Below are 57,671 nucleotides of genomic sequence, written 5' to 3'. Positions count from 1 at the left end.
TTCTTCACCGAGCTGCCGCGCTACCTGCGGCCGGGATTCCATCCCTCACAGCTGGGGTCGATGGACAATGCCCTGCGCTACCTGGCGCATTCCCCGGCGGCCCGGACATGACCCGGGGCGATGCCGTCGCCACGCCGAGCCTGCGCCTGCTCGGCGTGGCCGTGGACGTCTACAAGCGGATCTTCACCACCCCCGCCATCTCACCGCCGAACCCGGTGCGGCACAGCGGGTTCGACCTCGATGTCGTGGTCGAGTCGGTGTGCATCGAGGCGGTGGACGTGGAGAGCTTCACCCTGGTGGCCGCCACGGGCGATCCGCTGCCCGCCTGGCGACCCGGATCGCATCTGGACGTCTTCCTCCCCTCGGGGCGACAGCGACAGTACTCGCTGTGCGGCGACCCGAGCGATCGCGACCGCTACCGCATCGCCGTGCGTCGCATCGCGGGGGGCGACGGTGGGTCGCGGGAGATGCACACCTTGCGGCCGGGCGACGCCCTGCGCATCAGGGGCCCGCGCAACGCGTTCACCTTCGTCGAGACCGCGCCGTCGTATCTGTTCCTCGCCGCCGGAATCGGGATCACGCCGATCCTGCCCATGGTGCGGGCGGCCGGTCGGCGCGGACATCTGGTGTACACCGGGCGCACGCGGGCCACCATGCCGTTTCTGGACGAACTGCCGCTCCACGCCGATATCCGGCCCGACGACGAATACGGGCCGCCCGATGTGCCCGCCATCCTCGCCACCGCCGCACCCGGCGCGGCCGTGTACGTCTGCGGCCCGCCGCCCGTGCTCGCCGCCGCGCAGCGCAGCTTCTTCTCGCTCGACCCGACGGGATCGCTGCACACCGAACGTTTCTCGGCGCTGCCGGTCACCGACGGCCGCGCCTTCCCGCTGCGCCTGGCGCGCACCGGAACCCAGGTCACGGTCGGCAGCCGAGAGACCGTGCTGGACGCCGTCCGGCGAGTGAAATCCGATGCCGTCTACTCGTGCCGCCAGGGCTTCTGCGGTACCTGCCGCACCCGGGTGCTGGCCGGGGAGGTCGAGCACCGGGACCGGCTGCTGACTCCGGGCGAGCGCGCCGAGCACATGCTGACCTGCGTCTCCCGGTCCACCGGCGGGCCGCTCGTTCTCGACCTCTGACCGCGAAAGGCATACGGTCTCATGACCACACACACCGAACACCGGCAGATCGCCGTACTGGGGGCGGGTTTCGGCGGTATCGGACTCGCGATCAAGCTGCGCGAAGCCGGTTTCGACGACCTCGTACTGCTCGAGCGCGCCGATGAGCTGGGCGGGACCTGGCAGGCGAACACCTATCCCGGTTGCGCCTGCGATGTGCCGTCCCAACTGTACAGCTACTCGTTCGCGCCCAATCCGAACTGGTCGCGCACCTACGGGCGACAGCGCGAGATCCTGGACTATCTGCGCTCCGTCGCCGAGCGACACGATGTGGTGCGCCATCTCCGGCTGAACACCGAACTGCTCGACGCCCGCTGGGACGACACGGCATCGCGCTGGCGCATCGAGACCTCGCGGGGGCCGCTGACGGCCGACTACTTCATCTCGGCGGCGGGCATTTTCGCCGAGGCCAAATATCCCGCGATCCCGGGACTGGAGAGTTTCGAGGGCACCACCTTCCATTCGCTGCACTGGAGGCACGACCACGATCTGACCGGGGAACGGGTCGCGGTGATCGGCACCGGTGCGTCGGCGGTGCAGTTCATCCCCGAGATCCAGCCGAAGGTGCGGTCGCTGACCGTATTCCAGCGCTCCGCGCCGTGGATCGTGCCCCGCCTGGATCGACCCACCCTCGGCCTGGAACGGCTGCTGCTGCGGCAGTTCCCGCTGGCACGCAGGGCTGTCCGCGGCACCTGGTACACGCTGATCGAAAGCTTCGGTCTGGTCGGCTTCGTGGACAATCGCTTCCGATATCCGTACGAACTGCTGGGGCGATGGCAGCTGCGCCGCCAGATCAGCGATCCCGAGCTGCGCGAGCGAGTGACACCCGACTATGTGATCGGGTGCAAGCGGGCCATCTTCTCCGACGCCTATCTCCCCGCGCTCGATCGGGACAATGTGGAGGTCGTGACCGACGGGATCGCCGAGATCCGGCCGCGATCGATCCTGACCCGGGCGGGGGCGGAGATCGAGGTGGACACCATCATCCACGGCACCGGATTCGAACCCATCCCAACCGCGTTCGACCGCATCACCGGGCGCGACGGCATCTCCATCGCGCAGCTGTACCACCAGCAGCCGGGCACCTATCTCGGCACGGCCGTGGCGGGATTCCCGAACTTCTTCTGCACCCTGGGGCCGTTCGGGGCCGCGGGCAATCAATCCGCCATCTACATGATCGAATCGCAGCTCGCCTACATTGTCGACGCGCTGGTCACCCTGCGCGCGCGGGGCGCGCGGCGGGTGGAGGTGCGGGCCGCCGCGCAGGACGCCTTCGTCGACGAAATGCGCAGGCGCAGCGACGATACCGTCTGGTTGACCGGAGGATGCCAGAGCTACTACACCACCCCCGAGGGCGGCAACGCGGGGCTGTACCCCAGTTGGAGTTTCGAATACCGCAGGCGCACGCGGCGATTCGACATCGACGCCTACGAGGTGGCGTGATGCTCGAGCTGTTCGGACGAGTCGGCGCACCGCGGTTCGACGTGGCGGGCAAGGTCGTGCTCATCACCGGTGCGGGGCAGGGCATCGGGCGGGAACTGGCCGACATCCTGCATGCCCGGGGCGCGATCGTGGTCCTGGTGGACATCGACGAGGCCGCCGCCCACGAGGCGGCCTGCGCGCTGTCCGCGCGCGCCCTCGCGATCGGGGCCGACGTCGCCGACCGCGCGCGGATGAACCAGGTGGTGGCCACGGTGGTCGAGCGGCTGGGCCGCCTCGACGTGGTCGTCGCCAACGCGGGCGTCACCCCGGTGCCCGCTACCGTCCGCACCATGGACCCGCACGATTTCGACCGGGTGCTGAGCATCAATCTCACCGGGGTCTTCAATACCGTGCATCCCGCGCTGGACCACATCGTGCGGGCGAAAGGCCATGTCGTGGTGGTGTCCTCGTGCGCCGCCTTCGCGCCCGGCATGGGCGGATCGCCGTACATGGTGAGCAAGGCCGGAGTCGAACAGTTCGGTCGGGCGCTGCGGGTCGAACTCGCGGCATCCGGTGCCAGCGCCGGAGTCGCCTACTTCGGGATCGTGGAAACCGCCATGACCCACGACATGCTCGACGCCGACGACCTCGGCCGTGAACTCGACGAACTGCTGCCGTGGCCGCTCGGCGTGCGGATCACCGCGGCGCGGGCCGCACGCGCCATCGCCGACGCCATCGCCCGCCGCGCCGCCCGCACCATCGCACCCGCCGGGTGGGAGCCGTACGCGCTGCTGCGCGGTGCGGTCAATGTCGTACTCGACAGCAGACTCGCCGCGAGTTCGGCCGTGCACGAACTCGTTCGCGCCATCGAGCGCCGCTGACACCCGCGCGCGCACCGCCGTCGCGCACCTCTCCGAAAGGCCCCCAGTGAGCATCCCCCGTTTCGACACGCTGCCCGCGGCGTTCCAGCACACCGCCTCGATCGACCCGGACGCGGTCGCACTCCGCACCCCCGGCGACACCCACACCATGACCTGGGGCGAGTACGCGCGCCGGGTGCGTGCGGTGGCCGCGGGACTGGCGGGCCTCGGCATCGGCCGCGGCGACACCGTCGCCCTGATGTTGACCAACCGCATCGAGTTCTATCCGCTCGAAGTCGGCGCACAGCATCTCGGCGCGACCTCGTTCTCGGTCTACAACACCCTGGCCCCCGAACAACTCGCCTACGTGCTCGGCAATGCCGGAGCGCGCGTGGTGATCTGCGAACCGCAATTCCTGCCGCGCCTGTGGGACAGCGGCATCGAACTCGACCATGTGATCTGCGTCGACGACGCACCGGTGGGCACCCTGTCGGTGGAACAGCTGATCACCTACGGCACACCGGAATTCGACTTCGAGGCGGCCTGGCGGGCGGTCCGGCCGGAGGATGTCGCCACGCTCATCTACACCTCGGGGACCACCGGCAACCCGAAGGGGGTGGAGACGACCCACGCCAACCTCCTCTTCCAGGTCTACGGCATCGACGATGTGCTGGGCTTCCGCTTCGGCGACACCATCACCTCCTTCCTGCCCACCGCCCATATCGCCGATCGGCTCACCGCCCTCTACGTGCAGGAGGTGCTCGGCACCCAGGTGACCTGTGTCGCGGACCCCGCACGGATCGCGCCCGCGCTGGCCGAGCTGCGCCCCACGGTATGGGGTGCCGTCCCGCGTGTCTGGGAGAAACTGAAGGCGGCCATCGAATCGAAGGTCGCCAACGAGCCGGACGACCGCCGCCGCGGCGCCATGGAGTGGGCGCTGGGTGTGGCCGCCGCGCGCAGCGCCCACCAGCTGGCCGGAACGCCGATCCCCGCCGAACTCGCGGCCGAATGGGAGCGCGCCGACGAGCTGGTGCTGGGCGGCCTGCGGACCGCGCTCGGCTTCGACCGGCTGCGCTGGGCGCTCTCGGGCGCCGCCCCCATACCGCCCCAGACCCTCGGCTTCTTCGCCGGACTCGGCATTCCCATCGCCGAGATCTGGGGCATGTCCGAGCTGTCCTGTATCTGCAGCGTCAGCCACCCGCGTGACGCCAGGCTCGGCACGGTCGGAAAACTGCTGTCGGGCATGGAATCTCGCCACGCACCGGACGGTGAACTACTCGTCCGCGGACCGCTGGTCATGCGCGGCTACCGCGGCCTGCCGGAGCAGACCCGGGCGGCCGTGGACGCCGACGGCTGGCTGCATACCGGCGATATCGTGACCGTGGACGCCGACGGCTACCTCACGGTGGTGGACCGCAAGAAGGAGTTGATCATCAACGCCGCCGGGAAGAACATGTCGCCCGCCACCATCGAGAACGCCGTGAAGGCCGCCACCCCGCTCATCGGCGCCATGGCCGTCATCGGCGACGCCCGCCCCTACAACACCGCACTGATCGTGCTCGACGCCGAATCGGCCGAACCGTACGCCCGCCGCCACGGCCTGCCCGACGCGTCGGCGGCCACCCTGGCCGCGAATCCCGGTGTGGTACAGGCGATCATGACCGGTATCGCGGCCGGGAACCAGCGGTTGTCGCGGGTGGAACAGATCAAGCGCTTCCGCATCCTCCCGCTGTTCTGGGAAGCGGGCGGCGACGAGATCACCCTCACCCTCAAACTCCGGCGGCGGGCCGTCACCGCCAAGTACGCGAGGGAGATCGACGAACTGTACGCACCCGAGCTCGCTGCGCATGTGCACGAACCGACCCGCTGATCCCCGTTTCCCGCCGCCTGCCGTGGGTAGGACGACCGTAGGACGTGTCAGCGACAGAGGAGTATCGGATATGAGCAAGACCGAAGAGACGGGCACCATCACCGGCACCAAGGACAAGGACTACAACCTGATCTGGTTCGTGGAGGCGTCCCTGGACAATGCGCTGCGGTTGGAGACCTACATCAGCGATGCCGAACGCGACGGTGACACCGAGCTCGTCGAGTTCTTCCGCAAGGCGCAGAACGAGAGCCGCAAGGGCGCGCGGATGGGCAAGGAACTGCTCGCCTCGCGCCTGTCGGACTCATCCATCGGATAGTTCGCCGGCGGTCGCGCCGCGGGGTCACGCACCAACGCACCGCCCCACGGGGTGGGGCGGTGCGTCGACGCCGGTCACACCCGTTGGATGGTGGCGGACGGCAGTGCGGTGGCCGGTCGTTGCGCGGTGAGGGCGGTGAGGAGTTCGCCGGTGTATTCCGGCGGCATGGCGTGCACGCTCAGGCGGTCCCAGATCACGTGGTAGGCGTCCAGATCGGTGCGGTCGTCGAGGAACTGGGTGCCGGTCGCATGGTGCAGGTGTACGACATCGCCCACATCCGGGCGCTCGAACCGGAAGATGGTGAACGGGACCGTGCTGATGGCCGGGCCGCCCACGTGATCCGGGACGATCTGCACGGTCACGTTGTCGCGGTTCGCCATTCGGGTCAGATGGTCCAGCTGGTCTCGCCACACCTCCGTGCCGCCGAAGGGGCGTCGCAGCACCGCCTCCTCGATCGCCACCCACAATTTGAGGGGGGCGGGCCGATCGAGTAGATGCTGACGCCGCATGAGCAGTTCCACCTGCTGCTGGATCTGCGCCGTCGACGCGGGGCGGGCGATGGCGGCGACGGCATGGGCGTAACCGGCGGTCTGCAAGAGCTCCGGCACCACCCCCGGCGCGTAGGAGCGCACCACCGTTGCCGCCTGCTCGAGGGCGAGGTGGGTATCCGTGCGTCCGAGCCCGGGACGGCCGACCTTCACCCCCAATCGGCGCACCGGTGCGGGCTTCTCCTGCGGCCCGTTCCCCCCGACGGTGTGACCCCCCACGGCCTCGGCTTTGATGACGACTCCCTCCTGACATTTGGTGGATCGCGTAGGCGATTGTGCCACAAGGACTTTCAAGATTGCTGAGTCGAAGAATTCTGCAATTGCACGTGCAAGCCCGAGGGTAAGCACATTCCCGCCCGAGCTGCCGGCGATAGGCTGTGCGGGTGAAAAAGGCAGGTGAGCACGCTCGACTGTGGACCGCCGCGGCCAGTCCCCGGGTGGAATTGCTCGCCGCGCGCTTCGAGACCTTCGCCTTCGATCGGCACAGTCACGAACAGCTTTCCGTCGGCGTCATCGAACAGGGCGCGGAAGGGCTGCACATGGCGGGCGGGAAAGTGGTGATACCCGCCGGACAATTGGTGATCATCAATCCCGGACAGGTGCATACCGGATTCGCCGCCGCGGAATCCGGCTGGCGCTACCGGATGTTCTATTTCGACACCGAGTTGGTCGAGGAGTTGGCCGGTGAACTGCTCGGCCGGTCCGACGTCTGGTTTCCCGAGACGGCCGTGCGCGATGACGAGTTGTTCGCCCGGCTGCGCGGCGTCCACCGCGAACAGGAGTTGGCCGGTGATCCGCTGACCGCCGAATCCCTGCTGCTGGCGGGATTGGGCGCGGTGCTGCGTCGGCACGCCCGCCCCGGCCGGGCGGGAGCGGGCGGCACACCGCCGCGCCGGGGTCTGGACGTGGCCAGGCAGGTCCTGCACGACCGGTGGGCCGAGTCGGTCACCATCGCCGAACTCGGTGCCGCCGCGGGGATTCCGCGAGCCACCCTCATCACCGCCTTCCGGGCGGCGTACGGGCTGCCGCCGCACGCCTACCTGCTGCGATTGCGCGCCAATCGCGCGCGTCGACTGCTGCTGGCCGGGCGGCCACCGGCCGAGGTGGCGGCGGTGACCGGATTCGCCGACCAAGCGCACCTGACCCGGATCTGCAAGCGCTACTTCGGGGTGACACCGGGCGCGATCCGGCCCTGATGCCCTGCAACCCTTGCGGGCCGAGATTTTCGTTCAAGACCGCCGACCGCCGCCGCCGTCAGGCTGGGTGCGCATTCGGTACGCGAGGAGAGGGCATAGACGGCAATGGTGTTGGTTGCGGCGGTGATCCCGCTGGTGGTGGTGTTGGGAATGATCACCGGGCTGCGCCGTCCGGCGCACTGGGCCGCGGTCGCGGGAGTGGGGGCCGCGGTGCTGCTCATCGGATGGCGGCCGGAGTTCGCGCTGCCTCGGACCGCACTCGGCACCGGGGCGGCGGGCGCGGGCCTGCTGGTCCTGAACGCGGCGGCGGTCATGCTGCCCGGCGTCTACCTCAGTCAGGTGCTCACCCGGCGAGGCGTGCACGAGTCGCTTCAGGAATGGGTGCGCGCGCTGCCGCTGTCGGGGCCCGCCAAGGTCGCGCTGGTGGTCGCGGGCATCGCGCCCATGGTGGAGGCGCTCACCGGTTTCGGGGTGTCGCTGCTGGTCACCGTGCCCGTCCTGCTGGCGCTGGCCCCGCCCGCCACGGCACTGCGCCAGGCCATGCTGGGCATGAACATCATGCCGTGGGGCACGCTCGGCCTGGCCACCGTGATCGGCGCGGCGCTCACCGACCTGCCGCTGCCGACCCTGGGCACCGCCACGGCGGTCACCAGCGCCCTGGTCTTTCCCCTGGTGACGGTCTGGGCGGCGCTGCTGGCCCGGCCGTACCACCGGCTGCGCACCACGGTGCAAGCCGCGGGGGCGGGCGGACTGCTCGCACTCACCCTGCTGGTCTGCAACCACCTGGGCGTGGTCTCGCCCGCGGGTGTGCTGGCCGGGCTGTGCACCACGGCCGTCGGCCTGCTGCTCTGCGCCGCCCGGCGGCCGTCAGGGGCCGCGCAGACGGCCGAAGCGACCAGCGAGGCCACCGTAGCGGGAACTGCGGGCCGGAATCGGGCCCACCCGCGGCGGACGACAGGTTCGCGAGATATGGAGGCCCGCCGGATATTTCGCGCCGCACACCCCACCGCCCGAGATGGTGTGCGGAATGCGGATGTGTCGCGGTTCGCGCGGGGCGGGACCGGACGTGGTGCGAGGAATCGGAGTGCCGCGAGCTTCCCGGGTGGTGCGACCGGCGGCGGCGGTGAGGGTGGGTGCGCGTCGCGCTGCTCGCGTGCCGTGGCGGTGGGCGGTGCGGATCGGGGATGGCTGCGACGATTCTCGCGAGGCGCGGGCATAGTTGGCGGGGTGATTCCTCGGCGGGGTGGAATGGCTCGGGGTGGGGGCGTGGGCGCTGGTGAACGCCGACCCGCGTTCGGGCTCGGCGACGGGTCCGTGCGTCCCGGGCGGTTGGTTCCGCCGGGGACGGTGCTGTACGCCTACGGGCTGGTGCTGGGTGGTATCGCGACGTTGCGCGCGGCCACCGCGGTGGGTGTGCCGTCCGTGGCGCTGCACGCGGGCGGTGCGAGTTTCGCGCTGCTGGCGTCGCCGGGGCTGCCGCTGCTGGTGGCGGCGCTGGTGTTGGACCGGGGGCGGGTGCGGTGGGCGGAAGTGCGGGCCGCGCTGATGCGCGTGGGTCGGCCGCTGCTGGCGCTGACCGGGTTCGTCGTGCTCGGGCGGCTCATGGTCGACGGCGGCATGATCGAGCGGGTGGGCGGGGCGGTGGCGGCGGCCCCGCCGCTGGTGATCGCGCTGGCGGCACCGGCGCTCGGCATGCTCGGGGGTTTCGTCACCGGATCGAATGTGGGCGGCAATGTGTTGACGATGCCGTTGCAGCAGCAGCTCGCACCGTCCGGGCTGGAGGTCTGGTTCGCGGCGGTGCAGAACAGCGGTGCGGGCCATGCCGTCTTCACCTCGCTGCCGATGATCATGCTGATCCTGGCGGTCGCGGGTGACCGGGCCAGCGGTGCGGGGGTGTCGGAGAATGCGCTGCTGCGCTTCGGATTACGGGTGGCGCTGGCGATCTACGCGGCGCTGGCGGTGGTGATCGTGGCTCTATCGCTGGTGTGACGGCGGCCTTCGTACCGACGATCACCTTCGTACCGACGATCAGGAGATGCGCCGCGCGCCGGGGGAGGGGAGCGCCACGAACCACTTCGGGGCGGCGAATCCGCAGTCGCGGAAACGCTTCTCGACCTCCTCGGCGATCGGTTCGGTGGCGCCGCGTTCGGTGAGCGCCACCATGCTGCCGCCGAAACCGCCGCCGACCATGCGCGCGCCGAGCGCGCCCGCCGCCAAGGCGGTGGTGACGGCGGTGTCGAGCTGCGGCGTGGACACCTCGAAGTCGTCGCGCAGGGAGGCGTGCGCCACCGTGAGAACCGGTCCTATGGTGCGCGGATCCGCCCCGGTGTGCAGCGCGTCGGCCACCGCCAGCACCCGGGCGTTCTCGGTGACCACGTGGCGGGCCCGACGGCGCAGCAGGGGATCGACGAGGGTGTCGACCGCGCGCGGATCGGCGACCTCGCGCAGGGTGGCGACGCCGAGCGCGGTGGCCGCGGCCTCACACTGCTGGCGGCGGCGCGCGTATTCGCCGTCCACCATCCGGTGCGGGGTATCGGTGTCGATGACCAGCAGCTCCAGTCCCGCCCCGGCCAGATCGAAGGCGACCTGCTCGTGGTCGCCCTTGCCGAAGTCCAGGAAGAGGGCGTGCCCGGCGGTGCAGAGCATGGCGGCGGATTGGTCGAGACTGCCGGTGGGCGCGCCCACGTAATCGTTCTCGGCGGTGCGGGCGATATCGATCAGCTCGGGTACCCGCACCGGAAGGTCGAACAGATCCCGCAGCGCGAGCGCCACCGCACACTCGACGGCGGCCGACGACGACAGACCCGCGCCGATCGGCACGGCACCGTCGAGCTCGAGGGTGACACCGGGGATGCCGTGCCCGCGGCGCTGGAACTCGTACACCACGCCGAGTGGGTAGCGCGCCCACCCGGCGACCGATGCCCGCCCGAGCTCCGCGACCGCGACGTCGATCCGCTCACCCGGGTGCTGCCGGGAGGTAACCCGCACGCGCCCATCGGTTTCCGTCGCCGCCGCGCACCGCACCACCTGCGGTAGCGCGATCGGCAGGGCGTAGCCGCCGTTGTAGTCGGTGTGCTCACCGATGATGTTCACCCGACCCGGCGCGGCCCACACACCCCGCGTCATCGCACCTCCCACTGATCGCGCCACCGCTGGCGGTTCCCGGTCCCGGTTCCTCGTCCGTCCGATGCAGCGATAGCCGCTGCGTCCTTTCCTACACCCCGGCACCGTCGATCGTGGCGATCTCGGATCGACGCCCGCTGTGGCGGTCGGATTCCAACGTGGAAACTGACTGGTCGGCCACCTGTGATGGGTCGCGACACACCGGTCGCTCGAGGCTCGCGTCGCGGGCGGTTCGGGCGTGCGTCAGCCGCCCGCCAGCAGGACCGGGCGGCCGTTGCGGGGCTGGGTGGGGCGGTTGCTGTGCGGGAACAGGGCGCGGTAGCGGTCGGCCTCCCGGGCCGTCACCCGGACGGGTTCGCGCAGCACCGTCCATGCCACGCCCTCGGTGCAGGGCGGGGTGGTGAGCGATCCGTCGTAGCGGAACTGGGCGTGATCGGTGGGGAGCAGGGTACGCAGGTCGAATGGGCCGGTGGTGTGGGAGCCGCCCGGGGGCGGCAACTCGGCGAACAGGGGTGTGAACGCCGAGGATGCTGGTCCGGTCTCCATGAGCACCGCGACCACCGCCAGGTTGCCCCGGGCATCGGTGTGTACGAGGTGCAACTCCATGACGGTGCCCACGCCGTCGACGGTGTGTTCGCTCGGCGTGTGGAAGTGGAACTGGGTCAGCGCGTACCGGCGGCCGTCCAGAACGATGTGGTGTCCGCCGGCGGCGGGCACGGCCGCCTGCAGGGTGTGCCCGTTGTCGGTCAGAGCGACCGCGGGCAGCGGGCCGTAGGCGAAGGTCAGATGGTCGGCGGGATCGAGCGGGGTGTGGCGGGGCAGATCGATGGGGGACTGCTGGTGGCCCACCCGGCAGGCCAGGAAGCGGTGGTCCAGATCGGCCCAGTGCTCGGGACCGTCGGCCGCGTAATCCCAATGCGGGCGGGCAGGCTCGCCGTCGGCGGCCGAGCGCGCCCCGAGGGCGGCGGGCAGTGCGAAGAGGGTCAGCGCGGCGAGGGCGCGACGGCGGGTGAGCGGAACGTGCGGACGGGAAGCAACCGGCACCGGCACAACTCCTTGCGACAATGCGCCTGACGGCGTGGTCGGGAACCGGCACGAGGTGCGACGGAATACGGCAATCCTGTGGTCGATTGTCCTATTTGCTACGAATGTTCTTTTGGAACAAGGGATTTCGCGTTCGTGCCGTCGTGAGCGTATGCCTCGGCGGCCCGGTAGCGCCAGCCCCGCGAGCGGCGACCTGTGTCACAGCGCATCCACCGCGCCCGCGCGGCGTGGTGCGGACCGGCCGATGCGATCCCGAACATTCGGTACGGTAGGCCGGTGAGCAGGAAGGATTCGCCCGCGCGTCCACCCGTACCGCCGACCTCCGGGCGTGGCCCGGTCGCGATCGACGCCATCGATCGAGTCCTACTGGATCACCTGGCACGCGACGGGCGAATGACCAACAACGCCCTGGCCGAGGCGGCCGGTATCGCGCCGTCGACCTGCCTGGGCCGGGTGCGGTCGCTGGTGGAGCGGGGCGTCATTCGCGGCTTCCACGCCGATATCGACCCCGCCGCGCTCGGGCGCGGCCTGCAGGCCATGATCGCGGTTCGGCTGCACGGCAATTCGCGCAAATACCTCGCCGAATTCGGGCGGCAGCTGGCGGCGCTGCCGGAGGTCCTCAACGTCTACTTCATCGCGGGGGCGGACGACTACCTCATCCATGTCGCGACCGCCGACACCGACGGGTTGCGCGGTTTCGTCCTCGAACATCTGAGCGCGCACCCGGCGGTATCCGCGACCGAGACCATTCTCATCTTCGAACATCTGCGCCCGGCGGGTACCGAGCGCGACCGAACCTAGACGCCGACCAGTTCGTGTGCGGCGTAGCCGTGCGCCGCCGCCACGGACTCCGACAGCAGTCGGCCGCGGTCGGTGCTGAGCCCGGCGGCCAGGCCCGGATCGGCCGCCACCGCATCCCGCCAGCCGCGGTCGGCCAGCGCCGTGACATAGGGGAGGGTGGCGTTGGTGAGCGCGATGGTGGATGTATTCGGCACCGCCCCGGGCATATTGGCCACGCAGTAGAAGATGGAGTCGTGCACCCGGTAGGTGGGTTCGGCGTGGGTGGTCGGCCGCGAATCGGCGAAGCAGCCGCCCTGGTCGATGGCGATGTCGACCAGCACCGAGCCCGGCTTCATCTGGGCGACAAGGTCATTGGAGACCAGGGTGGGCGCCTTGGCCCCGGGCACCAGCACCGCGCCGATCACCAGATCGGCCTCGCGCACGGCATCGGCGACCTCGTAGGCGTTGGAGGCGACGGTCCGCACCCGGCCGTCGTACTGCTCGTCGACGGCGCGCAGGCGCGCGATGTTCAGGTCCAGCACGGTGACCTCGGCGTGCAGGCCGACCGCCATGGCGATGGCATTGCCGCCCGCCACGCCCGCGCCGATCACGGTCACCTTGGCCGGGCGCACCCCCGGCACCCCGCCCAGCAGCGCACCGCGCCCGCCCTGACTGCGCATCAGGTGGTACGCGCCCGCCTGCGGGGCCAGCCGCCCGGCGACCTCGCTCATCGGGGCCAGCAGGGGCAGTGAGCCGTCCGGACCGGTGACCGTCTCGTAAGCGATGGCCGTGATACCGGAGTCCAGCAGTGCGTCCGTGCACTCCTGCGACGCCGCCAGATGCAGGTAGGTGAACAGCACCTGATCGGCGCGCATCCGGGAGAACTCCTCGGCCACCGGCTCTTTCACCTTGAGCACCAGGTCGGCCCGCTCCCAGACCTCGTCGGCGGTGTCGAGGACGCGCGCGCCCACCGCCGCGTAGGCGTCGTCGGTGAAGGCCGAGCCCACCCCGGCTCCGGCCTCGATGAACACCTCGTGCCCGCGCGTGACGAGTTCGTGCACACCGGCGGGTGTGCAGGCCACGCGGTATTCGTGGTTCTTGACCTCGCGGGGGATTCCGATCTGCACCGGCACTCCTGACTGTCGTATTGGTCTCGGTGAGCAGCTTCGGAGTGAAAGTATGAAAATAATGCGAGATCAGGTCCAGTGAACTGAAGATGATTCGTGAATCCGGGGCAATAGTGATTAACTTTGCGGAACCTAGCGCACGCTGAGCGCCGATCTCGAATCATCTTCGGCGGGTTCCGGGTCCGCCAGCGCCTCGTCTCGCAGCCGGGTCAGCGTGCGCGACAGAATGCGGGACACCTGCATCTGGGAGATGCCGAGTCGATCGGCGATCTGGCTCTGGGTCATGGCGCCGAAATAGCGCCAGATCAGGATCTGCCGCTCCCGCTGCGGCAGCCGCGCGATGAGCGGCCGCACCGCCATGGCGTCCTCCAGCAGCCGGTAGCAGGGCTCCTCGGTGCTCAGGCGCTCCACGGCCGGAGTCGAGCTGTCGCCGTCCTGGTCTCGAACGGTCATATCCAGCGAATCGGTGGTGTAGCAGTTGGCCGCGATCATGGCCCGGCTGATCTCGGTCACATCCACCTCGAGTTCCACGGCGAGTTCGCGCGCGGTGGGCATCCGCCCCAGCCGGTGGGCCAGAACCTCGGTGGCCGATCCGATCCGGCCGTGGATCTCTTTGGTGTGCCGGGACACCCGCACCGACCAGGTGTGGTCGCGGAAATGGCGGCGCACCTCGCCCATGATGGTCGGCACCGCGAAGGACAGGAAGGCCGCGCCGCGCGTGTGATCGAAGCGATCGACCGCCTGCACCAGGCCCACCCGGGCGGTCTGCAACAGATCGTCGAACGGTTCGCCGCGGTTCGCGAAGCGGCGGGCGATGTGCTCGGCCAGGGGCAGGCCGAGGCGCACGATCTCCGAACGCACCCGCTCGCGGCGCGGGTCGTCCGATTCGAAGGCGGCGAGCCGGGCGAACAACGGCTCGAGGTGTTCATAGCTGTCACCGCGGCTGCCACGTCGCCGGGCCGACGCGGAAGCGTCGGCGGCGGTGGTGCGCGCAGGGGTCGACTCAGCCATCGGGTTCTCCTCGTTCCCTCCGACTTCGTCGAACCGGCGGCTTTCTTCACCGAGTCGACGTACTTTCCGGGGGTGCCCACTTCCGGCATCCGTCAAACCTCCCCGCCCTCCGCGCGCAGTGCGATCCGGGGCACTGTCAGAGCACATGCCGCACAGCACTTTTGAGCGGATCCGGCGAGCCGCTCGTACGGGAGTTCGAGGGGTGGGATACTCCGTGGAGTGAAGGGGCCAGTGCAGATTCCGGAGAGCGATCCGGGCGCGTACGAGATCACCGGGACCGGGCAGCGGCAGGTCGTGGGCACATTCCGCTTCTGGTTCGTCGGGCAGCGCTGGGAATGGTCCGACGAGGTGGCGCGGATGCACGGATACGCACCCGGCACCGTCGAACCGACGACGGAGCTGCTGCTGTCGCACAAGCACCCCGACGACCGGGCGCACGTCCAGGACATCCTGGACTACGCCCTGCACTCCGGGGAGTCGTTCTCGAGCCGACACCGCTTCGTCGACACCGCCGGGCGCATCCACAATGTGATCGTGGTGGCCGACCGCATGTTCGACGACGCGGGCACGGTGGTCGGCACCTCGGGCTATTACATCGACCTCACCGACACCATCGCCGAGACGGCGCAGACCATGCTCGACGAGACGTTGCCCGGCCTCTTCGAGAATCGCGCCGTCATCGAGCAGGCCAAGGGTGTGCTCATGCGCATCTACCGGATCACCGCCGAGCAGGCGTTCCAGGTGCTGCGGTGGCGGTCCCAGGAGACGAATACGAAGCTGCGCGATCTGGCCGCGCAACTGATCGCGGAACTGGATTCCGTACCGCCCGCCCCGCCGAATGTGCAGAGCCGCTTCGACCATCTGCTGCTCACGGCGCACGAACGCATTCCTCCGCACTCCGGTCCACACGGTAGCGCCGCGCCGGAGGACCGACGCCCGTAATCTCGACGGCGGTATACGACGGTTGGAACTGGGACGGCGGATGAATCGGTTGCGGGTCGACCACGAGGTGGACCACGATGCGGTGACGGTGCGAGCCGAGGGCGATGTGGACATCAGCAGCGTCCACACCCTCACCGAGGGGCTGCGAGCCGCCCTGGAGTCGGCCCTCGAACATCCGGCCCGGCTGCTCGTCGTCGACCTCGACGGTGTGACGTACTTCGGCAGCGCCGGACTCAACGCCCTGCTCGACTGCCACGAACACGGAGTCGACGCCGGGGTATCGGTGCGGCTGGTGGCCTCCGACCTGCGGGTGCTCCGGCCGCTACAGGTGACGAACCTCGACAGCGTGCTGGCCGTCTATCCGACATCGGCGCAGGCCAGGAAGCACTGAGGAGCGTCAGGAGGCACCCATGACCGCACCCCCGCCGTCCGGCCCCGCGATCCCGCCCGACCTGCGCGCCGCGATCGCGCTGGGTGGTGAGATGGGGCGGCGGTTCGCCGAGTTCGATTGGGCCGCACACCCGCTCGGCGTGCCCGCGGACTGGCCCGCCGAGCTGCGCACCAGTGTGGCCGTGGCGCTGACGTCGCGGTTCCCCATTCTGCTGTGGCTGGACGCGCGGGAGCTGTTCCTGGTCTACAACGACGCCTACCTGCCGATCCTGGGTGATCGGCACCCGGCCGCCCTGGGGCGAGCCGGACGCGAGGTGTGGTGGGATATCTGGGAGTCGATCGGCCCCATGCTGACCAGCGTGGTCGACACCGGGGCCGCCACCTGGTCGGACGATCTGATGCTGCCGCTGCTGACCGAGGGGCGTCCGCAGGAACGGTATTTCACCTTCAGCTACAGCCCGCTCGTCGCCGCCACGGGCACGGTGTGCGGGGTATTCTGCGCCGTCACCGAGACGACCGAGCGCGTGCTCGGCGAACGACGACTGCATGCCCTCAATGCCGTCAACGCGGCGGTCATGGAATCGCGCACGGTGCGCGACGCGGTGCGCGCGGCGGTGACGGTGTGCGCTCAGCAGGCCGCCGATCTGCCCTTCATCGCGGTGTACGCGGAAGACGCCGACGGTCGCGATCTGACCCTGCACGGGGCGAGCGCGGCGGTGTCACCGCTGCTGCCGCCGTCGCTGTCGGACCTGGCCCCCGGGGCGCCCGCGCGGCCCACCCGGGCCGACAGCCGGGAGATCGCCGATCTGGCCGCCGTCGTTCCCGGCCTGGCGGAGGCGTTTCCGGACGGTGCTCCGGAACGGGCCCTGGTGCTGCCGCTGGGGGAGGGTGCGATCATCGGGGCGCTGGTCGTCGGCATCAGCCCGCGTCGGCCGCTCGACGAGCAGTATCGCGGGTTCTGCCGCCTGCTCGCCGACCAGCTGGCCTCCGCGCTGGCCGCGGCGGTGTCCTATGAGCAGCAGTGCCGCCGCGCCGACGCACTCGCCGAGATCGACCGGGCCAAAACGGCTTTCCTCACCAATGTCAGCCACGAGTTCCGCACCCCGCTTACCCTGCTGCTCGGCCCGCTCGACGATGCGCTGGCCGAGGCCGACGCCGCGGACGCGGTCCTGGGCGACCGGCTGCACACCGCCCGCCGCAATGCGGGTCGGCTCCTACGACTGGTGGATTCGCTGCTCGACTTCTCCCGCATCGAGGCCGGGCGCGCCACCGCCCGGCCGCGCTGCCTGGACGTGGGCGTGCTGACCGCCCATATCGCCGCCTCTTTCGCGGAGCTGTGCCAGCGCGCCGGGCTGACTCTCGAGCTGGACTGCGACACCGTGGCGGCCGATATCGACCCGGATATGTGGGAGACCGTCGTTCTGAACCTGCTGTCGAACGCGGTGAAGTTCACCTTCGACGGCTCCATCCGGGTCGAGGTCCGCGCCGAGGAACCGGACCTGTGTCGAATCACGGTGCGCGACACCGGTATCGGCATCGACCCGAACGACCTGGACCGGCTCTTCGATCGGTTCTATCGGGCCGACAACGCACGTGGGCGCAGCGTCGAGGGCAGCGGGATCGGGCTGTCGCTGGTGCGCGGCCTGGTGGAATTGCAGCACGGCACGGTGGCGGTGGAGAGCACACCGGGTCGCGGTACCGCGGTGATCATCCGGCTGCCGCGCTCGGACGCGACGCGGACCGTCGAATCCGGCATGCTGCCCAGCCTGGCGAACAACCCCTATGTCACCGAGGCCGGGCAGTGGCTCAGTCTCCCGGCCGAGCCGCGACCGCGTGGCGGCCGCCGGGAACTGGTGCTCATCGCCGACGACAACGCCGATATGCGAAACCACCTGGATCGCGTGCTGTCGGTCCGATGGGACACCATGGTCGTGGGCGACGGCGAATCGGCCCTGCGCGCGGTCCGCGAGCATCGCCCGGACGCGGTCGTCGCCGATGTCATGATGCCGGGGCTGGACGGCTTCGAACTGTTGGCCGCGGTTCGCGCCGAACCGGAGTTGGCGTCGACGCCGGTGCTGCTGCTCTCCGCCCGCGCGGGCCGGGAGGCCGCGCGGGAGGGTTTCGCCGGTGGCGCGGACGACTACGTGGCGAAACCGTTCACCTCGCAGGAGTTGGTCGACCGGGTCGCGGCGCGGCTGGCCGCCGCGGCGCGGGAGCGGGCCGGACGGCTGCGCGGTGACGCGCTGGCGCGCGCCATGGCGGCGGTGACCGAACTCGATACCGTGCTGCGCACCGCCGACACCGTCACGGCCGTCCTGGCCGCGCTGCTGGAATCACTGTCCGGTGCGGGCGCGCGGGGTGCGGCCATCGCCCTGCTCGACGCCGAAACGGATTGTGTGCGAACCGAATACATCAACAACGCGGATACTCCGGTGCGGGCGAGGCAGCAGGTGCTGGCACTGGACTCGCCGCTGCCCATCGTCGAGGTCATCCGCACCGGACGGCTGGTCGTGGTCGGTGACGCCCACTCGGGCGACGGCACCGACGTGATCGGGGGTGTGGCCGACCACCGGTCCAGTGTCGCCTACCCGCTGCGCGACGGCGCGGATCGCGTGGTCGGCGCGGTCGCGCTGCTGTGGGCCGAATCGCGCACCTTCACCGCCGAGGACCTGGATGTGCTGGCCCGCACCGCCACCGTCACCCAGACCGCGTTGAGCCGGGTGCGGATCATGCAGCGCGAGCATCGGATCGCCGTCGAATTCCAGGATCAGCTGTTGGATCTGGATCGGCGTTCGACCGCGGCCGCGGTGGCGGCGGTGTACCAGCCGGCGGGTGAGGCCATGCGCGTCGGCGGGGACTGGTACCTGGTGGTGCCGTTCCACGGCTCCGATCGGCTCGGCATCTCGGTGGGCGATGTGGTCGGGCACGGCCTGCCCGCCGCGGTGGTCATGAGCAAACTGCGTGCCGGGGTGGCGGCGGGCGCGATCACGGCGGCCGATCCGACCACGGTGCTGGAGTTGATGGACCGCTACGCGGCCGTGGTGCCCGGCAGCCGCTGCGCGACCGTCACCTACGCGGTCGTCGACAGCCGCGCGCGGACACTGGAGTACACCTGCGCCGGACATCCCTATCCGTTGGTACTCGGCCCGGACGGTGCGGCCGGATTCCTGACCGGTGGCCGCCGGACGCCGGTAGCGGTGCCGCCGCCGGAGCGTGGCGGCACCGGTCGCGCGGATATCGCACCCGGCAGTGTCATCCTGCTGTACACCGACGGCGTGATCGAGCGGCCCGGGGAGAACCTCGACCAGGGTTTCGCGCGTTTGCGCGCGGCCCTCGCCGAATGCGCCGACCTCCCGGTCGCCGAGATCTGCTCGGAACTGCTGCGGCGCCTGGCGCCACCGCACGGATACACCGACGACGTGGTGCTGCTGGCGGTGCGTCCGGTGCACGCCACGGCGCGCAGCTTCGCCGCCGTGCTGCCCGCCGCGCCGGCGCAGGTGCCCGGTATTCGAGATCGCTTGCGGCGTTGGCTGACCGCGCACGACGTGGCCCCGGATCGCGAGTACGACATCCTGCTGGCGGTCGGCGAGGCGCTGGCCAATGCCATCGAGCACGGCGGCGGGTTCGATCCCCGTGCCACCGTGACACTCGAGGCATTCCGGCACGGGAAGTCGTTGGTCGCCACGATCAGCGATGCGGGCCGGTGGATTCCGGCCCCCACCACGCAGATCGACAGTGAGCGCGGCCGCGGGTTCACCCTCATGAACGGGTTGGCCGATGAGATCGACACCGTGCGCACCCCGAACGGGACCCGGGTGACCCTGCGGTTCGAGAACTGCGGGGCGTGATCGCTACAGCGGGCGGAATCCGGCGCCCACCACCCCGAGTCGGTCGATCTCGGCCAGCACCGCGGTGATCTGGTTGGAGACGTCCGGATCGTGGAACGGGTTTCCGGGCCCGGTGCAGGGCATTTCGGAGGAGCCCGGCAGGCCGACACCGGCGTTGATCATGCCCACCAGCTGGTCGCCGCGCAGCACCGGTCCGCCCGAGTCGCCGTGGTTCGCACAGACCTGGCTGAGGAATTCGTCGGGGTAGGCATCCCACACCACCCCGCAGGTGAACCCGGTGGTGCGGCCGTTCTTGCACACCGTCTCCATCGCCTGGGCGGGAGCGCCGACCGTCGCGACCACGGAGGGGCCGACCTGGCGGACCGGCGTGACGCGGGCGGGGTCGAGTTCGATGACCGCCCAGTCGTGGTCGACATCCTTGACCGCGGCGAAGCCGATCGGCCCGGCATGCGGATCGGCCTCCGCCCAGACCGCCACCCCCGCGTCCTCGGCGCAATGTCCGGCGGTGATGCCGACGAGACGGTTCTCGCGGTCGTAGCCCACCGCCGTCATGGTGCACAGCGCGACCATGCGCGGATTGCCGGTCTGCAGGGCGATACCCGAGCCGCCGCCGACCACCGGCCCGCCGTCGGCGTGTGCCGCCCCGGCACCCGGCCCGGCCAGCGCCAGCATGGTCATGACCGTTCCGGTCGCGACTTTGACGGTTGTACCCACTGTGTGAACCACGCCCACTCCCTTCCGATCCGACGACTGCGAGGTAACCCGTGCGAGCCTATGCCCGGGCGCGCAGATCAAGATCGAAAACGTCTCGTCGTTACGCGGTCTTGACCGCACGTCGACCCGAAGTGAGATATTCCGGTTCGGCATACACCGCACCGACAGGGCAGTACGTCCTGGCGGACGCGGCGGTGCCGGGATCGGTGGGTGCTCAGCCGTCCTTGCGGGCGTGTCGGCCACCGCCGCCGGTGTGCACGGGGCGGATGGGCCATTCGGAGGGGTCGGCCCACGGGGAGGTGACGGGCTCCGTCACGCGGGGGAGTTCCTCGGTGGGCCCGTCGAGTTCGCGTTGCAGTTGGTCGAAGAAGGCTTGCATGCTGCCGTAGCGGGTCAGGATTTCCGCCAGCAGCCGTTGTGCGTCGGTGTTCGCCGTGATCACCTCCGTCATCGTCCTCCACGCTTGCGGGGGAGTCCTGTTGCCCGGCCTCGGCCGTACACGCGACCGCACCGGCGGGGGCAGGGAGTCACGGGAGCACTGCCGCCCGCCGGTGTCGGCGTATTCGTGTACCGCGTCGGCCTCACAACGGGACGGGGCCGGGGGCCGCTTTGGGCGAGCAACCCCCAAACACTCCGAGCACGAGGCTGCTGGAAGGTAGCGGCAGATCGGCCGGGAGTCCGCCTGCCGCGCCTCGTGATCGGAATGCCCGTCGATACGGTAATGGGGCCGCCGCCCCGGGCACGGCATTGCACGCCCGATGGCACGGAATGTCAGAGGTTTCCGGCACGCACGGTCATAGGTTTCCGAGAATTCGCTCATCCGGCACGCGACCGGTCGGATGCCCCGCGGTTTTCGGGGCATGTCCGAGATCATCTGCTTAGGTAACCTAACCACCCGTGGACAATGTGCGATCGCCGGAGGTGCCGCACTCCGGCCGAACGCTTCTCCTGCTCTCGGTGAGCGCGGTGGTTGCGGTATCGCTGCTGTTCACCACCGTCGACCCCTGGTTGGACAGGGTCGGGATCCTGGTCGGCGGTCTGGACGCGCACATCTATCGCGATGGCGCGCTGCGCATCCTGCGGGGGCAGCCGCTCTACACCGAGACCACGCTGTACGGGTTGCTGTACACCTACACGCCGTTCTCGACCCTGGTGTTCCTGCCGGTCGTGGCGGTGCCCTGGGCCTATGTGACCGATACCTGGCTGGTGCTCAATCTGATCACACTCCTCGGCTGTGTGCTGATGTGCTGGCGCATTCTCGGCTACCGGATCGGTCCCCGGCTGGTCGGCCTCAGTGCACTGGTGGCGACCATCTGTGTCTTCCTCGAACCCGTCCGCACCACGCTGTACTACGGGCAGATCAATCTGATTCTCATGCTGCTCGTGCTGTGGGGCGTGTCGCGGCCGGAGCACGCCCGACTCCGCGGTCTCGGTGTCGGGCTGGCCGCCGGTATCAAACTCGTGCCCGGCTTCTTCATTCTCTACTTTCTCGCGCTGCGCCAATGGCGTTCGGCCATGACCGCCGCGGCGGCCTTCGCCGCCACCGTCGTGCTGGCCTGGATCGTGCTGCCCGGCGACTCCCGGCAGTACTGGGGCTCGACCTTTCTGCGCTCGGATCGCATCGCGCCCGACGGACATCCGGCCAATCAGTCGATTCGGGGCACACTCGCCCATCTGGCCGACGGTGCCGTGCCCACGTGGCTGTGGTTGCTGCTCGCGACGGGCGTTGTCGCCGTGGCCCTCACCGTCGTGGCGGCGCTGGACCGCGGCGGTGAACGCCTGCTCGCGGTCACTCTCGCGGGAGCGACCGCGAGCGCGGTATCGCCGTTCTCGTGGAGTCACCACTGGGTCTGGTTCGTTCCACTGTTCGTCTACTGTGCCCACCGCGCCGAGCGGGATGCTCGCTGGTGGGTCGCGGCGGCGGTGCTGTGGCTGTGGACCGCGGCCTGGGCGTACCACTGGAACGACACCTGGGTAACGGTGGGGCTGTTCCTGTTTCCGCCGTCGTGGCCGGTCGCCCCGCTGCTCATGAACGGGTACGTGATCGCCTACGTCGTCCTGCTGATCGCGGCGGCGACGACGGTGTGGCGGGTTCGCTCGGTGCCGGGCGCGACCCAATAGGCAACCAACGGTTGCGCAATTCGCCGTCCACCTCTAGAGTGATGTGCAACTAATGGTTGCACATGGAGGTGGTTGTGGAATACGGCAGCATCGAACGTGAGATACACGTCGACGCCACACTCGAGGTGGTGTACGAGGTGGTCAGCGATCCGCGGCATATGGCCCAGTGGTGGAGCGACGAGGCGGAATTCGAGGCGACCCCGGGCGCGGTCGGCGAACTCGCCTGGGGGAATCGGGAACATGTCGAGGCCATGACGGTCGTTCGGGCCGACCCGCCGCGCCTGTTCGCCTTCCGCTGGTCCTATCCGGACGGCACCGCCGACGAGATCGCGGATTCGCTGCTGGTCACCTTCGAACTCGTGCCGTCGGGCTCCGGCACCCTGATCCGGCTCACCGAGACCGGATTCCGGGAAATGGGCTGGGCGGAAGCGAAATTGGCGCAGGAGTACGGCGAACACGTCACCGGTTGGGACTACTACCTCCCCCGACTCGGGGAGTACGTCACCGGCTTGGTGTCCGCGCCGTGACCGTCATCGACGACGAACTGTGGTCGGCCATCGGCGATCCCACCCGGCGGCGCATGCTCGATCTGCTGCTGGCCGCGGGCGAGGGCACGGCCACCGGACTCAGCGAGGAACTGCCGGTGACCCGGCAGGCCGTCGCCAAACATCTCGGCGTTCTCGACCGCGTCGGCTTGGTGCACGCCAGCGCCGCCGGGCGGGAGCGTCGATACCGGGTGGACGAGGAACGGCTGGCCCGCGCGGTGGCGCAGCTGTCCTCGGTCGGAGCGGCCTGGGATGCCCGGCTCCGGCGCATCAAACGTATCGCCGAAACAATCCAGCACGCCGAAGCAATCCAGCAGACGAAGGACGCGAAGAAATGGTAGACATCCTGCATCGGGTCGGCATCCGCGCACCGGAAGCCGAGGTGTACACCGCCCTCACCACCACCGAGGGCTTGGCCGGATGGTGGACCACCGACACCACCGGAGACGGTGACGAGATCGGCGGCCTGCTCCAATTCCGGTTCGGGGCCGGCGGTTTCGATATGCGGGTGCGCGATCTGGACCCGGACCGCCACGTGCTGTGGGAGGTCGTCGAGGGGCCGGAGGAATGGGTCGGCACCCATGTGCGCTGGAATCTGAAACCGGCCGGGGACTATACCATCGTGCTGTTCGCCCACGAGGGCTGGAAGGAGTCGGTGGAGTTCATGCACCACTGCAGCACCAAGTGGGCGGTCTTCCTGCTCAGTTTGAAGTCGCTGGTCGAAACCGGCAAGGGCGCACCGGATCCGCACGACGTCAAGATCGACGACTGGAACTGAGCGGTACCGTTCAACCTCCGTGCGGCGGCAGTTGGGGGAGCGGCTCGTCGTGGAGCCAGCTCTCCCAGAGCGGGCGCAGCGGCAGCGTGCTGTAATGCCCTGCCAGATCGGTGAATTCGTCGGTGGTGACCGAGGCGTGCCGGTAGCGGGAGGTCCACTCGCGCAACAGGTCGAAGAAGGCGCGCTCACCCAGTTCGAGGCGCAGGGCGTGCAGGGTGAGCGCACCGCGTTTGTAGACGCGATCGTCGAACATGCGGGTGGGACCGGGATCGCCGACGCGAATGTCTTGCGGTTCGCGGGCCAGATTGTGGCGGGCGGCGCGGGCGAGCTGATCGGCCGTGGGGCCGTCGGCGGCCTCGGACCAGATCCATTCGGCGTAACAGGCGAATCCCTCGTGCAGCCAGATATCGCGCCACCGGCGAATGGTGAGGCTGTTGCCGAACCATTGGTGGGCCAGTTCGTGGGCGACGAGGCGCTCGGAGCCACGCCGCCCATCGCAATGGTTGGCCCCGAATACCGAGATGCCCTGGGCCTCGATGGGAATCTCCAGTTCGTCATCGGTGACGACGACGGTGTAGCCCGCGAACGGGTACGGCCCGAACTTCTCGGTGAACACCTCCATCATGCGGGGCTGACGCGCGAAATCGTGGTCGAAATCCGCGCGCAGGCGCGATGGCAGCACCGCCTGCATGGGCACGGATCCGTGCGGGGCGTCGATGCGCTGTTTGCGGTAGTGCCCGATCTGAATGGTGGCCAGATAGCTGGACATGGGTTCGGGTTGTTCGTACACCCAGGTGGTCTGGCTGGCCTTGGTCAGCTTGCGCACCAGGGTGCCGTTGGCCAGGGCGTAGTACGGCGAATCCGTCGTGATCGAAATCTGGTAGCTGGCTTTGGAACTCGGGTGATCGTCACACGGAAACCAAGACGCCGCGCCATTGGGTTGGCTGGCGACCAGCGAACCCTCCGACAGTTCCTCCCAGCCGACCTCTCCCCACGGACCGCGCACCGGTTTCGGCACCCCCGCGTACTGGACCACCAGGTGCAGCGCACCGCCGGAGGGAATCTTCTGCTGTGGTGTGATCGTCAGCTTGCCGCGCTGGTGACTGTACTTCGCCGCCTTCGAGCCGTTGACGAACACCTTGGACACACTCAGCGCCTGGGACAGGTCCAGCGCGAACCGATCCCGCACCCCGGTGGTGACGGCGGTGATGGCCGCGCGCCCCGCCAGCCGGTTGCTGGCGACCTTGTAGACCAGTTCCAGTTCGTAGCGCGACACCCGGTAACCACGATTGCCGTTCTGCGGCAGGTAGTCGTCGATCGGATCCTCGTAGAACTTGTCGCGGATCATCGCGCCGCTTCCGCACCCGGCCACGGCGCGATCGGATTGCCCCACCACCGGGTGGACGGCGGCACGCTGTCGCCGCGCATGACCAGCGAGGCCGGGCCGATGGTCGCGCCCGCGCCGATGACGGCGGCGGGCAGGGCCACGCAGTGCGGGCCGAGAGTCGCTCCGGCGTGCAGGGTCACGGTGTCCATGGCCATGATGCGGTCGTGGAACAGGTGGGTCTGCACCACGCAGCCCCGTTCCACCGTCGCGCCGTCACCGAGTGTCACCAGATCCGCCTCCGGGAGCCAATAGGACTCGCACCATACCCCGCGCCCGATGGTCGCGCCGAGTCCGCGCAACCAGAGATTGAGTACGGGCGTACCGGTCGCCGCGCGGGCGAACCAGGGCGCGGCGACATGTTCGACGAAGGTGTCGGCGACCTCGTTGCGCCACACGAACGAACTCCACAGCGGATGCTCCTCGGCCCGAATCCGCCCCACCAGCAGCCATTTCGCCACCACGGAGGCGACTCCGGCGACCGCGCCCGCCGCCATCAGCACCAGTCCGCTCAGCAGCGCGGCGGGCAGATGGCCCAGGGTGCGGGCGAGCCACGCCAGGGTGAACAGCACGCCGAGACCGATGGCGAAGGTCACCAGCACCGGGATCAGGCGGCAGGACTCCACCACCGCGCGGGCCAGGCGCAGGCGCGGCGGGGGATCGAAAGTGCGTGCGGTATCGGCGTTCTCGGCGGCCCGGCGCAACCGCACCGGCGGACTGCCCAGCCACGACGACCCCGCCTTGGCCTTGGAGGGTGCGGCCGAGAGCACCGCGACCAGGCCGTTCTTGGGCACCCGCCGGCCGGGCGCGGTCATCCCGGAATTGCCGAGGAAGGCGCGCTTGCCGACCTTGGCCTCGCCGATGCGCAGCCAGCCGCCGCCGAGTTCGTAACTGGCGATCATGGTGTCGTCGGCCAGGAACGCGCCGTCGGCGACGGTGGTGAACTTGGGCAGCAGCAGCACCGTGGACGCCTCCACCCGTTTGCCGACCTTGGCGCCGAGCAGGCGCAGCCAGATCGGGGTCAGCAGGCTGGCGTAGAGCGGGAACAGGAAGGTGCGGGCGGAGTCCAGCAGGCGTTCGGTGGCCCACGCCTGCCAGCCGATCCGGCTGCGCACCGGGTGGTAGCCCTCCCGCAGCCCGATGCCGAACAGGCGGACCGCGAGGATGGTCACCGCCGCGTACACGCCCAGACTCAGCAGGGTGGCGACCGGCAGCACGGCGACAGCGCGGCCGAGCCCGGCGGTCAGGGTGGGGGTGTCGCGAATGCACCAGGCGATGAACGCGCCGCCCGTGGCCAGCCCGAGGATCGGCACCGCCGCCAGCACCATGGAGGTGATGCCGAAGATCGCCACCCAGTGCGCGGCGCGGGCGGGGGCGTGGTCGGGCCAGCGGTGCCGCGCCTTGCCGACCTTCACCGCGGGGGAGCCCGCCCACTCCTGTTCGGCCTTCACCTTGCCCGACACCGCCGAACCCGGCGCGATCTCGGCCCGCTTGCCGATCCTGCTTCCCGGCAACAGGATCGAGCGCGCGCCCACCACCGCACCCGGCCCGATGACGATCGGGCCGATATGCACCACATCGCCGTCGATCCAGTAGCCGGACAGATCCACCTCGGGTTCGACGCTGCATCCGTCGCCGAGTTCCAGCATGCCGGTCACCGGCGGCAGGGTGTGCAGGTCGACGCCCTTGCCGATCTTCGCACCGAGGGCGCGCGCGAACGGCACCATCCACGGTGCGCCGGACAGGTTCTCCGCACCGCTGGCCTCGGACAGCCGCACCGCGGTCCACAGCCGCAGATGGACGCCGCCACCGCGCGGATAACTGCCCGGCGCCACGCCGCGCAGCAGCAGCCGGGAACCGGCCACGCACAGCAGCATGCGGCCGGGCGGGGAGATGAACAGCAGGAAGGCGACCAGGGCCCACCACCACGACAGGTGCGGCAGCCACGGCAGCGAGCCGGACCAGGCGGCGATATTGCCGACGATGCCCAGCCAGGTGAGCCACTGCAGGCCGGTGAGCGTGGTGAGCGGAACGGTGGCCAGCACCTGGAACAGCTGGGCGGGCAGCGGCACCGGGTGCACGACCCGCTCCCGCACCGCGTCGGCGGGGGCGCTGTCGTCGAGGAAGGCGGCCAGCGCGCCCAGGCGGGGATGGTCGTAGAGGTCGGCGACGGTGACGCGCGGGTGGCGTTCGCGCAGGGCGGCCACCAGTTGTGCGGCGGCCAGTGAGCCGCCGCCCAGATCGAAGAAGTCGGAGGTGTGGTCGCTGACCTCGGCTCCGAGAATGGAGTCCCAGAGACCGGCCACCCATCGCTCGGTCGCGGACAGCCCCGAATCGGCCGGATCGGCGGTGGCCTTGGGCAGCGGCCAGGGCAGTGCGTCCCGGTCCACCTTGCCGGAGGTGCGGGTGGGCATATCGGCGACCACGGCCAGGCGGGGGACCAGCGGGGCCGGAAGCCGCTCGGTCAGTTGGGCTCTGGCGGCTGCCATATCGTAGTCGGCGGTCGGTCCGGTCAAGTAGCCGACCAGGATCTTGTTGCCCGCCTTGGTGGTACGGATGGCGGCGGCCGCGCCCGTCACCCCGGGCAGGTGCTGTAGGGCATTGTCGATCTCACCCAGTTCGATCCGGCGGCCGCCGAGTTTGATCTGATCGTCCGCGCGCCCCAGGAAGACCAGGCCCGCGCGGTCGTTGCGCACCAGATCGCCACTGCGGTAGGCGCGTTCCCAGCCGAGCGAGGGGAGCGGCGCGTACTTCTCCGCGTCCTTGGCCGGATCCAGATAGCGCGCCAGCCCGACGCCGCCGATGACGAGCTCCCCGGATTCGCCCTCGCCCACCGGATTTCCGGCCCCGTCCACGACGGTCAGATCCCAGCCGTCCAGCGGCAGGCCGATGCGCACCGGGAAGGAACCGTCGAGCAGGGCGCCGCAGGCCACCACGGTGGCCTCGGTGGGGCCGTAGGTGTTCCACACCTCGCGGGTCGTATCGCGCTCCCCGGACCCGTTCCCGGCCAGCCGTTCCGCCAGCTCCGGCGGCACCGCCTCGCCGCCGAAGATGAGCAGCCGCACCGAATCCAGCGCCTCCGCGGGCCAGGTGGCCGCCAGCGTCGGGACGGTGGACACGATGCTGATCTCGCGGCGCACCAGCCACGGCCCCAGATCCGCGCCGGTGCGCACCAGCGCGCGCGGTGCGGGCACCAGGCACGCACCGTGCCGCCACGCCAGCCACATCTCCTCGCACGAGGCGTCGAAGGCGACCGACAGTCCGGCCAGCACCCGATCACCCGGCCCGATCGGCGCGTCCCGCAGGAACATCCGCGCCTCGGCGTCCACGAACGCGGCCGCGTTGCGATGCGTCACCGCGACACCCTTCGGCGTTCCCGTGGACCCCGAGGTGAAGATGATCCAGGCGTCGTCCTCGGGCAGGGGTGCCGCGACCGAGCTCGCCGGGCGGACGTCGCCCACACCGGTTGCCTCCGCAGCTCGGGTCGAGGCGCTGCCCACCCCGGCCGAACTCGCCGAGTGGGTGGCCATCGTGCTTGTCGTGCTCGTGCTCGCCGACGCGGTCGCTGTCGCCCCTGCGGCCACGGCGGCCGGACCCGTGGTGGCCGAACCTTCGGGCCGTGCCGGTGCTGCCGGGTGAGTGGTGGCCGTGGGCGGTGCGGCCGCAGGCGAATCCGCTGCCGTGCCGGTGCTTTCGATTCCGGCGGCGGTGACGATCGCGCTGACCCGGGCCTCGCCGAAGACCAGGCGGGCCCGCTCGTCCGGATCGTCGGCGTCGACCGGGACGTAGGCGGCGCCGGCGTACAGGACGGCGAGGATGGTGACGTAGAGGTCGCGGGTGCCCGAGGGCATGCGTACGCCGACGCGATCACCGGCGCGCACGCCCGCCGCCGCCAGTCGCGCCACGGTGGCGTCGACCTCGCCCAGCAGTTCGGCGTAGCTGAGCACCGCCTCGCCGTCGTCGACGGCGGGGGCGTCGGGGTGGGCCAGGGCGGTGGCGGCCAGGATGTCGACCAGGGTGCGAGCCGGCGGTGCGAGCGTGGCCCGCAGCATCGGGTTCACACCCACCGCGGTATCCGTATCCGGCTGCGGCATCACGCCCTGACCACCTCTCACAGCACTCCCCAACGTTTCGGCATTCGTTGTTTCACACTTGGGTTACCAATGAGCGAACTCTGCGGTGACCAAATGTCCAGACTACCCGGCATGCCGGTCGCCGGGCGTTCACCGAAACCGGGGGCGGGGTGTGTGCCGCGGCACGATGCGCGTGGGTAATCGGGCGGAAGACCGCCGGTTATCGATCAGTCGCCGATGCGGGCGATGGTGTCGGCCACCCGTTCCAGGTGCTCGGTCATGGCGGCGCGGGCGGCGTCGGCGGAGCGGGCCTCGATGGCGCGGACGATGGCCTCGTGTTCGCGATCGGAGTCGGTGCGGCGGTCCTGGGTGAGGTTGAGGAATTCCGATTGCAGGTCCAGGGCGCTGCGGGTGTCGGCCACGAAGGTGGTGAGCATGGTGTTCCCGCTGGCGGCGGCGATGGCGGTATGCAGTTCACCGTCGTAGCGCACCCATTCGCGGTCGTCGGTGGCGTTCGCCAGATGGTCGAGGATGTCGAACAGGTGGCGCAGCTGTTCCTCGGTGCGGCGCTGCGCGGCGTACCCGGCGGTGGGGATCTCCACCAGCCGTCGCGCCTCGATCAGGTCCTCGGCGTCGACGCCCGCGAAGGTCAGGCGCGGATTCTCCTTCTTGGAGATGACGAATGTGCCGCGCCCCGTATGGGTTTCGGTCAGGCCCAGGGTCGCGCACGCGTGCAGTGCCTCGCGCACCACCGGGCGGCTCACCCCGAACTCCTTGGCGAGGGCGAGTTCTCCGGGCAGCCGGTCGCCGACGGCGTACTCGTCACCCTGGATGAGGCTCTTGAGCCGTCGAAAGACCGCTTCGGTAGCGCCGATGCGCTGCACCTGTCCTTCTTCGACCGTCACGCGATCAGTATGGGTACCGGGCCGGGGAGGGTCAAAACGTGAACGGCGAGTGTCGCCGACCTGGACAGCCGACATTGACAGCGCGATGTGACCGCCATTACTGTCAGCCTGTCTTACAGCCTGACAGCTTGGCATGTTCCGCTCGCCGGTCGCCGCACAGGCTGGGTCCGCCCGAGGAAGGTTTCCATGCACGACGAACCGTCGGCACGCACGGCCACCGCGCCCGCGCCCACGACCGCGCCCACGCTCGATATCGGCGATGTCGGCTATCAGAAACAGCTGCGCAAGCGGCATATGCAGATGATCGCCATCGGCGGCTCCATCGGCACCGGCCTGTTCCTCGGCGCCAGCGGCCGGATGGCCCTGGCCGGACCGTCTCTGGCCATCGTCTACATCGTGTGCGGCCTGTTCACCTTCATGGTGGTGCGCGCACTCGGCGAACTGGTCATGTACCGGCCCTCCTCCGGAGCCTTCGTCTCCTACGCTCGCGAATTCATGGGCGAACGCGGGGCCTACACCGTGGGCTGGCTGTACTTCCTGAACTGGTCGACCACCCTGGTCGCCGATATCACCGCCGTGGCGCTCTACGCCCACTTCTGGTCCATGTTCACCTCGATTCCGCAGTGGGTGCTGGCGCTCATCGCCCTGGCCGTGGTGGTCGCGCTGAATGTGGTGTCGGTGCGCCTGTTCGGCGAGATGGAATTCTGGTTCGCGCTGATCAAGGTCGGCACCATCGTCATATTCATGCTGGTGTCGGTCGGGCTCATCGTCACCGGCACCCCGATCGACGGCAACGTGCCGGGCATCGCCACCATCACCGACAACGGCGGACTCTTCCCGCAGGGGCTGGCCCCCATGCTCACCATCGCCCTGGGCGTGGTGTTCGCCTTCGGCGGTACCGAGATGATCGGCGTCGCGGCGGGCGAATCCGATGATCCGCGGGGCGTGGTGCCGCGCGCGGTGAACTCCATCATGTGGCGGATCATCCTGTTCTACGCCGGATCGGTCATCCTGTTCACGCTGCTGCTGCCGTGGACGGCCTACTCGGCCAGCGAGAGCCCGTTCGTCACGGTCATGAGCAAGGTCGGCATCCCGCACGCCGGAGACGTCATGAACCTGGTGGTGCTCACCGCCGCCATGTCCAGCCTGAACGCGGGCCTCTACGCGACCGGACGCACCCTGCGCTCCATGGCCGTGGCCGGTACCGCACCGAGTTTCGCCGCGCGCATGAACCGGCAGGGGGTGCCCTACGGCGGCATCCTCATCACCAGCGCGGTGGGGATCGCCGGGGTGGTGCTCAACCTCGTGATGCCGCACAAGGCGTTCGAGATCGTGCTGAACCTGGCCGGGCTCGGCATCGTCGGCACCTGGGCGTCGATCATGATCTGTCACTGGATCTTCGTGCGCCGCGCCGAACGCGGCGACTACACCCGGCCCGACTTCCGCCTGCCACTGGCCCCCGTCCTCAATATCGCGACGCTGGCCTTCCTGGTGGGAGTGGTGGTGCTCATGATCTTCGACGAAGAGATCGGGCGGATCACAGTGGTCGCCTTCCTGGCCGTGGCCGTCGCCATGGTGGTCGGCTGGTACCGGGTGCGCGATCGGCTCGACCACGACGTGCTGGCACCGGTGGAGCGGCCGTGATCGACATCCTCTACACCGGCGGCACCTTCGGCATGGTCGACCAGGGGGCGGGTATGCGCCCCCGGGCGGGCATCGGGGCCGACATCGCCGAGATCGTCGCCGAATTCGAAGCCGCGGCGGGACTGTCGGTGGGCTACCGGTACAGCGAACTCGACCCGGTCATCGACAGCGCGCAGGCCGACGCCGGCACCGGCCGCCGCATCGCCGAACGCGTGCGCGCCGGGATCGCCTCGGGACGGCCCAAGGGCGTCATCGTCATCCACGGCACCGACACCATGGCCTACGTCGGAGCGCGGATCGCGTTCGAACTGCGCGGCTGCGCGATCCCGATCCTGTTGACCGGTGCGCAGATCCCGCTCGGACAGCCCGGCAGCGATGCCCGCGACAATCTGCGCCTGGCGCTGAAATCGATTGTGGCGCGCACCGATCCGGGCACCTACCTGGCCTTCGGCGCGGGCCTGCACCCGGCGGTGCGGGCCTCCAAGCGCGCCGTCGAGGACTACGAGGGCTTCACCACCATTCGGGCGCTGACACCGCCCCCGGTACCCGCCGTCCTGCCCGAGGCGTCGCGACCGCGGGAAGCGCGGGGGCCGGTCGGCCTGCTGACGGTATTTCCCGGCCTGCACGCCGCCCTGCTCGACGCCGCCGTCGATCACTATCGCGGCGGCCTGGTGCTGGAGTGCTACGGCTCCGGCACCGCGCCGCTGCACGGTACGGAGATGATGGATTCGCTGCGCCGCGCCATCCTGCGCGGAACGCCGGTCGTGGTCATCACCCAATGCGACAGCGGGGGTGTGGATCTCGCTCGCTATCAGCCCGGACGCGTACTGCTGGACGCGGGCGTGATCAGCGGGGGCGACATGACCCGGGAGGCCGCACTGGCCAAATTGACCCATCTGGTGGACAGCGGGTTCTGCGGTGCGCGGCTGCGGCACGCCATGGAGACCAATCTGCTCGGCGAACTCTCGAATCCGCCTCCGGCGGCGTGCGATTCGAGCTTGCACCACGCCTATGTCGCGCACTGAGAGGATCTGGAGCGAACCATGACCGACGACACCCGTATCGACAGCGACTCCCTCGGCTCCCTGTCGGTGCCGCGGGACGCCTACTGGGGCGTGCACACCGCGCGCGCCCTGGAGAACTTCACCGTCACCGGCGACGCCATCGGCAACTATCCGGCGCTCATCGGCTCCCTCGCAGCGGTCAAACAGGCCGCCTGCCGGGCGAATCGGGAGTTGGGCGTGCTCGACGCGCGCCGCGCCGACGCCATCGACCGGGCCTGCGCGGAGATCCGCGACGGTCGGCTGCACGACCAGTTCCCCATCGACCCCATCCAGGGCGGTGCGGGCACCTCCACGAATATGAACGCCAACGAGGTCATCGCCAATCGGGCGTTGGAGATCCTCGGTTTCGAGCGCGGCCACTACGCCGAACTCGACCCGCTGGACCATGTGAACCTCGGGCAGTCCACCAACGACGTCTACCCGACCGCGGTGAATCTGGCCGTGGTGCAGCACATTCGGAAACTCTCGGCGGCGCTGGCCGGGCTCGCCGACGCCTTCGACGCCAAATCGGTGGAATTCGCCGACGTCATCAAGATGGGCCGCACCCAGCTCCAGGACGCCGTCCCCATGACCCTCGGACAGGAGTTCGCCACCTTCGCGGTCATGGTGCGCGAGGACTGCCAGCGGCTCGACGAGGGCCGGGCGCTGCTGTGCGAGAGCAATCTCGGCGGCACCGCCATCGGGACCGGGATCAACGGCCACCCGCGCTACTCCGCGCTGGCCTGCGCGCACCTCAGTGAGATCACCGGGGAGACGGTGACCCCCGCGGAGAACCTCATCGAGGCCACCCAGGACGCGGGGGCGTTCGTGCAGGTGTCCGGAATTCTGAAGCGGGTCGCGGTGAAGCTGTCCAAGACCTGCAACGACCTGCGGTTGATGTCCTCCGGGCCGGCCACCGGTTTCGGGGAGATCCGGCTGCCCGCCCGGCAGGCCGGGTCGTCGATCATGCCGGGCAAGGTGAATCCGGTCATTCCCGAGTTGGTCAATCAGATCGCCTTCGAGGCCATCGGCAACGACCTGACCGTCACCATGGCCGCCGAGGCCGGGCAGTTGCAGCTCAACGCCTTCGAGCCGATCATCGCCTACAGCCTGCTGAAGACGACCACCCACCTCATCGCGGCGGCGGACGCGTTGGCCACCAGGTGCGTTCCCGGAATCACCGCCAATCGCGACCATCTGGAGGCCGGGGTGCGCCGCTCGGTCGGCATCGTCACCGCGCTGGCACCCCGTATCGGCTACGCCGCCAGCGCCGCCATCGCCAAGCAGGCATTGGTGACCGGGCGGTATGTTGGCGATATCGCGACCGAACTCGGCCTGCTGTCCCCGGAGGCCGTGGCCGAACTGCTCGCGCCGCACCGGTTGGCGGGGCTGGCGGCGCCGGTCGAACCCTCCTCGGCGTAGCGAGGATGCCGGGGACCGGATTCGCCGGTCCCCGAACGGGCCTCGGGTGCTGTGATATCCGATAGTGCTGACCTCGGTCTTTTGTATTCTCGACGAAAATTCGCCCGGCGATTTGGGCAAAACGCCCAATTGGAAGTAGTTTTCGCCCGTGATCAGAGCCGCGACCAAGCTGATGATCTTGGTGATGACTGTCCTGTCGATCGGCGCGTTGGCCTCGCCCTCCGGTGCCTCGCCGCTGTACCCGACGCCCGACCCGGACCCCTTCTACCACGCCCCCGACGACCTGGCCGATAAGCAGCCCGGTGACGTGGTGCGGCTCCGGCGCATCGACTCCGGGCCCTACGTCGGTACCGACATGTGGCAGGTGGCCTTCCGTTCCACCAACTCCGGTGGCGACCCCATCATGGGCGTCACCACGGTCCTGCTGCCGCGCGGAGTGGCGAACCCGCCGCTGGTCTCCTATCAGGCCCTGATCAATTCCCTGGGCGCGCAGTGCAATCCGTCGCGGTCGCTGTTCAACGGTGAACTCCAGGACGCGGTGGGCGCGATGCTGCCGATCGGGCGTGGCTGGGCCATCTCCCTACCCGACTACCTGGGGCCGCATGTCGCCTACGGCGCGGCGAAGCTCGGCGGCATGGTGACCCTCGACAGCGTCAAGGCCGTCCGCCAGGCCACCGAACTCGGCCTCGGTTCGGTGCCGGTGGTGCTGGCCGGATACTCCGGCGGCGGGATGGCCACGGCATGGGCGGGCGCACTGCAACCCACCTACGCTCCGGATCTGCAACTGGCCGCGGTCGTCGCGGGCGGGATTCCGGCCGATCTGCGGGAGATGGCCCTCGCCCTCGGATTCGACCCGCATCCCGGATTCGGCCTGGCCTTCGCGGCCGCCATGGGACTGGAGCGCGAATACCCGAAGCGCCTGCCGGTGTCGGACCAGCTCAATGAGAACGGCCTGTGGTTCCGGGATTTCACCAAGGATGCCTGCCGTCGCTTCCTGCTCTTCCATGGCGTCTCCCGCAATGCCGAACAGCTCGCCGCGTCCAAGGACATGATGAACAGCCCCGAGGCGCATGCGGTGCTGCGCGAGAACAGCCTGCGCTACCACGACGGGATTCCCACCGTGCCGACCTTCTTCTGGCAGGGGCGCTTCGACACCATGACGCATTTCGTTCCGGTGGCCGAGGTCGCCGAGCGGTACTGCGCGGCCGGGGTGCCGCTGGTGTTCCGCCCGTACGACATCGCCGAGCACCTGACCACCGCCGTCGCCGGATTCCCGGAGGCGTGGGATTACGTGGAGGCCCGATTCCGCGGCGACCCGGTGCCGACCACCTGCTGATCTCGCTCGCCCGCCGCTCCCCGGAGTGACCCTTGCCACAACTGGTACGTAAGCGTACCGTGCGAGTGGTACATGGGAGTACCACGGGGAGAGGTGGCGTATGTCCACTCCGACACTGCCTTCCGGGCCGTCCACGCCCGGATTCGTCCACGGGATACAGATACTCGGCGGCCGCACGCGCGCCTGGCGGCGCTGGCATCGGCGATACGGTTCGGCTTTCACGGTCCAGATGCCACGCTTCGGATCGACGGTGGTGCTGTCGGATCCGGCGGAGGTGAAGGCACTGTTCACCGCGAGCACGGATCAGGTGGACACCGTCGACGTCAATCTCGGCCAGGTGCTCGGGCCGGGCTCGCTCTTCTCGCTCGAGGGCGAGGAACACCGGAAACAGCGCAAACTCCTGACGCCGCCCTTCCACGGGCGGCGTCTTGCCGTCTACGAGCAGCTCATCGAGGACGAGGCCGTCCGCGAGATGGCGAACTGGCCCGAAGGGGTCGAATTCGCCACCATGGATTCGATGATGCGGATCACGCTGAATGTGATCCTACGTGCTGTCTTCGGGGCGGAGGGCTCCGAATTCGACGAATTGCGTTCCCTGCTACCGAAATTGGTGCTGGTCGGCTCGGCGCTGGCGGCGTTGCCGATACCGCGCGGCTTCCTGGGGAACTACGGCCCGTGGGCCCGCTTCGCCGCGCACCGGCGCGCCTACGACGATATCGTCGGCCGGCTCATCGACCGCGCCACCCGCGACCCCGAGCTGTCGGACCGCAACGACGTACTCGCCATGCTGGTGCAGACCCGCTACGACGACGGCTCGGCCATGAGCCGCCGCGATATCGCCGACGAACTGCTGACCCTGCTCACCGCGGGGCACGAGACCACCGCCACCACCCTGGCGTGGACGGTCGAGCGGCTGCGGCGGCATCCGGACATCCTGCGACGGCTGGTCGAGGAGGCCGACGCGGGTGGTTCGGAACTGCGCGAGGCCACCCTGGTGGAGGTGCAGCGGGTACGGCCGGTGATCGACGCGACGCCGCGCCAGATCCGCGCGGAATCGTTCCAGCTCGGGCGCTGGACACTGCCGCGCGGTCAGAAGGTACTGGTCAATATCCGCCTGGTGCACGACAACGAGGAACTGTTCCCCAACGCCCGCACCTTCGACCCGGACCGGTTCCTCGGCGTGCGGCCCAATACCTGGACCTGGATTCCCTTCGGCGGCGGAGCGCGACGCTGCATCGGCGCGTCCTTCGCCAGCCTGGAGCTGAATATCGTGCTGCGCACGCTGTTGCGCGACTTCACCCTCGAGACCACCGCCGCTCCCGACGAACGCCCGCACTTCCGTGGCGTGGCACTGGTGCCCGCGAAGAAGGGCCGCGCCGTGGTGCGCAGGCGCGTGCGACCGGAGCGCGAACGTGTGGTGGAACTGCCCGAACCGGCACCGAACTCCGAGGTCACCGCATGAGTGCGCGATCGATGGCCACCTCCGATGACGTCATCGCCGTGCCGGAGCGGCGGCTGCGGGCGCGGGGACGCCGGGGGGACAGCGTATGAGCGAACACGTCGATGTCCTCATCGTCGGTGCCGGACTGTCGGGAATCGGTGCGGCGCATCACATTCAGGACGCGTTCCCGAACCGGAGCTACACCGTTCTGGAGGCGCGCGACGCGATCGGTGGCACCTGGGATCTGTTCCGGTACCCCGGCGTGCGCTCGGATTCGGATATGCACACCCTCGGGTATCGGTTCCGGCCGTGGACCGAGGCCGCCGCCATCGCCGACGGCCCGTCCATCCTGCGGTACGTGCGCGATACGGCGGCCGAGGCGGGGATCGACCGGCGAATCCGCTACGGGCACAGGGTAATCGGTGCCTCGTGGTGCAGCGACGAGGCGCGGTGGACGGTGTGCGCCGAACACGACGGGACCATGGTGACCCTCACCTGCGGGTTCCTGTACGTGTGCGGCGGCTACTACCGTTACGACCGCGGCTACACCCCGGAATTCGAGGGCATGGACGAATTCCGCGGGCGCACCGTACATCCGCAGCACTGGCCCGAGGATCTGGACTGCACCGGCCGGCGGGTGGTGGTGATCGGCAGCGGCGCCACCGCCGTGACACTCGTTCCGGCGCTGGCGAAAACGGCCGCGCGGGTCACCATGCTGCAACGCTCGCCGACCTACATCATGTCCGTGCCCACCGAGGACGCCCTGGCCAACCGGTTGCGCTCGCTGCTCGGGCCGCGCCCCGCCTACACCGTCACGCGGTGGAAGAACGTGGCCGTCGGCACGCTCATCTACCAGTTGAGCCGGCGGCGGCCGGATCTGATGCGCGGGTTCATCCGCAAACAGAATGTCGCGCAACTGCCCGCGGACTACGCCGTGGACATCCACTTCAACCCGAGCTACGGGCCCTGGGACCAGCGGCTGTGCCTGGTGCCCGACGCGGACCTGTTCCGCGCCATCCGATCCGGGACCGCGCAGGTGGTCACCGACCGCATCGAACGCTTCACCGAGCGCGGGTTGCGGCTGGCATCGGGTACCGAGCTGGAGGCCGATATCGTGGTGACCGCCACCGGGCTGGACCTGCTCGCCCTCGGCGGGATCGATTTCGAGATCGACGGGCGACCCGCCGCGCTCGCGGACACCATGGCCTACAAGGGCATGATGCTCGCCGGATTCCCGAACTTCGCCTTCACCATCGGCTACACCAACGCGTCATGGACGCTCAAGGCGGATCTGGTCGGCGAGTTCGTCTGCCGCGTGCTCCGGCATATGGACGCACACGGCTACGACCACTGTGTTCCGGAGCCCGATGGTGCCGTCGCGGCCCGGCCGCTGCTCGACTTCCAGGCCGGATACGTGCTGCGGGCGCTGGACCGCTTCCCGAAAGCCGGATCGCGGGCGCCCTGGCGGCTCGGCATGAACTACGCCCAGGACGTGCTCACCCTCCGGCACGGCCGCATCGAGGACGGCACCATGCGGTTCACCCGATCGGCGATCCACGGCAAGCAACTACGCTGAGCCTCGTGACCCGTGCCGAGCCTGCCACCTCGAATGTCAGCGCGGCGACGCCGGAATCCGGATTCCGGCGTCGCCTCCTCGACGGCATGGTGGAGTCGGTGCGCGAACGGGGCTACAAGGACACCACCGTCGCCGATGTGGTGCGCTGCGCCCGCACCTCGCGACGCACCTTCTACGAGCACTTCACCGGTAAGGAGGACTGCTTCATCGCGGTCCTCGAGGAGTGGAACCAGCGCACCATCGCGCGGATCTACGCGGCCGTGGACGTCGCCGCCCCGTGGCGGGTGCAGATCCGGCAGGCCGTGCGAGCCTGGATCGACTCCACCGAGGAGGACCTGGCCATCAGCCTGGTCTGGATCCGGGAGTCGCCCGCACTCGGCGAGGGCGCGCACCGGCAGCATCAGATCGAGGCCGAAGCCTTCATCACCCTCATCCAGAACCTCACCGCCTCACCGGAATTCCAGGCCGCCGACCTGCATCCGCCCACCCGGCAGATGGCCACCATCCTCTACGGCGGTTTCCGGGAGCTGATCGCCACCACCATCGAGGCGGGGGAGCCGGTCACCGGCGTCATCGACGTGGCGGTGGACACCGCCCTCGCCGTCATCGGCCCGCGCGTCCACCCGCCGGACTGATCGCCAGGTCACAGCGGGCGGCGAAATATCGCGGGACCCTCGCGGCGTTGACCCTCCCATGCCCTTCGCACTGTCGATCCTCGATCTCGCGACCATCGCGCGCGGCCAGTCGGCCCGCGACAGCTTCGACAACAGCGTCGCCCTGGCCAGGGCCGCCGAACGCAGCGGGTATCGCCGGGTCTGGTACGCCGAGCACCACAATATGAAGTCCATCGCCTCCAGCGCGACCAGTGTGCTCATCGGCCACGTGGCGTCCAAGACCGAGACCATTCGGGTCGGCGCGGGTGGCATCATGCTGCCGAACCATTCGCCGCTGGTGATCGCCGAACAGTTCGGCACCCTGGAAACCCTCTACCCGGGCCGCATCGATCTCGGACTGGGCCGGGCGCCCGGCAGTGACCAGACCACCATGCGCGCCCTGCGCCGCGACCACTCCTCCGCGGACTCCTTCCCCCAGGACGTGCTGGAACTCCAGGGCTACCTGAGCGGCGACTCCCGCATTCCCGGCGTCCAGGCCGTTCCCCGCGCCGAAGGCATTGTCCCCCTCTACATCCTGGGCTCCTCCCTCTTCGGCGCCCAGCTGGCCGCCCACCTGGGCCTGCCCTACGCCTTCGCCTCCCATTTCGCCCCGGACGCCCTGCACCAGGCGGTCACCGTCTACCGCGACACCTTCCGCCCCTCCGAGCAGCAGCCCGAACCGTACGTCATGGCCGGGGTGAACGTCTTCGCGGCCGAGGACCACGACGCGGCGGTCGAGCAGCAGACCATCGCCTACCGCGCCCGCACCCGCGCGATGATCAAACGCGGCGCCGCCGGCCACGACTTCACCGACGCCGAGATCGACGCCTTCCTCACCTCCCCGAACGGCCGCCACCTCGCGGCCATGACCCAGTACACCGCCGTCGGCACCCCTGCCGAGGTGCAGTCGTACCTGGAGGAATTCGCCACCGACATCCAGGCCGACGAACTCATCCTCGCCCACCACGCCACGGAGATCGAAGATCGTATCCGGTCGGTGGAGCTGACCGGGCGGACCAATGCGGAATCGCCCGCAGCGGTGACCTCTTCCTGAAACGGGTCACCGTCGGATCATGCGTTCGCGGGAGTGACCGGACGGCTGTGCGGCGATCCAACGCCCGGTTGATCTCCTCATCGTGTCTCTCCGCGCTTCTCCCTGTCGGCGGCGAGTTGGAGTTCCAACAGGAGTCGATCCGCCGGATCGTCGAGATCCATGTGGAGGATATGTCCGGCTCGGCGTAGGCGGTAGCGCAGGGTGTTCGGGTGGATTCGCAGCAGGCGTGCCGCGGTGCGTACATCGCCGTGGCAGCGGAGATACTGTTCGACGCTGTCGCGTAGTTCGGCGGAATAGCGGGTGTCGTAGTCGATGACGGTGTCCAGGCGCGGGTCGCGCAGTTGCGGATTATTCGTTATGAGGGTGAGGATTTCGCCGAGTAGGACGGTGGTGCGGGAGCGGGCGAGGGTGGTCACCTGTTCGGTGTGGGGGAGGGCGGCGGTGCGGTCGAGAACGCGGTCCACCTCGGCGCGGGCGCGGGCGACGTCGGCGAGTCCGGCGACGGGGGCGCTGATGGCGGCGCGCAGGGAAGAGCCCGATTGCTCCTCCAGCCGCAGGATGATCTGGCGGGTCCACGACTCGACGCTGTCGATCGAATGGTGTTCGGGGAAGAGCACATAGGGGCGGCTGTCGATCACCGTGGTGACGCAGTCCTGTCGGAAGCTGCTGGCATGTAGACGCAGGGTGACGGCGGCGCGGCGGATGGCGGCGTCGTCGGGGCGGGCGCGGTCGGCGCAGCCGAAGCCGACCACCGCGCCGCTGCCCTCGGCGGCGATGCCGAAAGTAGCCGCCACGGAAGGGATGTCGACATCGCCGCCGTGCTCGCCGAAGAGCCGCTGGATGAGCAGGGTGTCCGTGCTGGGCGCGTGCCGGGCCCGCCACAGCACCCGGGCCGCGATGGCGGCCGCCCCGCGCAGGACGTCGGCGCAGTCGGCGGGCAGCGCCTCGGCGGCCTCCTGCACCCAGATGGTGCCCAGCGGCTCCGGTCGATCGCCCGGACGTCCGTGGGCGCGGATACCGATGGCCAGGCGGCCCCGGGTCTCCCACTCGCCGTTGGCCGGCACCGCCACCACGTCGCCGGAACTGTGCAGCCGTTCGAAGACGTGCGTGCGCTGCAACCAGCGCAGGTGGCCCGGCGGTCCCTGCCTGCCGAGGACCGAGAGTCGCCGCACCGGGTCGGCGTCATCGGTGCTGTCGGCGGAATAGGCCAGCACCCGGGACTGCTCGTCCTCGATCGAGACCAGTCCACCCGTTGATTCCGCGACGGTCTGCGCGAGCCCGAAGAGATCGGTGTCGGGCGTCAGCGCACCGGGCGCACCGGCCGAATGGGGCGTGCCGCCCGCGCGAATGATGCGGTTGACCAGCGCGTGCACCATCTCCCAGCGCGCCTGCGGGTTGACGCTGACCAGTGCCACACCGGCGGCGCGGGCGGCGGCGCGCACATCGGGCAGGGTGTCGGCGTCCTTGATGAAGACCGCGCGCGGCCGCAGCTCGACGGGGCAGCCGTCGGCGAGCAGCTCGAGCCAGCGGACGGCGTCCTCGATGCTCACGCTGACCTGGAGAAACAGGTGCGGCAGCGCACGGGCGGGTGGGGGTTCGGCGGTCAGGTCGCCGGTATCCAGGAAGGCGACCGAACCGATGCCGACCGCGGTGCCCGCGGGGGCGTCCACGAGTTCGGCGACGGCATCGGTCAGCGCGGACAGCAGCTCGGCCAGGGGAATGGAACTACGCACGGCTGCCATCCAGCGATAGTCGCATGCTCATCCTCGTCATCGCATCGAACGAAATCCTCTGTCCCATTTCATCCGATCGGCCAATCACATGGGGGCGGTTTTCGGGTTTATTGCTCGATATGGACGCGATCACCACGGTGCCCGCACCGACCAATGAACCGGTCAATCAGTACGCGCCGGGCAGCCCCGAACGGGCCCGCCTGCGCACGGCGCTCGACACGCTGTCGGCCGAGCCCACCGATATTCGCCATGTCATCGACGGCGTGCATCGGACCGGAGGCGGGGAGCGCGTCGATGTGGTGCAACCCCATCGGCACGCCGCCGTACTCGGTACGCTGACCACGGCCAACGCGGCCGATGCGCAGGCGGCCGTCGAGGCGGCCACTGCCGCCGCACCCGCGTGGCGGGAGTTGCCCTTCGACGAACGCGCGGCGGTCTTCCTGCGCGCCGCCGACCTGCTGGCCGGTCCCTGGCGCGAAACCATCGCCGCCGCAACCATGTTGGGCCAATCCAAGACCGCATACCAGGCCGAGATCGACGCACCCTGCGAACTGGTGGACTTCTGGCGGTTCAATGTGCACTTCGCGCGGCAGATCCTGGCAGAGCAGCCCAATTCCGCGCCGGGGGTGTGGAACCGGATGGATCACCGGCCCCTGGAAGGGTTCGTCTACGCCGTGACGCCGTTCAACTTCACGGCCATCGCGGGCAATCTGCCGACCGCACCCGCGCTCATGGGCAATACGGTGGTGTGGAAGCCCTCGGTCACCCAGGCCGTGGCCGCCTACCACACCATGCGCCTGCTCGAGGCCGCCGGACTGCCGCCGGGCGTGATCAATCTCGTGCACGGGTACGGCCCCGAGGTCTCCGAGGTGACGCTGCACGATCCACGGCTCGCCGGCATCCATTTCACCGGCTCCACCAGCACCTTCCAGCACCTGTGGCGCGAGGTCGGCAGCCGCATCGAGCGCTACCACGGCTACCCGAGACTGGTCGGCGAGACCGGCGGCAAGGATTTCGTGCTCGCCCATCCCTCCGCCGACCCTGAGGCCCTGATCACCGCGCTGATTCGCGGCGCGTACGAATACCAGGGGCAGAAGTGCTCGGCCGCCTCGCGCGCCTTCGTCCCCCGTTCGCTGTGGGCACGCATGGGTGACGAGCTGATCGGCCGAATCGGTTCGCTGACCTACGGCGACATCACGGACTTCACGAATTTCGGTGGGGCCGTGATCGATCGCCGTGCCTTCGACCGCAATGCCGCCGCCATCGAGCGGGCCAAGGCCACCGCCGGACTGACCATCGCGGCGGGCGGCACCTACGACGACAGCGTCGGCTACTTCATCGCGCCGACCCTGCTGCTCGGTGACGATCCCACCGACACGGCCTTCGCCACCGAGTACTTCGGACCGATTCTCGCCCTGCACGTCTACGACGACAGCCGCGCCGACGCCTTCGACGAGGTATTGCGGATGGTCGACTCCGGCAGCGGTTACGCGCTCACCGGGGCGATCCTCGCCCAGGACCGCCACGCCATCGACAAGGCCGGCGCGGCGTTGCGTTTCGCGGCCGGGAACTTCTACGTCAACGACAAGCCCACCGGTGCGGTGGTGGGGCAGCAGCCGTTCGGCGGCGCACGCGCGTCGGGCACCAACGACAAGGCCGGATCGCCGCTGAACCTGCTGCGCTGGACCTCGCCGCGCTCGATCAAGGAGACGTTCGTCCCCGCCCGGTCGCACGAGTATCCGCACCAGCGACCGGAATCCGAGGAGGGACGATGAGCATGTCGCGCAATCCGCTGCGACCGGCGCTGCTGGCCGCCGCGCGTTCGGCGTGCCTCGAGCAGGCCGTCACCCGCATGCCGGTGACCCGCGGCCTCGTCGACCGCTTCGTCGCGGGCGACACCACCGATGCCGTGCTGGCGGTGGTGCGTGCGCTACGGCAGCAGAGCCTATCGGTCACCGTCGACTATCTCGGCGAGGACATCACCCGGCCGGAACAGGCGCAGCAGGTGGTGCGTGAATACGAGACGCTGCTGCGCGCCCTGTCGGACCTTGGGTCGGATACGCCGGACGACCGTCCGCGGCCACTCGAGGTGTCGGTCAAGCTCTCCGCCCTCGGTCGGTCGCTGCCCGGTACCGGGCAGGACACCGCCCTCGCCCACGCCCGCACCATTGTCGAGGCCGCCGCCGCGCGGGGCATCTGGGTGACCTTCGACGCCGAGGACCACACCACCACCGATTCCACCCTGGCCATCGTGCGCGAACTGCGCCGCGACCACCCGGACACGGTGGGCACGGTACTCCAGGCGTATCTGCGCCGCACCGAGGCCGACTGCGAGGAGTTCGCCGACGCGGGCGCGCGCATCCGGCTGTGCAAGGGCGCCTACGACGAACCCGCGACCGTCGCCCACCGCGGCCGCCGCGACGTGGACGCGGCCTACCTGCGCTGTCTGCGCATCCTCATGGCGGGCAAGGGGTATCCCATGGTCGCCACCCACGATCCGGCCCTGATCGGGTCGGCCGCGCTGTTGGCCACCACCGCGCGGCGAGGCACCGACGACTTCGAATACCAGATGCTCTACGGCGTGCGCGCGGAGGAACAGGCCCGGCTGGCGGGACTGGGGCAGCGGCTGCGGGTGTACGTGCCCTTCGGCGACCAGTGGTACGCCTACTTCGTGCGGCGCCTGGCCGAGCGGCCCGCCAACCTCATGTTCTTCCTGCGGGCGGCGGCACCGCGGAAGTGAACCGACCCGGCGCGGTGCCGCGTGACCCGACGCCAAGACCGCCGCACCCACCGGGATCGGCGACCGCGCGCGGGGCGAAGGATGCCTCGCGCGCGGTCTTCGCCTATGCTGACCGCCACAACCGCATATCGGGCCGCGACGAGTCGTAGCGGGAGAGTCCCCGGCAGCGGGGCGCCGAAGGAGCAAACTCCCCGGAATCTCTCAGGTACAGGTACCGCATCGACCAGGCCACTCTGGAAAGCAGGCGCACCGAGCGCCTCACCCACGGTGCAAACCGCCTGCGGCGGTGAAGCTCTCAGGTTCCATGACAGAGGGGGAGTTCCGGACACCGGGTAGCGTCCCGGTCGACTCGAGGACCTCCCATGACTGTCGCTCGCGACGGCGTGCCCACCCGCACGTCGTTACCCTTGGAAGCCGTCCACGCCGAGCACGGCGCCGTCTTCATCGACTTCGCCGGATGGCGCATGCCCGTGCGCTACGGCAGCGAACTCGCCGAGCACCGCGCGGTGCGGGAGGCCGCCGGGATCTTCGACCTCTCGCATATGGGCGAGATCGAGGTGTCCGGGCCGGAGGCCGCGCGCATGCTGGACTTCGCACTGGTCGGGCGGCTGTCGGCGGTGCCGGTCGGCCGCGCCCGCTACACCATGCTCTGCCACGACAACGGCGGCGTCCTCGACGATCTGGTGGTGTACCGGCTGGCCGAGCAGCGATTCCTGGTGGTCGCCAATGCCGCCAATGCCGAGATCGTCTACATCCTGCTTCGTGATCGGGCGCACGGGTTCGCCGCGGAGGTGGCGAACCGTTCGACCGACTACGCCCTCATCGCGGTGCAGGGGCCGCGCTCGGCGGCGATCGTCGGTGCCGTGACCGATGTCGATCCGAGTCCGCTGAAGTACTACGCCGGCATGCCCGCCCGGATCGCCGGAGTCGATGTGCTGCTGGCACGCACCGGCTACACCGGTGAGGACGGTTTCGAGGTGTACTGCGCGCCCGAGCGGGCCGCCGACATCTGGCGGGCGCTGAGCGTGGCCGGGGCAGCGCACGGCCTGCTGCCCGCGGGTCTGGCCTGCCGCGACACCCTGCGGTTGGAGGCGGGAATGCCGTTGTACGGCAACGAACTCCATGTCGGTGTGACTCCGTTCGACGTCGGCCTCGGCCGGGTCGTGAAGTTCGACAAGCCGGGTACTTTCGTCGGGCGAACCGCGCTGGCCGCCCGCGAGCAGGTGGGCGGCGGCCGAACGCTGGTGGGGCTCATCGGATCCGGCCGCCGCGCCGGTCGCCACGGCTACGGGATCTACGCCGACGACCGAGCGGTCGGCGTGGTCACCAGCGGTGCGCTTTCTCCCACCCTGGGCGTGCCCATCGCCATGGCCATGGTGGACAGCGACCACGCGGCCCCCGGCACCGCCTTGACCATCGATGTGCGCGGCCGTCGCGAACCGGTCGAGACCACCGCCCTGCCCTTCTACTCCCGCTCCTGAAAGAGGTCGTCCATCATGGGTTTTCCCGAACATCTGAGCTACACCGAAGAGCACGAGTGGCTGCATGTCGTCGACGGCACCGCCACCGTGGGCGTCACCGACTTCGCCGCCTCGTCGCTCGGTGACGTGGTCTTCGTGCAACTGCCCGCCGTCGGCGACCGCGTCGCGCAGGGGGAGGTCTGCGGTGAGATCGAGTCCACCAAATCCGTCAGCGACCTGTACTCGCCGGTGACGGGCGAGGTCGTGGAGATCAATGCCGCGGTCGTCGACGATCCGGATACGGTCAACTCCGACCCGTACGGTGCGGGCTGGCTGTTCCGGGTGCGGGTCGAATCCACCGGTGCGCTGCTGGACGCCACCGCCTACGCCGCCCTGACCGGCGACTGACCACCCACGACGAACGTTCGCTCCGGGTGTGCTGCTAGCGTCGGGTGAGTGCCGACCGACGCGCCGAATCCGGTCCCACCCCGCCGAGAGCACCAGCTCTGGGCGGTTCCTCTGCTGGTCGCGATGGGGTTGCTGAGTCTGCTGGCGCTGTCGTATCTGGCCAGTATTCTCGATCCGCAGCGCAATCTGCACGACTTCCCGCTGCTGCTGGTGAAAGAGGATCGGGGCGAGTACGGCGCCGCCGTGGCCGATACTGTGACCGCCGGGCTGCGGGGTGATCAGGTCAGCCTCCGGGCGACCGACGCCGCGACCGCGGAATCGGTGCTGTCGGCGGGAAAGGCGTACGCCGCCATCGTGATTCCCGCCGACTTCAGCACCCGGGTGACCGCCCTCGAACAGCCCACCGGCGTGGGCGCGCCACCGGTGGTCGAGATCCGGACCAATCCGCGCACCGGTGCCACGGCGGTCTCGTTGGCGGAGCGGCTCGTGAATCCGGTGCTGGAGCGTGCCAACCGTGAACTCGGCGCGGACGTGCTGGACCGGGCGCGGGTGAACGGGGTGCCGCTGTCCGATGCCGCCCTGATCACCCTCGCCGAACCGATCCGGGTGTCGGTCGTCGAATTCCATCCGCTGCCCGCGGGCAGCGCCAACGGCATCTCGGCCTTCTACTACACGCTGCTGGTGGTCTTCGCCGGATTCACCGGCAGCCTGCTCATCAATGGCGGCGTGGACGCGGCCGTAGCGCGCGACACCGGGATCTCGCGCTGGCGGGTGCTGCTCTACAAGTGGGGGCTCGCGGCCGTGGTGGCGGTGGTGATGGCCGGTGTCTATCAGCTCATCGCCGCGGCGCTGGGCATGCCGATGGACCATCACGCGGCGCTCTACCTGTTCAGCGCCTACGCCTCACTCGCCATCGGCATGACCGCCATGACCATTCTGACGGTGGTCGCCACCGCGGCGACGGCGCTGCGGCTGCCGGTGCTCAACACCCTCGGCATGCCCATCAATATGCTGCTCTTCCTGGCCTTGGGGCTGCCGTCGTCCGGCGGCATCGTGCCCATCGAGGCCACGCCGCCGGCATACGGGGCACTGTCGCGATTCGAGCCGATGCACCAGGTCTATCTCGGCATCCGTTCGATCCTGTACTTCGACGCCCGCGCCGACGCGGGCCTGACCCGCGCGGTGGGGATGTGCACGCTCGGCGTCGCGATCGCGGTCGGGCTGGGCGTCGCGACCACCCTCGGCTACGACCGTCTGCGGGCGCGCACATCCGCCGCCGCGGCGTGACCGCTCAGTCGGCCACGGCCACGTCGGCCAGCCAGTTGTGCAGCCAGTGCGTGGCGGTCGCACCGCTCCCGTCCACCACATAGCGCGGATAGGACTGGTGCACACCGGAGACCAGGAATTCCTGCACCTGGCGCACCCACTGCTCACCGGCCGGATCCTCGGCCGGAGCGGCCAGAATGGCGGTGCCGCCCGGAATGAGCGCCTCGGCCAGAATCGATTGCAGTGTGTAGGCGTAATTGCCGACCTGCAGCGGATCCGGCGCGGACAGCTGGGTGGCGAAGCCCGCGAAGCGCCCGGCGAGATCGTCATTGGGCACCGAACAGTACAGATCGCCCTCCGCGCAGAAGGTGCGCACCTTGTCCGACAGCCAGCCGAAGCCGCCGACCCGCGCTCCGCCCGCACCCGCGCCGGGCACCGGCGGGCCCACCAGCGCGTCGGCGGGGGAGCGGCGCGGATCCGACATCAGGCCGACCGCCGCGATCCGGTCCGGCGGCACCACACCGAATCCGGTGCCGATCTCGGCGGCCAGATCACCGGCCGCATCGGCGCCCTGGCTGTAGCCGATGAGTGCGAAACGCGTTGCGTCGCAACGGGCCGCGGTGGTTGAGAGCAGACCGCGCGCGGTGTCGACGGCCTCCTTCTTGGACCGCCCGTAGACCGCGCCCTCCCACGGCAGGGCGGTGGCCGCATAGGTCACGTAATCGGTGCGCACATTGCCCGGCAAGCCCTGGGTGACCTGGGCCAGCATGCCCTGGCTAGGTTCCTCCTTGGAGGTCTCCCAGGTGCCGGGCACGGCGATCACATTGAGGTCTGGACAGGCGTTCGGGACGGCGGCGGCCGGGGGCGCATCCGCGGTGTACAGCGCTCCGGACGCGGCCACCACGGCGGCCGCGGCCAGGCCCCAGGCCGCCGAGGACGATCGGGTAGTTCGAAAAGACAAGGCGCACACTCCTTGTTCGGAACGTTCGGACTGACTCCTCCAGATCGCGCGACAGCGCCGCGATATCCGCGTCCCGAGCTCCAAGCCCGGTGGACGGCGGCGCTCCGGGCAGAAGATACCAAGAACCGGGTGGTCCGGTTGTTGTTTGATCGCAAGTGTCGGCGACCGATCGGCAAACCGTTCGAAACGGGTGGATCACCCCGGGCCGTCCAGCACGCGCGGACGGTGGATCGGTCGCGCCGAGGTGCCGACGGTCGGGCACCGGGTCGTTCGCGGCCCGGTGCTCCGGGGCCGGAATCAGTTGGTCGGGGCGTCGCCGACCGTGCGCGTGGTGTCGATGAGCCCGAACACCTCACCCTGCGGCCCCTGCACGATGCCCATGCGCCCGAACGCACTGTCCTCCGGGCCCATCAGCACGTTCGCGCCGAGTTCGCGCGCCGTGGCGAGGCTGGTGTCGGCATCGGCGGTCTGGAACCAGGCCAGCCAGTAGGACGGCGTCTCGCCGGGCATGGTGGTGGAGTCCATGAGGCCGCCCACCTCGGCGGCGGAACCCGGGGTGGAGAAGGTGGCGTAGCGGAACCGGTCGGTATCGCTCACGGTGTGGTACGACCATCCGAAGACGCTCAGGTAGAACTGCTTCGCCTGTGCGAACCGATTGGTGTGCAGCTCGTTCCAGCAGTACGCGCCCGGCTCGTTGCAGATCTCCGCCCCGGTGTGCGCCTTGGCCTGCCAGACCCCGAAGACGGCGCCGTCGGTGTCCGCGGCGACGCACATGCGCCCCACGTCCATCACGTCGAACGGCGGCGCGTACACGGTGCCGCCCGCCGCGCTGACGGCCGCCGCGACGGCGTCCACGTCGTCGGCGGCGAAGTAGGTGGTCCACACCGACGGCATGGGCCCGTCGCCCATCTTCGGACCGATTCCGGCCGCGGCGCGTCCGTTCAGCATCGCCATCAGGTATCCGCCCGCCTCGGGCGGGCTGTCGAGCACCTCCCACCCCAGCAGGCGCGAATAGAACTCGCGGGCGGCGGCCGGGTCGTCCACCGAGCAGTCGACCCAGCACGGTGTGCCCTGCGGCCACGCGGAATCACGGGTGGGCATGATCGGACCTCCTGAGTTCATTCGGGCGGGATATTTGTCCGACTTGCAGCACATGATCAGCTAACCACACCGTGCCCGTGGCGACCGGGCGAAAGTGCGGCGGATGCGACGCCGGTCGGGCCGGGCGCGGCAGCGCCGGAACGCGTTCACGGCGGTGAGATGTGTCACTGTCGGACGCCGGGGACCGTGGTGGCGGTCCTCGCGCGCGGATCGCGCAGGTGAGCGGCCCGGGTGTCCGGTTGCGGGCGATACGCTCGATTCGGCCCAACCGGGGTGTCGGCGGTAAAATCGGTGGTTCTTGTGTGTCGAGGGGACGCACAATCGACACGTTTGCCATCCGCCGCGTACCGAGGAGACCTGTGTGATCACCGCGACCGATCTGGAGGTCCGGGCCGGAGTCCGCACCCTGCTGACCGCACCCGGGTCGGCGCTGCGGGTGCAGGCCGGTGACCGGATCGGTCTCGTCGGGCGCAACGGCGCGGGCAAGACCACCACCCTGCGGATTCTCGCGGGCGAGGGGGAACCCTACGCGGGCAAGGTGATTCGCTCCGGCGATATCGGCTATCTGCCGCAGGATCCGCGCGAGGGCGATCTCGACGTGCTGGCCAAGGACCGGGTGCTGTCGGCGCGCGGTCTGGACAAGCTGCTGCGCGATATGGAGAAGCAGCAGGCGCTCATGGCCGAGGTGGTCGACGACGGCGAGCGGGAGAAGGCCATTCGCAAGTACGGTCGCCTGGAGGAGCGCTTCTCGGCCCTGGGTGGCTATGTCGCCGAGAGCGAGGCGGCGCGCATCTGTCACAGCCTGGGCCTGCCCGACCGGGTGCTGGCCCAGGCGCTGCGCACCCTCTCCGGCGGTCAGCGCCGGCGAATCGAGTTGGCGCGCATCCTGTTCGCCGCCTCGGACGGCTCCGGCGGCAAATCCGACACCACGCTGCTGCTGGACGAGCCCACCAACCACCTCGACGCCGACTCCATCACCTGGCTGCGCGGCTTTCTGCAGAATCACGACGGCGGCCTCATCGTCATCTCCCACGATGTGGAGCTGCTGGCCGACGTGGTGAACAAGGTGTGGTTCCTCGACGCCGTGCGCGGTGAGGCCGATATCTACAACATGGGCTGGAAGAAGTACCTCGACGCCCGCGCCACCGATGAGCAGCGCCGCCGCCGCGAACGCGCCAATGCCGAGAAGAAGGCGTCCGCGCTCAAGCAGCAGGCCGCGAAGATGGGCGCGAAGGCCACCAAAGCCGTTGCCGCGCAGAATATGCTGAAGCGCGCCGAGCGCATGTTGGCGGAGGCGGACGAGGTGCGCGTGGCCGACAAGGTGGCGCGGATCAAGTTCCCCGAACCCGCGGCCTGCGGCAAGACGCCGCTCATGGCCAAGAACCTCACCAAACTGTATGGCTCACTGGAGATCTTCACCGGTGTGGACCTGGCCATCGACCGCGGCAGCCGGGTGGTGATCCTCGGCCTCAACGGTGCGGGCAAGACCACGCTGCTGCGGCTGCTCGCGGGCGTGGAGACCCCCACCGCGGGTGAGCTCGAACCCGGGCACGGTTTGAAGGTCGGCTATTTCGCCCAGGAGCACGACACCCTGGACGATCGGGCCAGCGTGTGGGAGAACATCCGGCACGCCGCCCCCGACGCGGGCGAACAGGACCTGCGCGGCCTGCTGGGCGCGTTCATGTTCTCCGGCCCGCAGCTGGAGCAGCCCGCGGGCACGTTGTCCGGCGGTGAGAAGACCCGACTGGCGCTCGCGGGTCTGGTGTCCTCGGCGGCCAACGTGTTGTTGCTCGACGAGCCGACCAACAACCTCGACCCGGTCTCGCGCGAACAGGTGCTCGACGCGCTGCGCAGTTATGCGGGCGCGGTGGTGCTGGTGACCCACGACCCGGGCGCCGCCGAGGCGCTGAACCCCGAGCGTGTGATCATGCTTCCGGACGGTACCGAGGACCACTGGTCGCAGGATTATCTGGAACTCATTCAGCTGGCGTGATTCTCATCACAGGAATCCGTTGATCACAGCTCTCCGAGTGTCTAGCCTGGAAAGAGGCTGCAGGGCGACTCGGAGGAAGCCATGAGTGACAGGCCCGCACAGGGTAAAGCCGGATTGGGTAAAGGCACGCGCGTCACCGGAAAGTCGCGAGATCGCCTGCAAACCCAGCTCAAGAAGCAGTACGAGGCTGGGGCGAGCATCCGCTCGCTGGCGCGGGAGACCGGGCGGTCGTACGGTTTCATCCACAATGTGCTCGTGGAGTCGCATGTGCAACTCCGCAGCCGGGGTGGGGCGAACCGGCGCAAGTCCAGCGCCAAATCCGCCAGCAAGTAGGCGATTTCGCCGACGTGCGGCGCCACGGCGAGTGGTGCCGCACGACGGTGTCGCGTGTGCCGCTCAGTAGTCGGGCACGGTGCCGTCGCCGAACACCAGAAGATTGGCCAGGCTCCGGAAGATCGGGAGCCCGGTCTTGATCTCCAGGTACGCGAACTGGCCCTGCGGGTTGACCTCGAGGAAGTAGAACTCGCCGTCGAGGCCCACCCGCAGGTCGAGCACGCCGAAACTGAGCCCCAGCGCGCCCATCAGGGTGGTCAGCGATTTGCTCACCGCGGCGGGCAGGCGTTCCGGGGTGAAGGCGACCGAGGTGTCCAGGCGCGAATCGACCTGGCCCACACCGGATTGCGAGTCGATGCGCACCGCCCACTCCAGCCCGTCGACCCACACCACCCGCAGGTCGTAGGCGGCGACGATGTAGTCCTGGAACGTGGTGGGGGAGTGGCGGATCGAGGGCAGCCGCGTCAGCTCGCCCGGTGTGACGACGCGGGTCTCGGTGAACGGGCCGCGTCCGGTGCCGGTGCGCTTGTACACCACCGGGCCGGGGCGGGACTCGACGAAGGCGCGCGCCTCCTCGGCGTCATTGGTGATCAGGGTTTCCGGAATGGCGAATCCGGCGCGATAGGCCGTCTCCAACTGCACGATCTTGCGGGTGGCGGTGCGGTCGGCCCCCGGATCGTTCACCCACAGCGCCGGTATGGACCAGAGCATGCCCTGCAGGAAGCCGTCGCATTCGGCCTGCCGGTACGCGTCGTCGCCGTGCTGTGCGCTGCCGGGCACCAGGCAGGGGTGCGGGCGACGCCACCACACCGAGACCACGTCATCGAGTCCGAGCACATGGGACAGACTGCGGGCGGTGCCGTCACGGGCGAGGCGGAAAGTCCCGTTCTCGCGCGGAAAGTCGCGCATATCGAGCCGAATCGGGGTGAGCCCGTGATGCTTTCGCAGGGTCACGGCGAGGGCGTCGCCATGGAGATCGTCGGACTCGGTCACTATGAGCACCGAACCCGTTGTGCGGGCTGTCATATCGGTGAGCCTCGATCGGCTCGTCAGTCGAGACTGTCGCAGGCCGCGCCGTCGTCGCTACCGGAATGCGAACGGGTCTGGCAGCAGGTCATGGTCGCGCCGCCGATGCCGGGGCCGGTGGTGAGTTCCAGGCGGCGAGCCCAGCTTTCGGTGAGCCGCGCCAGTTCGTCGTCCCCGCGGGTGGGCGTGTGGTCCTGCGGCAGGGTCAGCGGGCGCTCGGTGAGCTCGATCCGCCGCCGCTGGGTGAAGTCGGCGGTCGCGCCCGCGCGCACGCGCACCAGCACGGGGCGGGCGTCGCCGAGGCGCGGCCCCTGGGCCCCGAACTCACAGTCGGTCAGCGCCAGGACGTCGGCCCAGCGGAAGGTCCAGGTGCCGTCGGTGACCCGCACGCGAATATGGCGTTCGGTGGCATCGACGAGGTAGCCCGGTAGCGGTGGCGAGGCGGTAGCGGTGGGTGGGGCTGCGGTGCCCGGTGGCGCGGAAACACGTGGACGAAGGGCGCCAGTCATACTGAACTCCGATCTGCTCGGGATTTGCTGTAGAGCCGAGCGTGATCCAGATCATATCCCGCGACATGGCCTGTTCGGTTCGCAACGAAAGATTTCAGGCGTACCGGCAAACCGGCGTCGACGCTGCGGAAACCGCTACCGCCGAAAGATTTTCGGTGTTCGCAATCGGGCTCAGAGGCCCAGCGTCTCCGGGAACTCCGCGACCTCCCGCAGCGCGGCCGCGGGATCGGCGACGAGCTTGCGCAGCCGTAGATCCATGATGCCGCACACCACGTCGATAGTGGCCGATACGGTGTCGTCCAGTTTGCGGATCTCCTGGTGCATGCGGAACGCCTTGCCACCGCTCCAGCGGAATTCGCAGCTCACGGTCACTTCATCGCCGAGATGCAGTTCGCGCTGGTATTTCAGGGTCTGTTCCAGCACCACGGGGCCGATCCCCGATCCGACCATCTTCTCGCCCGGGATGCCGGCCGCCTTCATGAGCTCCCAGCGAGCGTGCTCGGCGTACTGCAGGTACACGGCCTGATTCAGATGACCGTTGATATCGAGTTCGTAACCGCGCACGGTGACGGGCACAGAGAAAGCCATAACCGGACAAACCCTCCCACGATGGGCCGCATTCCCGGCGGCGCGGTGGTCTTCAGCACATCGGCGACCGCCCGGCTACCACCGCGATCGCCAGCGGGCGAACGCATTGCGCGGGGTTGGCGCGCCCGCCCGGCTCACGTCGCGGCCACGGCGTGTCAGCGTCGACCGGCCGTGCGCTCGGCCCACCATTCGGGGGCGTCGACGAACCAGTTGTCGAACTCCTCCTGGGATGCCGCGAGGTCTTCGACGGTGGCGGTGCCGTGTGCCAATCGTTCCAGCAGCCGGAAGTACTCGAAACGCTCGATCCCCGGCATGAGGGCGATCAGAATGCGAGCGCCACTGGCCGGGGCGGCGCCGAAGGCGTGCGGCATCAGCCGGGGGACGATCATCGAGCCGCCCGCGCCGACGGTCGTGATGTGGTCACCGGCCAGGACCTGGAGTTCACCGTCGGCCACGTAGAACAGTTCGTCGGACCGGGTGTGGTAGTGCGGTGCCGCGCCGTCCGCGCCCGGCGCCATGGTGACCTCGACGGTGCTGGCGGCCTGGTTCGCCTCGGGCGCGTCGATGAGCAGGCGCACGGTGACATCGGTGGTGCGGAGGGTCTCCGCATCGCCGGGGTAGCGGATGGCGGGCCGCGGGTCGGTGGTGTTCATGGCGGACTCCAAAAATAGTTCGGCGATAAATAGTTAGATACCGAACTATAAACCGTCGAATAGAATCGTGTCCATGGGTGAGAAGACATCGGACCCGGTGGATGCCATCGCCGAGCAGTGGCGGCGGGAACGGCCCGATCTGGACCTGACCGCCATGGCGATCCTGGGGCGCCTCGGTCGGCTCATGATGGTGGGCGAAGGGCTGATCAACGCCGTATTCGCTGATTACGGCCTACAGCGCGGCGAATTCGATGTGCTTGCGGCGCTGCGGCGTTCGGGCGAACCCTTCGAGCTGAACCCCTCGGTGCTCGCGGATACGCTCATGCTGTCGCGGGCGGGCATGACCGGTCGGCTGGACCGGCTGGAATCGGCCGGGCTGGTCCGCCGCGTCGCCGATGCCGGGGACCGGCGCGCGATCCGGGTGGAGCTCACCGCAGCGGGCCGCGTACTGGTCGACGAGGTGGTGACCGCGCATCTCGAGAACGAGACGCGCATGCTGGCGCCGCTGACCGATGCGGAGCGCGCGGAACTCGACCGGATCGGCCGTATCCTGCTGCGCGCGTGGGAGTCCGGCACGGTGCCCTGAGCCGCTTCCCATTCGTCCAAGCCGCCGCCGGACCCGGGCCGCTATTCTCCGCTCATGAGCGACCCACTGGAATCCCTGCGGGCGCTGTGCCTGGCGCTGCCGGAGGTGAGCGAGCGCGTCAGCCACGGCGAGCCGTGCTGGTTCGTGCGCGGTAAGAAACTGTTCGTGATGTTCGCCGACCACCATCACGACGATCGGCTCGGATTCTGGTGCGCGGCCCCGCCCGGCGTCCAGGAGGAGCTGATCGCGGCCGCGCCCACCCGCTTCTTCCGTCCGCCCTACGTGGGGCATCGGGGCTGGCTCGGGATGTACCTGGATGTGCCCGTCGACTGGGCCGAGGTGGCCGAGATCGTCGAGGACGCCTATCGGGCCGTCGCGCCGAAGCGGCTGGTCGCGGAGTTGGACTCGCGGTAGTGCGGCGTCCGGCGCTTCCCGACGTGGCGGTCAGTTCTTGCGGCGGACCGAGGCCTCCACCAGATCGAGGACGGCCGAGAGGTTGTCCCCGGCGTGTCCGGAGGCGATGCGGGCGATGAGTCCGTCCAGCACCAGGTCGAGGTAGCCGAGCAGCACCTCGGTGGGAACGTCGTCGCGCAGCGCCCCTTCGGATTTGCGGCGTTCCAGGCGCGCCACGGTAGCGGCGGTGAGCTCCTCGGAGCGCTGCTCCCAGTGGCCGCGGAATTCGGGATCGTTGCGCAGCCGCCGCGCGATCTCCAAACGTGTTCCGAGCCAGTCGAAGTCCTCGGGGTGGGCGAGCATATCGCGCATCACCTGCACCAGGCCCTGGGTGGCGGCGACCTCGGCCATGCGGGCGGTGTCCTCCTGCGCCAGGGCGAGGAAGAGCGCGTCCTTGTCACGGAAGTGATGGAAGATCGCGCCGCGCGACAGACCGGTCGCCTCTTCCAGGCGGCGCACGGTGGCACCCTCGTAACCGTACTCGGCGAAGCATCGACGGGCCCCGTCGAGAATCTGGCCGCGCCGGGCGGCGAGGTGGTCGTCACTGACCTTGGGCATGGACTCCTCCGAAACCATCTGTGCGGGGCGCGTACGCCGGAAGTGGCGCACACACCCCGCACGAGCGACGAGCGAAGCGACCCGGACAGGTCGCGCGGCAGGTGACGGCGTGACCCGTCACCTACCACCGATACCGGACGCGAGTCCCCGGCACGAATGCCGGGGAGTTCGCTATTCGGTTGTGCCGCAACACGGCTCGTCCCCGCGGGCGGGGACGGCGGCGAATCAGCCGCGGATCATGTTCCGCAGCACGAACTGCAGGATGCCGCCGTTGCGGTAGTAGTCCGCCTCACCGGGGGTGTCGATGCGGACGACCGCGTCGAAGACGATCTTCTCGCCGTTCTCCTTGGTGGCGGTCACCTTCAAGGTCTTCGGAGTCACACCCTCGTTCAGCTTGGTGATGCCCTCGATATCGAAGGTCTCCGTGCCGTCCAGACCCAGCGACTTGGCGCTCTCACCGGCCGGGAACTGCAGCGGAACGACGCCCATGCCGATGAGGTTGGAGCGGTGGATGCGCTCGAACGACTCGGTGATGACGGCCTTCACGCCCAGCAGGCGGGTGCCCTTCGCGGCCCAGTCGCGCGAGGAACCGGAGCCGTACTCCTTGCCGCCCAGCACGACCAGCGGGATACCGGCCTTCTGGTAGTTCTGCGAGGCGTCGTAGATGAACGCCTGCGGGCCGCCCTCCTGGGTGAAGTCGCGGGTGTAACCACCCGAGACATCGTCGAGCAGCTGGTTGCGCAGCCGGATGTTGGCGAAGGTGCCACGGATCATGACCTCGTGGTTACCGCGACGCGAGCCCAGGGAGTTGTAGTCCTTGCGCTCCACGCCGTGCGAGTCGAGGTACTGCGCGGCCGGGGTGCCCGGCTTGATCGGACCGGCCGGGGAGATGTGGTCGGTGGTGACCGAATCGCCCAGCAGCGCCAGCACGCGCGCGCCCTTGATGTCCTCGACCGGGG

General features: G+C 69.5%; 51 protein-coding genes, 1 pseudogene and 2 riboswitches (1 of these 54 running past the window's edge). Of the genes and pseudogenes, 33 read left to right on the top strand and 19 right to left on the bottom strand.

Annotated features, from left to right (window positions below; translation table 11 throughout):
• The 6 genes from ON31_RS12575 to ON31_RS12550 all read left to right on the top strand — a co-directional run.
• Positions 1-111 carry the 3' end of a metal-dependent hydrolase gene (locus tag ON31_RS12575; protein ID WP_085996406.1) on the top strand. Its footprint begins 771 nt before the window's first position, so the window shows 111 of its 882 coding nt (coding positions 772-882); its start codon lies beyond the left edge, outside the window; the stop codon is at positions 109-111.
• Complete coding sequence (locus ON31_RS12570) at positions 108-1,139, top strand: PDR/VanB family oxidoreductase (RefSeq protein WP_039813127.1); 1,032 nt, start codon at positions 108-110, stop codon at positions 1,137-1,139. Before ON31_RS12575 ends, ON31_RS12570 begins: the two co-directional genes overlap by 4 nt.
• Before the next feature lie 21 nt (positions 1,140-1,160).
• The gene (locus tag ON31_RS12565; protein WP_039813125.1) at positions 1,161-2,621 is read left to right on the top strand and encodes a flavin-containing monooxygenase; all 1,461 of its coding nucleotides are present in this window, start codon (positions 1,161-1,163) and stop codon (positions 2,619-2,621) included.
• On the top strand, positions 2,621-3,481 hold the full coding sequence (locus ON31_RS12560) for a short-chain dehydrogenase/reductase (protein ID WP_039813123.1): 861 nt from the start codon (positions 2,621-2,623) through the stop codon (positions 3,479-3,481). The genes ON31_RS12565 and ON31_RS12560 overlap by 1 nt, the downstream gene beginning before the upstream one ends.
• Positions 3,482-3,527: 46 nt before the next feature.
• The gene (fadD11, locus tag ON31_RS12555; protein ID WP_039813122.1) at positions 3,528-5,330 is read left to right on the top strand and encodes a fatty acid--CoA ligase FadD11; all 1,803 of its coding nucleotides are present in this window, start codon (positions 3,528-3,530) and stop codon (positions 5,328-5,330) included.
• Positions 5,331-5,400: 70 nt separating this feature from the next.
• Complete coding sequence (locus ON31_RS12550; RefSeq protein WP_029924932.1) at positions 5,401-5,646, top strand: hypothetical protein; 246 nt, start codon at positions 5,401-5,403, stop codon at positions 5,644-5,646.
• 74 nt (positions 5,647-5,720) lie between these two features.
• On the opposite strand, the gene ON31_RS12545 is transcribed toward ON31_RS12550, so the two are convergent.
• Complete coding sequence (locus tag ON31_RS12545; protein WP_051037148.1) at positions 5,721-6,413, bottom strand: DUF5753 domain-containing protein; 693 nt, start codon at positions 6,411-6,413, stop codon at positions 5,721-5,723.
• A gap of 164 nt (positions 6,414-6,577) precedes the next feature.
• On the opposite strand from ON31_RS12545, the gene ON31_RS12540 reads away from it, so the two are divergent.
• Together ON31_RS12540 and ON31_RS34605 are read left to right on the top strand one after the other, a co-directional pair.
• On the top strand, positions 6,578-7,390 hold the full coding sequence (locus tag ON31_RS12540) for an AraC family transcriptional regulator (RefSeq protein ID WP_063821482.1): 813 nt from the start codon (positions 6,578-6,580) through the stop codon (positions 7,388-7,390).
• A 105-nt stretch (positions 7,391-7,495) separates the two neighbouring features.
• Positions 7,496-9,379 (top strand): L-lactate permease, encoded by a 1,884-nt coding sequence (locus ON31_RS34605; RefSeq protein ID WP_051037146.1) that lies wholly within the window; start codon positions 7,496-7,498, stop codon positions 9,377-9,379.
• A 39-nt stretch (positions 9,380-9,418) separates the two neighbouring features.
• Here ON31_RS34605 and galK read toward each other — a convergent pair whose 3' ends face one another.
• On the bottom strand, positions 9,419-10,516 hold the full coding sequence (gene galK, locus ON31_RS12530) for a galactokinase (RefSeq protein ID WP_051037145.1): 1,098 nt from the start codon (positions 10,514-10,516) through the stop codon (positions 9,419-9,421).
• Positions 10,517-10,756: 240 nt separating this feature from the next.
• On the bottom strand, positions 10,757-11,557 hold the full coding sequence (locus tag ON31_RS12525; protein WP_039813215.1) for a carbonic anhydrase: 801 nt from the start codon (positions 11,555-11,557) through the stop codon (positions 10,757-10,759).
• A gap of 276 nt (positions 11,558-11,833) precedes the next feature.
• Here ON31_RS12525 and ON31_RS12520 point away from each other — a divergent pair, with 276 nt between their 5' ends.
• Complete coding sequence (locus tag ON31_RS12520; protein WP_235204368.1) at positions 11,834-12,358, top strand: Lrp/AsnC family transcriptional regulator; 525 nt, start codon at positions 11,834-11,836, stop codon at positions 12,356-12,358.
• Here the strand turns inward: ON31_RS12520 and ald are convergent.
• Both ald and ON31_RS12510 read right to left on the bottom strand, forming a co-directional pair.
• A complete protein-coding gene (ald, locus tag ON31_RS12515) occupies positions 12,355-13,464 on the bottom strand; it encodes an alanine dehydrogenase (RefSeq protein ID WP_039813212.1) in 1,110 nt (369 codons plus the stop codon). The two genes, ON31_RS12520 and ald, sit on opposite strands and share 4 nt — an antisense overlap.
• A gap of 132 nt (positions 13,465-13,596) precedes the next feature.
• Positions 13,597-14,475, bottom strand: coding sequence for an RNA polymerase sigma factor SigF (locus ON31_RS12510; RefSeq protein WP_051037144.1), 879 nt, complete (start codon positions 14,473-14,475; stop codon positions 13,597-13,599).
• A 237-nt stretch (positions 14,476-14,712) separates the two neighbouring features.
• On the opposite strand from ON31_RS12510, the gene ON31_RS12505 reads away from it, so the two are divergent.
• The 3 genes from ON31_RS12505 to ON31_RS12495 are packed head-to-tail and all read left to right on the top strand — an operon-like array spanning position 14,713 to position 19,655.
• On the top strand, positions 14,713-15,417 hold the full coding sequence (locus tag ON31_RS12505; RefSeq protein WP_051037160.1) for a PAS and ANTAR domain-containing protein: 705 nt from the start codon (positions 14,713-14,715) through the stop codon (positions 15,415-15,417).
• A gap of 40 nt (positions 15,418-15,457) precedes the next feature.
• Entirely contained in the window at positions 15,458-15,808 is a 351-nt protein-coding gene (locus tag ON31_RS12500) for an STAS domain-containing protein (protein ID WP_029924950.1), read from the top strand.
• A 19-nt stretch (positions 15,809-15,827) separates the two neighbouring features.
• A complete protein-coding gene (locus ON31_RS12495) occupies positions 15,828-19,655 on the top strand; it encodes a SpoIIE family protein phosphatase (protein WP_039813114.1) in 3,828 nt (1,275 codons plus the stop codon).
• A 3-nt stretch (positions 19,656-19,658) separates the two neighbouring features.
• Here the strand turns inward: ON31_RS12495 and ON31_RS12490 are convergent, their stop codons facing one another.
• Together ON31_RS12490 and ON31_RS12485 are read right to left on the bottom strand one after the other, a co-directional pair.
• The gene (locus tag ON31_RS12490) at positions 19,659-20,369 is read right to left on the bottom strand and encodes a S1 family peptidase (protein WP_039813111.1); all 711 of its coding nucleotides are present in this window, start codon (positions 20,367-20,369) and stop codon (positions 19,659-19,661) included.
• Between the two features lie 214 nt (positions 20,370-20,583).
• Positions 20,584-20,820, bottom strand: a complete 237-nt coding sequence (locus ON31_RS12485; protein ID WP_039813110.1) for a hypothetical protein — start codon at positions 20,818-20,820, stop codon at positions 20,584-20,586.
• Positions 20,821-21,326: 506 nt separating this feature from the next.
• On the opposite strand from ON31_RS12485, the gene ON31_RS12480 reads away from it, so the two are divergent.
• The 4 genes from ON31_RS12480 to ON31_RS12465 all read left to right on the top strand — a co-directional run bounded on the left by ON31_RS12480 (position 21,327) and on the right by ON31_RS12465 (position 23,813).
• Entirely contained in the window at positions 21,327-22,490 is a 1,164-nt protein-coding gene (locus ON31_RS12480) for a glycosyltransferase 87 family protein (RefSeq protein ID WP_039813205.1), read from the top strand.
• Between the two features lie 62 nt (positions 22,491-22,552).
• The gene (locus ON31_RS12475) at positions 22,553-23,017 is read left to right on the top strand and encodes an SRPBCC domain-containing protein (protein ID WP_255222071.1); all 465 of its coding nucleotides are present in this window, start codon (positions 22,553-22,555) and stop codon (positions 23,015-23,017) included.
• Complete coding sequence (locus tag ON31_RS12470) at positions 23,014-23,376, top strand: ArsR/SmtB family transcription factor (protein WP_039813107.1); 363 nt, start codon at positions 23,014-23,016, stop codon at positions 23,374-23,376. The genes ON31_RS12475 and ON31_RS12470 overlap by 4 nt, the downstream gene beginning before the upstream one ends.
• Positions 23,370-23,813 carry an SRPBCC family protein gene (locus ON31_RS12465; protein WP_039813104.1) on the top strand — a complete coding sequence of 148 codons (444 nt, stop codon included), beginning with the start codon at positions 23,370-23,372 and terminating at the stop codon, positions 23,811-23,813. The genes ON31_RS12470 and ON31_RS12465 overlap by 7 nt, the downstream gene beginning before the upstream one ends.
• A 10-nt stretch (positions 23,814-23,823) precedes the next feature.
• Here the strand turns inward: ON31_RS12465 and ON31_RS12460 are convergent, their stop codons facing one another.
• From ON31_RS12460 to ON31_RS12450, 3 genes are all read right to left on the bottom strand, one after another.
• Positions 23,824-25,161, bottom strand: a complete 1,338-nt coding sequence (locus ON31_RS12460; RefSeq protein ID WP_039813200.1) for a M1 family metallopeptidase — start codon at positions 25,159-25,161, stop codon at positions 23,824-23,826.
• The gene (locus tag ON31_RS12455) at positions 25,158-29,291 is read right to left on the bottom strand and encodes a Pls/PosA family non-ribosomal peptide synthetase (protein ID WP_051037157.1); all 4,134 of its coding nucleotides are present in this window, start codon (positions 29,289-29,291) and stop codon (positions 25,158-25,160) included. The genes ON31_RS12460 and ON31_RS12455 overlap by 4 nt, the downstream gene beginning before the upstream one ends.
• Before the next feature lie 206 nt (positions 29,292-29,497).
• Positions 29,498-30,175, bottom strand: coding sequence for a FadR/GntR family transcriptional regulator (locus tag ON31_RS12450; protein ID WP_039813102.1), 678 nt, complete (start codon positions 30,173-30,175; stop codon positions 29,498-29,500).
• A gap of 186 nt (positions 30,176-30,361) precedes the next feature.
• Between ON31_RS12450 and ON31_RS12445 the strand changes: the two genes are divergently transcribed.
• The 8 genes from ON31_RS12445 to ON31_RS12410 all read left to right on the top strand — a co-directional run bounded on the left by ON31_RS12445 (position 30,362) and on the right by ON31_RS12410 (position 40,344).
• The gene (locus tag ON31_RS12445; RefSeq protein WP_039813100.1) at positions 30,362-31,819 is read left to right on the top strand and encodes an amino acid permease; all 1,458 of its coding nucleotides are present in this window, start codon (positions 30,362-30,364) and stop codon (positions 31,817-31,819) included.
• Positions 31,816-32,844, top strand: a complete 1,029-nt coding sequence (locus ON31_RS12440; protein ID WP_051037142.1) for an asparaginase domain-containing protein — start codon at positions 31,816-31,818, stop codon at positions 32,842-32,844. Before ON31_RS12445 ends, ON31_RS12440 begins: the two co-directional genes overlap by 4 nt.
• Before the next feature lie 18 nt (positions 32,845-32,862).
• A complete protein-coding gene (locus ON31_RS12435; RefSeq protein ID WP_039813098.1) occupies positions 32,863-34,284 on the top strand; it encodes an aspartate ammonia-lyase in 1,422 nt (473 codons plus the stop codon).
• 184 nt (positions 34,285-34,468) lie between these two features.
• Positions 34,469-35,620 carry a lipase family protein gene (locus tag ON31_RS12430; RefSeq protein WP_440589926.1) on the top strand — a complete coding sequence of 384 codons (1,152 nt, stop codon included), beginning with the start codon at positions 34,469-34,471 and terminating at the stop codon, positions 35,618-35,620.
• A 100-nt stretch (positions 35,621-35,720) separates the two neighbouring features.
• Entirely contained in the window at positions 35,721-37,082 is a 1,362-nt protein-coding gene (locus ON31_RS12425; RefSeq protein ID WP_081592399.1) for a cytochrome P450, read from the top strand.
• 85 nt (positions 37,083-37,167) lie between these two features.
• Positions 37,168-38,637, top strand: coding sequence for a flavin-containing monooxygenase (locus ON31_RS12420; RefSeq protein ID WP_039813096.1), 1,470 nt, complete (start codon positions 37,168-37,170; stop codon positions 38,635-38,637).
• A 5-nt stretch (positions 38,638-38,642) separates the two neighbouring features.
• The gene (locus ON31_RS12415; protein ID WP_039813094.1) at positions 38,643-39,272 is read left to right on the top strand and encodes a TetR/AcrR family transcriptional regulator; all 630 of its coding nucleotides are present in this window, start codon (positions 38,643-38,645) and stop codon (positions 39,270-39,272) included.
• A 58-nt stretch (positions 39,273-39,330) separates the two neighbouring features.
• Positions 39,331-40,344 carry an LLM class flavin-dependent oxidoreductase gene (locus tag ON31_RS12410; RefSeq protein WP_039813092.1) on the top strand — a complete coding sequence of 338 codons (1,014 nt, stop codon included), beginning with the start codon at positions 39,331-39,333 and terminating at the stop codon, positions 40,342-40,344.
• A 77-nt stretch (positions 40,345-40,421) separates the two neighbouring features.
• On the opposite strand, the gene ON31_RS12405 is transcribed toward ON31_RS12410, so the two are convergent.
• Positions 40,422-42,086: a PucR family transcriptional regulator gene (locus ON31_RS12405; RefSeq protein WP_051037141.1), complete on the bottom strand. Its 1,665-nt coding sequence runs from the start codon at positions 42,084-42,086 to the stop codon at positions 40,422-40,424.
• Between the two features lie 110 nt (positions 42,087-42,196).
• On the opposite strand from ON31_RS12405, the gene pruA reads away from it, so the two are divergent.
• The 5 genes from pruA (at position 42,197) to ON31_RS12380 (ending at position 47,972) form a co-directional block, all read left to right on the top strand.
• Positions 42,197-43,852, top strand: a complete 1,656-nt coding sequence (pruA, locus tag ON31_RS12400; RefSeq protein WP_039813090.1) for an L-glutamate gamma-semialdehyde dehydrogenase — start codon at positions 42,197-42,199, stop codon at positions 43,850-43,852.
• Positions 43,849-44,817 carry a proline dehydrogenase family protein gene (locus ON31_RS12395; RefSeq protein WP_039813087.1) on the top strand — a complete coding sequence of 323 codons (969 nt, stop codon included), beginning with the start codon at positions 43,849-43,851 and terminating at the stop codon, positions 44,815-44,817. The genes pruA and ON31_RS12395 overlap by 4 nt, the downstream gene beginning before the upstream one ends.
• A gap of 139 nt (positions 44,818-44,956) precedes the next feature.
• A riboswitch (glycine riboswitch) is annotated at positions 44,957-45,044 on the top strand.
• Positions 45,045-45,138, top strand: a riboswitch (glycine riboswitch). It abuts the riboswitch before it with no gap.
• Positions 45,139-45,179: 41 nt separating this feature from the next.
• Positions 45,180-46,298 carry a glycine cleavage system aminomethyltransferase GcvT gene (gene gcvT / locus ON31_RS12390; protein ID WP_039813084.1) on the top strand — a complete coding sequence of 373 codons (1,119 nt, stop codon included), beginning with the start codon at positions 45,180-45,182 and terminating at the stop codon, positions 46,296-46,298.
• Between the two features lie 12 nt (positions 46,299-46,310).
• The gene (gene gcvH, locus ON31_RS12385; RefSeq protein WP_085996403.1) at positions 46,311-46,685 is read left to right on the top strand and encodes a glycine cleavage system protein GcvH; all 375 of its coding nucleotides are present in this window, start codon (positions 46,311-46,313) and stop codon (positions 46,683-46,685) included.
• 48 nt (positions 46,686-46,733) lie between these two features.
• On the top strand, positions 46,734-47,972 hold the full coding sequence (locus ON31_RS12380) for a YhgE/Pip domain-containing protein (protein ID WP_051037140.1): 1,239 nt from the start codon (positions 46,734-46,736) through the stop codon (positions 47,970-47,972).
• Between the two features lie 4 nt (positions 47,973-47,976).
• On the opposite strand, the gene ON31_RS12375 is transcribed toward ON31_RS12380, so the two are convergent.
• Both ON31_RS12375 and ON31_RS12370 read right to left on the bottom strand, forming a co-directional pair.
• Complete coding sequence (locus tag ON31_RS12375; RefSeq protein WP_255222070.1) at positions 47,977-48,912, bottom strand: cutinase family protein; 936 nt, start codon at positions 48,910-48,912, stop codon at positions 47,977-47,979.
• A 297-nt stretch (positions 48,913-49,209) separates the two neighbouring features.
• Positions 49,210-50,013, bottom strand: coding sequence for a VOC family protein (locus ON31_RS12370; protein ID WP_039813081.1), 804 nt, complete (start codon positions 50,011-50,013; stop codon positions 49,210-49,212).
• Between the two features lie 361 nt (positions 50,014-50,374).
• Here ON31_RS12370 and ON31_RS12365 point away from each other — a divergent pair, with 361 nt between their 5' ends.
• Both ON31_RS12365 and ON31_RS12360 read left to right on the top strand, forming a co-directional pair.
• Positions 50,375-52,006: an ABC-F family ATP-binding cassette domain-containing protein gene (locus ON31_RS12365; protein ID WP_039813078.1), complete on the top strand. Its 1,632-nt coding sequence runs from the start codon at positions 50,375-50,377 to the stop codon at positions 52,004-52,006.
• An 81-nt stretch (positions 52,007-52,087) separates the two neighbouring features.
• Complete coding sequence (locus ON31_RS12360) at positions 52,088-52,339, top strand: helix-turn-helix domain-containing protein (RefSeq protein WP_039813075.1); 252 nt, start codon at positions 52,088-52,090, stop codon at positions 52,337-52,339.
• Between the two features lie 63 nt (positions 52,340-52,402).
• Here the strand turns inward: ON31_RS12360 and ON31_RS12355 are convergent, their stop codons facing one another.
• The 4 genes from ON31_RS12355 to ON31_RS12340 all read right to left on the bottom strand — a co-directional run bounded on the left by ON31_RS12355 (position 52,403) and on the right by ON31_RS12340 (position 55,115).
• On the bottom strand, positions 52,403-53,365 hold the full coding sequence (locus tag ON31_RS12355) for an MvdC/MvdD family ATP grasp protein (RefSeq protein WP_039813071.1): 963 nt from the start codon (positions 53,363-53,365) through the stop codon (positions 52,403-52,405).
• Between the two features lie 23 nt (positions 53,366-53,388).
• Positions 53,389-53,874, bottom strand: coding sequence for a hypothetical protein (locus ON31_RS12350; protein WP_039813070.1), 486 nt, complete (start codon positions 53,872-53,874; stop codon positions 53,389-53,391).
• Positions 53,875-54,045: 171 nt separating this feature from the next.
• Positions 54,046-54,462: an acyl-CoA thioesterase gene (locus ON31_RS12345; RefSeq protein WP_029925001.1), complete on the bottom strand. Its 417-nt coding sequence runs from the start codon at positions 54,460-54,462 to the stop codon at positions 54,046-54,048.
• Positions 54,463-54,617: 155 nt separating this feature from the next.
• Complete coding sequence (locus ON31_RS12340) at positions 54,618-55,115, bottom strand: cupin domain-containing protein (protein WP_039813067.1); 498 nt, start codon at positions 55,113-55,115, stop codon at positions 54,618-54,620.
• Positions 55,116-55,188: 73 nt separating this feature from the next.
• On the opposite strand from ON31_RS12340, the gene ON31_RS12335 reads away from it, so the two are divergent.
• Together ON31_RS12335 and ON31_RS12330 are read left to right on the top strand one after the other, a co-directional pair.
• Positions 55,189-55,701, top strand: coding sequence for a MarR family winged helix-turn-helix transcriptional regulator (locus ON31_RS12335; RefSeq protein WP_169335010.1), 513 nt, complete (start codon positions 55,189-55,191; stop codon positions 55,699-55,701).
• A gap of 54 nt (positions 55,702-55,755) precedes the next feature.
• Positions 55,756-56,115, top strand: coding sequence for an MmcQ/YjbR family DNA-binding protein (locus ON31_RS12330; RefSeq protein WP_039813063.1), 360 nt, complete (start codon positions 55,756-55,758; stop codon positions 56,113-56,115).
• A 30-nt stretch (positions 56,116-56,145) separates the two neighbouring features.
• Here the strand turns inward: ON31_RS12330 and ON31_RS12325 are convergent, their stop codons facing one another.
• Both ON31_RS12325 and can read right to left on the bottom strand, forming a co-directional pair.
• On the bottom strand, positions 56,146-56,712 hold the full coding sequence (locus tag ON31_RS12325; protein WP_029925007.1) for a TetR/AcrR family transcriptional regulator: 567 nt from the start codon (positions 56,710-56,712) through the stop codon (positions 56,146-56,148).
• A gap of 225 nt (positions 56,713-56,937) precedes the next feature.
• Positions 56,938-57,671, bottom strand: a pseudogene (gene can, locus ON31_RS12320) (aconitate hydratase); the annotation flags it as partial.

The sequence above is a fragment of the Nocardia otitidiscaviarum NBRC 14405 genome, assembly GCF_000308635.1.
Taxonomy (GTDB): domain Bacteria; phylum Actinomycetota; class Actinomycetes; order Mycobacteriales; family Mycobacteriaceae; genus Nocardia; species Nocardia otitidiscaviarum.
Note: the sequence above shows the minus strand (reverse complement) of the source record. Positions and strands in the feature narration are given on the sequence as shown.

Coding starts and splice junctions, on each gene's coding strand:
- ON31_RS12500 (WP_029924950.1), top strand. CDS start 15,458: ATGAATCGGTTGCGGGTCGACCACGAGGTGGACCACGATGCGGTGACG.
- ON31_RS12425 (WP_081592399.1), top strand. CDS start 35,721: ATGTCCACTCCGACACTGCCTTCCGGGCCGTCCACGCCCGGATTCGTC.
- ON31_RS12460 (WP_039813200.1), bottom strand. CDS start 25,161: ATGATCCGCGACAAGTTCTACGAGGATCCGATCGACGACTACCTGCCG.
- ON31_RS12455 (WP_051037157.1), bottom strand. CDS start 29,291: ATGCCGCAGCCGGATACGGATACCGCGGTGGGTGTGAACCCGATGCTG.
- ON31_RS12485 (WP_039813110.1), bottom strand. CDS start 20,820: ATGACGGAGGTGATCACGGCGAACACCGACGCACAACGGCTGCTGGCG.
- ON31_RS12395 (WP_039813087.1), top strand. CDS start 43,849: ATGAGCATGTCGCGCAATCCGCTGCGACCGGCGCTGCTGGCCGCCGCG.
- ON31_RS12355 (WP_039813071.1), bottom strand. CDS start 53,365: ATGACAGCCCGCACAACGGGTTCGGTGCTCATAGTGACCGAGTCCGAC.
- ON31_RS12570 (WP_039813127.1), top strand. CDS start 108: ATGACCCGGGGCGATGCCGTCGCCACGCCGAGCCTGCGCCTGCTCGGC.
- ON31_RS12435 (WP_039813098.1), top strand. CDS start 32,863: ATGACCGACGACACCCGTATCGACAGCGACTCCCTCGGCTCCCTGTCG.
- ON31_RS12325 (WP_029925007.1), bottom strand. CDS start 56,712: ATGCCCAAGGTCAGTGACGACCACCTCGCCGCCCGGCGCGGCCAGATT.
- ON31_RS12410 (WP_039813092.1), top strand. CDS start 39,331: ATGCCCTTCGCACTGTCGATCCTCGATCTCGCGACCATCGCGCGCGGC.
- pruA (WP_039813090.1), top strand. CDS start 42,197: ATGGACGCGATCACCACGGTGCCCGCACCGACCAATGAACCGGTCAAT.
- ON31_RS12510 (WP_051037144.1), bottom strand. CDS start 14,475: ATGGCTGAGTCGACCCCTGCGCGCACCACCGCCGCCGACGCTTCCGCG.
- ON31_RS12345 (WP_029925001.1), bottom strand. CDS start 54,462: ATGGCTTTCTCTGTGCCCGTCACCGTGCGCGGTTACGAACTCGATATC.
- ON31_RS12350 (WP_039813070.1), bottom strand. CDS start 53,874: ATGACTGGCGCCCTTCGTCCACGTGTTTCCGCGCCACCGGGCACCGCA.
- ON31_RS34605 (WP_051037146.1), top strand. CDS start 7,496: ATGGTGTTGGTTGCGGCGGTGATCCCGCTGGTGGTGGTGTTGGGAATG.
- ON31_RS12560 (WP_039813123.1), top strand. CDS start 2,621: ATGCTCGAGCTGTTCGGACGAGTCGGCGCACCGCGGTTCGACGTGGCG.
- galK (WP_051037145.1), bottom strand. CDS start 10,516: ATGACGCGGGGTGTGTGGGCCGCGCCGGGTCGGGTGAACATCATCGGT.
- ON31_RS12495 (WP_039813114.1), top strand. CDS start 15,828: ATGACCGCACCCCCGCCGTCCGGCCCCGCGATCCCGCCCGACCTGCGC.
- ON31_RS12335 (WP_169335010.1), top strand. CDS start 55,189: ATGGGTGAGAAGACATCGGACCCGGTGGATGCCATCGCCGAGCAGTGG.
- ON31_RS12430 (WP_440589926.1), top strand. CDS start 34,469: ATGACTGTCCTGTCGATCGGCGCGTTGGCCTCGCCCTCCGGTGCCTCG.
- ON31_RS12565 (WP_039813125.1), top strand. CDS start 1,161: ATGACCACACACACCGAACACCGGCAGATCGCCGTACTGGGGGCGGGT.
- ON31_RS12465 (WP_039813104.1), top strand. CDS start 23,370: ATGGTAGACATCCTGCATCGGGTCGGCATCCGCGCACCGGAAGCCGAG.
- ON31_RS12420 (WP_039813096.1), top strand. CDS start 37,168: ATGAGCGAACACGTCGATGTCCTCATCGTCGGTGCCGGACTGTCGGGA.
- ON31_RS12370 (WP_039813081.1), bottom strand. CDS start 50,013: ATGCCCACCCGTGATTCCGCGTGGCCGCAGGGCACACCGTGCTGGGTC.
- ON31_RS12550 (WP_029924932.1), top strand. CDS start 5,401: ATGAGCAAGACCGAAGAGACGGGCACCATCACCGGCACCAAGGACAAG.
- ON31_RS12405 (WP_051037141.1), bottom strand. CDS start 42,086: ATGGCAGCCGTGCGTAGTTCCATTCCCCTGGCCGAGCTGCTGTCCGCG.
- ON31_RS12360 (WP_039813075.1), top strand. CDS start 52,088: ATGAGTGACAGGCCCGCACAGGGTAAAGCCGGATTGGGTAAAGGCACG.
- gcvT (WP_039813084.1), top strand. CDS start 45,180: ATGACTGTCGCTCGCGACGGCGTGCCCACCCGCACGTCGTTACCCTTG.
- ON31_RS12475 (WP_255222071.1), top strand. CDS start 22,553: ATGGAGGTGGTTGTGGAATACGGCAGCATCGAACGTGAGATACACGTC.
- ON31_RS12445 (WP_039813100.1), top strand. CDS start 30,362: ATGCACGACGAACCGTCGGCACGCACGGCCACCGCGCCCGCGCCCACG.
- ON31_RS12340 (WP_039813067.1), bottom strand. CDS start 55,115: ATGAACACCACCGACCCGCGGCCCGCCATCCGCTACCCCGGCGATGCG.
- ON31_RS12330 (WP_039813063.1), top strand. CDS start 55,756: ATGAGCGACCCACTGGAATCCCTGCGGGCGCTGTGCCTGGCGCTGCCG.